The sequence below is a fragment of the Vibrio sp. R11-SG3-ISO9 genome (genome assembly GCF_059834255.1).
In genome coordinates, this window is record NZ_JCBDGU010000012.1 from 1 (window position 1) to 57,671 (window position 57,671).

The window sequence follows — 57,671 nt, forward strand, 5'->3', positions numbered from 1 at the left end:
TCTTTGCATAAGATTTGACGAACCACTAGTAAAAAGGGCATCATTTGATGCCCTTTTTCTGCGCTAAAAAAAGAGTTGTGTGAAATCACAGCAACTTTGTCTCTTAGCAAAGAATAAAACGATCATTTTTGACTAAAATGACTGTTAGATGTGTTGTTCTGCAACGCAAAGGAATGTGCCCTGCAACAGCGGGGTTATTGTCGTCTATATTTAAGACTTATCACAGGTTGGTTTTATGAAAGCAAACGCTGAGACTCCTGATAGCTCAAGTGCAGCAGATACAATGAAGTGGATTGTCGCTTTTGTTCTGCTAGCCGCCGCTGTTGTGGGTAATTACCTGTATGGTGAATTATCAGTTGTAATTCGCGCTGCAGGTGTAGTTGTGCTGATTGCTGCCGCACTAGGCGTTGCAGCAACGACAACTAAAGGTAAAGCTGCGATCGAATTTGCAAAAGAATCTCGCATGGAGATTCGTAAAGTGGTTTGGCCTACACGCCAAGAAACTATGCAAACCACATTGATCGTTCTAGCTGTAAGTATTGTTATGGCTCTAGCACTATGGGGCATCGACGGCATTATGGTTCGTCTTGTTGCCTTTGTGACTGGGGTATAGAGGGTTCTGATTCATGAGTGAAGCTCCAAAAAAACGTTGGTATGTAGTTCAAGCCTTCTCTGGCTTTGAAGGTCGTGTGGCTCAATCGCTACGCGAACATATTAAAATGCACAACATGGAAGAACTGTTTGGCGATGTGCTAGTACCTACTGAAGAAGTAGTGGAAATGCGCGCGGGTCAACGTCGTAAGAGTGAACGTAAATTCTTCCCTGGCTACGTATTAGTTCAGATGATCATGAATGACGAATCATGGCACTTAGTACGCAGCATTCCGCGTGTTATGGGCTTCATTGGTGGCACCTCTGATCGTCCTGCACCAATCACTGACAAAGAAGCTGATGCGATTCTGAACCGTCTAGAGAAAGCGAGCGAAGCTCCACGTCCTAAGACTATGTTCGAAGCTGGTGAAGTGGTTCGTGTGAACGATGGTCCATTTGCTGACTTCAACGGTACTGTTGAAGAAGTGGATTACGAGAAGAGCCGCATTAAGGTTTCTGTATCGATCTTTGGTCGTGCAACTCCTGTTGAGCTTGAATTCGGTCAGGTTGAAAAACTGGACTAAGACTCGAATAGTTGAACAAAGTTGTGGATAACTTATTGGCAACTTGTTCAAATTAAAAGAGTATAAAAAATCACCTTTTTAGGGTTGTTTAAGGCGCGAATTATGATTATAATTTCGCGCCTTTTTACTTCTGAGGAAGTAAAAAGCTTAATTCAAATTATGGGGAGCTTGCCTTGCGGCTAGCGCATGTACCCAAATATTAGGAAATATCATGGCTAAGAAAGTTGAAGCTTATATCAAACTGCAAGTTGCAGCTGGTATGGCAAACCCGTCGCCACCGGTTGGTCCTGCTCTAGGTCAACACGGTGTTAACATCATGGAATTCTGTAAAGCGTTCAACGCAAAAACAGAATCTGTTGAAAAAGGTCTACCGACTCCAGTAGTTATTACTGTATACAACGACCGTTCTTTCACGTTCGTAACTAAGACTCCACCTGCTGCTGTTCTTCTTAAGAAAGCTGCTGGCGTTAAGTCTGGTTCAGGTCGTCCAAACACTGAAAAAGTGGGTACTGTAACTGACGCTCAAATCCAAGAAATCGCAGAAACTAAAGCTGCTGATATGACTGGTGCTGACATCGAAGCAATGAAGCGTTCAATCGCTGGTACTGCTCGTTCAATGGGCCTAGTGGTAGAGGGTTAATAAGATGGCAAAACTTACTAAGCGTATGCGCGTAATCCGCGAAAAAGTTGACGTAACTAAAGAGTACGAAATCAACGAAGCTGTTGCTCTTCTTAAAGAACTAGCTACTGCTAAATTCGTTGAGTCTGTTGATGTTGCTGTTAACCTAGGCATCGATGCTCGTAAATCTGACCAAAACGTACGTGGCGCTACTGTGCTACCTCACGGTACTGGCCGTGAAATCCGCGTTGCTGTGTTCACTCAAGGTGCAAACGCAGAAGCAGCTAAAGAAGCTGGCGCAGATGTTGTTGGTATGGAAGATCTTGCTGAGCAAGTGAAGAAAGGCGAAATGAACTTCGACGTAGTTGTTGCTTCTCCAGATGCAATGCGCGTTGTTGGTCAACTAGGTACTATCCTAGGTCCACGCGGCCTTATGCCAAACCCTAAAGTTGGTACTGTAACTCCTAACGTTGCTGAAGCTGTTAAGAACGCTAAAGCTGGTCAGGTTCGTTACCGTAACGACAAGAACGGCATCATCCACACTACTATCGGTAAAGCATCTTTCGAAGCTAACCAGATTCAAGAAAACCTTGAAGCTCTGCTAGTTGCTCTTAAGAAAGCTAAGCCTTCTTCAGCGAAAGGTACTTTCCTGAAGAAAGTAAGCATCTCTACTACTATGGGTGCTGGTGTTGCTGTTGATCAGGCTAGCCTGAACACTCAAGCAAACTAATTTGCTTAGGCGCAGATTTAGTGTATACTTCTGCGCCTAATATTTGTGGTTGGGTGATTTCTGAAGCAATTCGAGTCATCTATCCCAAGACCGTAGGCGCTGTGCTTTTCGGAGTTATAGCTTAATAAAACCTACGTAGGCGATGCCTAATTTAAATGAAGTGATTCATGTTTATTAGCATCGTAAACGCTCATTACACACTGTAATGAGTGCTGTAATCACAACCAGAGGTTAAACCAAATGGCTTTAAATCTTCAAGACAAAAAAGCAATTGTTGCTGAAGTCAACGAAGCAGCTAATGGTGCACTTTCTGCAGTTGTAGCTGATTCTCGTGGCGTTGAAGTTGGCGCAATGACTTCTCTACGTAAACAAGCTCGCGAAGCGGGTGTTTACATGAAAGTTGTTCGTAACACACTAGCACGTCGTGCGGTTCAGGGTACTGACTACGAGTGTCTAACTGACACTTTCACTGGTCCAACTCTGATCGCGTTCTCTAACGAGCACCCAGGTGCTGCAGCGCGTCTTTTCAAAGACTTCGCTAAAGAGAACAAAGATTTCGAGATCAAAGCTGCTGCATTTGAAGGCACAGTTACTGATGCTGAAGTACTAGCGACACTACCAACTTACGACGAAGCAATCGCACGTCTAATGATGTGCATGAAAGAAGCTTCTGCAGGCAAGCTGGTTCGTACTATCGCTGCACTACGTGACCAAAAAGAAGAAGCTGCGGCATAAGCCTTGCTTTTCACTGGTTGCAAATTAAACTTATTGTTGACTTAAAAGAGAATTGTTATGTCTATTACTAACGAGCAAATCCTAGACGCAGTTGCAGAAATGTCTGTAATGCAAGTTGTTGAGCTTATCGAAGCTATGGAAGAGAAATTCGGCGTATCTGCTGCAGCTGCTGTTGTAGCTGGCGGCGCTGCTGGTGGCGAAGCTGCTGCTGAGCAAACTGAATTCGACGTAATCCTAACTGCTGCTGGTTCTAACAAAGTACAAGTAATCAAAGCTGTACGTGGCGCAACTGGCCTAGGTCTTAAAGAAGCTAAAGGTCTTGTAGACTCAGCTCCAGCACCTCTAAAAGAAGGCGTTGACAAAGCTGAAGCTGAAGCTCTTAAAGCACAGCTAGAAGAAGCAGGCGCTTCTGTTGAAGTTAAGTAATTATTACTTAATTTCTTAGCCTAACGGCTATTGGCTGGTGGTTAAATAACCACCGGCCTTTTTGCGCTGTAGGGCTATGACGAATTTTCCCGCTGTTTAAACGTCATAACCTGAGCAAAAAAACGATTACCTTTCCAAGATAGTCGTTCACTACAGTAAACAGCTGTTAGTCACTACCCCCTCCGAGGAGTGTTTCGGGTAGTTTGGGTCACTTATCAGCGAGCTGAGGAACCCCATGGTTTACTCTTATACCGAGAAAAAGCGCATCCGTAAGGACTTTGGTACTCGTCCACAAGTTTTGGACATTCCATACCTGTTATCGATCCAGCTTGATTCTTTCGACAAATTCATCGAACAGGATCCTGAAGGTCAATACGGTCTTGAGGCTGCTTTTCGTTCTGTATTCCCAATTCAGAGCTACAACGGCAATTCTGAGCTGCAATACGTTAGCTACCGTCTTGGTGAGCCAGTTTTTGACGTTAAAGAATGTCAAATCCGCGGTGTAACTTACTCAAAGCCACTACGCGTTAAACTACGTCTAGTTATCTTTGATAAAGATGCGCCAGCAGGTACTGTAAAAGACATTAAAGAACAAGAAGTCTACATGGGCGAAATTCCGCTTATGACAGACAATGGTACTTTCGTAATCAATGGTACCGAGAGGGTTATCGTATCCCAGCTGCACCGAAGCCCAGGCGTGTTCTTCGACAGTGATAAGGGTAAAACCCACTCATCAGGTAAAGTTCTTTATAACGCACGTGTAATTCCTTACCGTGGCTCATGGTTAGACTTTGAGTTCGATCCTAAGGACAACTTATTCGTACGTATCGACCGTCGTCGTAAGCTACCAGCTTCAATCATCCTTCGTGCACTAGGTAAGTCGACAGAAGAGATCCTGGATCTATTCTTCGAGAAAGTGAACTTCGAAGTGAAAGACCAAACTCTACTAATGGAGTTGGTTCCAGATCGTCTACGTGGTGAAACTGCGTCATTCGACATCGAAGCAAACGGCAAAGTTTACGTTGAGACTGGTCGTCGTGTTACTGCTCGTCACATCCGTCAACTTGAGAAAGATGGCGTTGAACACATCGAAGTACCAGTAGAGTACATCGTTGGTAAAGTTGCATCGAAAGATTACATCAACGAAGCAACTGGCGAGATCATTGTTGGTGCTAACCAAGAGATCAGCCTAGAGGCACTTGCTAACCTATCTCAAGCAGGTCACAAAGCTCTAGAAGTACTGTTCACGAATGACCTAGACCATGGTCCATTCATGTCAGACACTCTACGTGCAGACAGCACTGTAGATCGCATCTCTGCGCTTGTAGAAATCTACCGCATGATGCGCCCTGGCGAGCCACCAACAAAAGAAGCTGCAGAAGCTCTATTCGAAAGCCTATTCTTCTCTGAAGAACGTTACGACCTATCAACTGTAGGCCGTATGAAGTTCAACAGCTCTATCGAGCGTGAAGAAGAAGAAGAGCGCGGTACGCTAGACGAATCAGACATCATCGAAGTGATGAAGAAGCTGATCGCTATCCGTAACGGTAAAGGTGAAGTTGATGATATCGACCACCTAGGTAACCGTCGTATCCGTTCAGTAGGTGAAATGGCAGAGAACCAATTCCGTGTTGGTCTAGTTCGTGTAGAACGTGCTGTTAAAGAGCGCCTAAGCCTTGGTGACCTTGATGCAATCATGCCTCAAGACCTAATCAACGCTAAGCCTATTTCTGCTGCTGTTAAAGAATTCTTTGGCTCTTCACAGCTTTCACAGTTCATGGACCAAAACAACCCATTGTCAGAAGTAACGCACAAGCGTCGTATTTCTGCTTTAGGTCCAGGTGGTCTAACTCGTGAACGCGCAGGCTTCGAAGTACGTGACGTTCACGTAACTCACTACGGTCGTCTATGTCCGATCGAAACGCCTGAAGGTCCAAACATCGGTCTAATTAACTCCCTATCTGCATTTGCGCGTTGTAACGACTACGGTTTCCTAGAAACTCCGTACCGTCGCGTAGTAGATGGTGTTGTAACAGACGAAGTAGATTACCTATCTGCAATCCAGGAAGGTCAATTTGTAATCGCACAGGCGAACACCGTTCTTACTGAAGAGGGTACGTTCGCAGATGAGCTAATCACTGCTCGTCAAAAAGGTGAATCTGGTCTTCACCCACGCGACCACGTTGACTACATGGACGTTGCGACAAACCAAGTAGTATCTATCGCTGCATCGCTTATCCCGTTCCTAGAACACGATGATGCGAACCGTGCATTGATGGGTGCGAACATGCAACGTCAAGCAGTTCCAACTCTAAAAGCTGATAAGCCTCTAGTTGGTACAGGTATCGAACGTAACATCGCAGTAGACTCTGGTGTAACAGCCGTAGCTAAACGTGGTGGTATGATTCAGTCTGTAGACGCTTCTCGTATCGTAGTTAAGGTTAACGAAGATGAGCTAGTACCTGGCGAAGCTGGTATCGACATCTACAACCTAACTAAGTACACGCGTTCTAACCAAAACACATGTATTAACCAACGTCCTACCGTGCTTCCAGGTGAACCTGTATCACGTGGCGACGTACTAGCTGACGGTCCTTCAACAGACCTTGGTGAGCTAGCTCTTGGTCAAAACATGCGTATCGCATTCATGCCTTGGAACGGCTACAACTTCGAAGACTCGATCTTAGTATCTGAGCGCGTAGTTCAAGAAGACCGTTTCACGACTATCCACATCCAAGAACTATCTTGTGTGGCTCGTGATACTAAGCTGGGCTCTGAAGAGATCACAGCTGATATTCCAAACGTAGGTGAGTCTGCTCTGTCTAAACTAGACGAGTCAGGTATCGTTTACATTGGTGCTGAAGTTAAGGGTGGCGACATCCTAGTTGGTAAAGTAACACCTAAAGGTGAAACTCAACTGACTCCTGAAGAGAAGCTACTACGTGCAATCTTCGGTGAGAAAGCATCTGATGTTAAAGATACTTCTCTACGTGTACCAAACTCTGTTTCAGGTACGATCATCGATGTACAAGTCTTCACTCGCGATGGCGTAGAGAAAGACAAGCGTGCACTTGAAATCGAACAGATGCAGCTGAAAGAAGCGAAGAAAGACCTAACTGAAGAGTTCCAAATTCTTGAGGGTGGCCTTCTTAACCGTGTTAAAGCTGTTCTTCTGTCTGGTGGTTACTCTGAAGCTAAGCTTGATGCAATCGGCCGTAAGAAGTGGCTAGAGCAAGCACTAGAAGACGACGCGCTACAATCACAGCTTGAGCAACTTGCTGAGCAGTGGGATGAGCTAAAAGCTGACTTCGATAAGAAGTTTGAAACTAAGCGTCGTAAGATCACTCAAGGTGATGATCTAGCGCCTGGCGTACTGAAGATTGTTAAGGTTTACCTAGCAGTTAAACGCCGCATCCAGCCTGGTGATAAGATGGCGGGTCGTCACGGTAACAAAGGTGTAATCTCTAAGATTAACCCTGTTGAAGACATGCCATACGATGAGAAAGGCCAACCAGTCGACATCGTACTGAACCCACTGGGTGTACCATCGCGTATGAACATCGGTCAGATCCTAGAAGTACACTTAGGTCTGGCTGCGAAAGGTATCGGTGACAAGATCAACCAAATGGTTAAGGAACAACAAGAACTGCACAAGTTCCGTGAGTTCCTACAGAAGGTTTACGATCTTGGTGATACTCGTCAGAAAGTTGACATTGCTGAACTGTCTGATGATCAAGTTCGTACTCTGATCAAGAACCTACGTGGCGGTCTACCGATTGCTACTCCTGTGTTCGATGGTGCTTCTGAAACGTTAATCAAAGAACTACTTAAACTGGGTGACCTACCAGAATCTGGTCAGCTAACTCTGTTTGATGGTCGTACTGGTGATGCGTTTGAGCGTCCTGTAACTGTTGGTTACATGTACATGCTGAAACTAAACCACCTTGTTGATGACAAGATGCACGCTCGTTCAACTGGTTCTTACAGCCTAGTAACTCAGCAACCACTTGGTGGTAAAGCTCAGTTCGGTGGTCAGCGTTTCGGTGAGATGGAAGTATGGGCACTAGAAGCATACGGTGCTGCTTACACGCTTCAAGAAATGCTAACAGTTAAGTCGGATGACGTTAACGGCCGTACTAAGATGTATAAGAACATCGTAGATGGCAACCATAGCATGGAACCTGGCATGCCAGAATCGTTCAACGTACTGTTGAAAGAGATCCGCTCGCTAGGTATTAACATCGAGCTAGAAGACGAAGAGTAATCCCCACGGGATTATTGGTAGAAGGTGCTCACTTTTGCGGGTGAGCTCCTTTTAACTCCTTACAGGAGCTGATTGTGAAAGACTTATTAAACTTTCTAAAAGCGCAGCATAAGACCGAAGAATTTGATGCAATCAAAATCGGTCTATCTTCACCAGACATGATCCGTTCATGGTCTTTCGGTGAAGTTAAAAAACCTGAGACGATCAACTATCGTACGTTCAAACCTGAGCGCGATGGTCTGTTCTGTGCGCGTATCTTTGGTCCAGTTAAAGACTACGAATGTCTTTGTGGCAAATACAAGCGTCTGAAACACCGTGGTGTTATCTGTGAGAAGTGTGGCGTAGAAGTTACACAAACTAAAGTTCGTCGTGACCGTATGGGCCACATCGAGCTTGCTTCACCAGTTGCTCACATCTGGTTCTTAAAATCGCTACCGTCTCGTATCGGTCTACTAATGGATATCCCTCTACGTGATATCGAACGTGTTCTTTACTTCGAAATGTACGTAGTAACTGAACCAGGTATGACTGATCTAGAAAAATCTCAGATGCTTACTGAAGAAGAGTATCTGGATCGTCTAGAAGAGTGGGGTGATGAATTCACTGCTAAGATGGGTGCAGAAGCGATCAAAGATCTGCTTGCAACAATGGACCTTCATCAAGAAGTGGAAGAAATGCGCGAAGAGTTGGAAACAACTAACTCTGAAACTAAGCGTAAGAAGATCACTAAGCGCCTGAAGCTAGTTGAAGCCTTCATTGCATCGGGTAACGATCCGCAATGGATGATCCTAACTGTACTTCCGGTTCTTCCGCCAGATCTACGTCCTCTAGTACCTCTAGATGGCGGTCGTTTTGCGACTTCAGATCTGAACGACCTTTACCGTCGTGTGATCAACCGTAACAACCGTTTGAAGCGTCTTCTAGAGCTAGCGGCTCCAGACATCATCGTACGTAACGAAAAGCGTATGCTGCAAGAGTCTGTTGATGCCCTTCTAGATAACGGTCGTCGCGGTCGTGCGATCACAGGTTCGAACAAGCGTCCTCTAAAATCTCTTGCTGATATGATCAAGGGTAAACAGGGTCGTTTCCGTCAGAACCTTCTAGGTAAACGTGTAGACTACTCTGGCCGTTCTGTAATCACAGTAGGTCCATACCTTCGTCTACATCAGTGTGGTCTTCCTAAGAAGATGGCACTTGAGCTATTTAAGCCGTTCATCTACAGCAAGCTAGAGACTCGTGGCATGGCTACGACAATCAAAGCTGCTAAGAAGATGGTAGAGCGCGAAGAAGCTATCGTTTGGGATATCCTAGACGAAGTAATCCGCGAACACCCAGTACTGCTTAACCGTGCACCTACACTTCACCGTCTAGGTATCCAAGCGTTTGAACCAGTACTAATCGAAGGTAAAGCGATCCAGCTTCACCCACTAGTGTGTGCGGCATATAACGCCGACTTCGATGGTGACCAAATGGCGGTACACGTGCCTCTAACTCTAGAAGCACAGCTTGAAGCACGTACACTGATGATGTCGACAAACAACATTCTGTCGCCAGCTTCAGGTGATCCGATCATCGTACCTTCTCAGGACGTTGTATTGGGTCTTTACTACATGACTCGTGACAAGATCAACGTGAAAGGCGAAGGTATGTACCTTGCTGGCCCTGCAGAGGCTGAGAAGGCATACCGCACTAAGACTGCTGAGCTACACGCTCGCGTTAAGGTTCGTATCACTGAGACGGTTAAAGACGAAGATGGTAACAGCACTACTGAAACGAAGATGGTTGATACAACTGTCGGCCGTGCAATGCTATGGCAAATCGTTCCAGCGGGCCTACCGTTTAGCCTAGTAAACCAAAAGCTTGGTAAGAAACAGATTTCTAACCTGCTTAACGAGGCTTACCGTAAGCTTGGCCTGAAAGACACTGTAGTCTTTGCTGACCAAATCATGTACGCAGGTTTTGCATACGCAGCACTTTCTGGTGTTTCTGTAGGTATCAACGACATGGTTGTACCTCAAGCGAAATACGATGAGATCGAATCTGCTGAAGAAGAAGTTCGTGAAATCCAAGAGCAATTCCAATCTGGTCTTGTTACTGCGGGTGAGCGTTACAACAAAGTTATCGATATCTGGGCGTCTACGAACGACCGCGTTGCGAAAGCGATGATGGATAACCTATCTTCTGAAACTGTTATCAACCGTGACGGTGAAGAAGAGCAGCAAGAATCGTTCAACAGCATCTACATGATGGCCGACTCGGGCGCTCGTGGTTCTGCAGCTCAGATTCGTCAGCTAGCGGGTATGCGTGGTCTGATGGCACGTCCAGATGGCTCAATCATCGAGACACCGATCACTGCGAACTTTAAAGAAGGTCTAAACGTACTTCAGTACTTTATCTCAACGCACGGTGCTCGTAAGGGTCTTGCGGATACGGCACTGAAAACAGCGAACTCGGGTTACCTAACTCGTCGTCTAGTAGACGTTGCTCAAGACGTTGTAGTACACGAACATGACTGTGGCACGCACGAAGGTATCGACATGATGCCTCACATCGAAGGTGGTGACGTTAAAGTTGCACTTTCTGAGCTTGCTCTAGGTCGTGTAGTAGCTGAAGACGTTCTTAAGCCTGGTTCTGAAGATGTTCTAATTCCACGTAATACTCTGATTGATGAGAAGTGGTGTCAGATCATGGAAGACAACTCTGTAGACAGCATCAAAGTACGTTCAGTTGTAACGTGTGACGCTGACTTCGGTTGTTGTGCACAGTGTTACGGTCGTGACCTAGCACGTGGTCACCTAGTGAACCAAGGTGAAGCAGTTGGTGTTATCGCTGCACAATCTATCGGTGAACCGGGTACACAGCTAACGATGCGTACGTTCCACATCGGTGGTGCGGCATCTACTGCAGCAGCAGAGAACAGCATCCAAGCTAAGACAACAGGTACGGTTAAGCTACACAACGCTAAATTCGTTATCAACAAAGACAAGAAGCTTGTAATCACTTCTCGTGCATCTGAACTAACCATCGTTGATGAGTTCGGTCGTACGAAAGAGAAGCACAAACTTCCTTACGGTTCTACGCTGACTAAAGGTCACGAAGATTCAGTTGATGCGGGTGAAGTTGTAGCTAACTGGGAAGCGCACACTATGCCAATCATCACTGAAGTGGCAGGTCGCATCCAGTTCGTAGACATGATCGATGGCGTAACAGTTTCTCGTCAGACAGATGACCTAACAGGTCTATCTTCTTCTGAGGTAACTGATGCAGCAGCGCGTCCAGCAGCAGGTAAAGATATGCGTCCAGCTATCAAACTTGTTGATGCAGCAGGCAACGACGTAATGATCCCTGGTACTGATATGCCAGCTCACTACTTCCTACCTGGTAAAGCGATCGTTAACATCGAAGATGGCGCAGAAGTTGGCATTGGTGACACTCTTGCACGTATCCCTCAGAAATCTGGCGGTAACAAAGATATCACCGGTGGTCTACCACGCGTAGCAGACCTATTCGAAGCTCGTAAGCCTAAAGAGCCTGCGATCCTTGCTGAGCACACAGGTACTGTGTCGTTCGGTAAAGAAACGAAAGGTAAGCGTCGTCTAGTTATCACTCGCGAGGGTGGCGAGACTTACGAAGAGATGATTCCTAAGCATCGTCAACTGAACGTGTTTGAAGGTGAGAAGATTGAACGTGGTGATGTAATCGCTGACGGTCCAGAAACTCCACATGACATCCTGCGTCTACGTGGTATTCACGCTGTGACTCAGTACATCGCGAACGAAGTTCAAGAAGTTTACCGTCTACAAGGCGTAAAGATTAACGATAAGCACATCGAGACTATCGTTCGTCAAATGCTACGTAAGTGTACAATCACGCACGCAGGTGACTCTGAGTTCCTACCTGGCGAGCAAGTTGAATACTCACAAGTTAAGATTGCTAACCGCGCTCTAGAAGCGGAAGGTAAAGAACTAGTACGCTTCGAGCGCGAACTACTAGGTATTACTAAAGCATCTCTAGCAACTGAGTCGTTCATCTCTGCGGCATCGTTCCAGGAGACAACTCGCGTACTAACAGAAGCTGCGGTTTCTGGTAAGCGTGATGACCTACGTGGTCTGAAAGAGAACGTAATTGTTGGTCGTCTGATCCCAGCTGGTACTGGTTTCGCATACCACCAAGAGCGTCAAGCTAAGCGCGAAGAAGAGCAAGAAGGTCCTTCAGCTGAACAAGCTACTGACAACCTAGCTGCACTTCTAAATGCAGGCTTCTCTTCTGACGAGTAATCGTTAAGAGCTTAAAAGAAAAGGCACCTCCGGGTGCCTTTTTTGTTTTTGGGTGAAAGGAAAGTGTTATTCCATCGTGTAAGAAGGAGCGAGTAGGGAGTCACCTCTAACTCTCACCATTTAAAGAGAACTCGAATTATGAGTTTTTACTATTGGGAAATGCTGTTCTAAGAACGCAAAAGGGCTGACGTCATAAACGCCAACCCTCACTATTTAATCTTCTTTTCGTTTCTTGCTTATGCGCCTGGCGGAATCGCTAAACTGTCGGCAATAAGCTGAATCAGATGGTCTTCCACTTCAAAACGCACTTCAAGTAGCTCTCCAACCTTCGACATGTCGACCTCGAAGTTCGGCAACTCATCGTCTGCACTTACTTTTACGTATTTATCGTTGAACTCTAGCAGCGGCTCAGTGGTGAGAACGATTTTCGCGTAAGTAGTGTCGATTTCGTCATTGGTTTTAAAGCCAGTCGCTTGCCATTTTGCCATGACCATATCGTAGATCTTAAAATGACCTTCAGAGATATAATCAACAACGTGATCGCAAAATGAGCTGATTTCTTTAGGAGAAGGGAGTTCAACAACGTTTGATTGCCCGTTAGCTGGCTGAAGGGTACCTAGCTTGCAATACTCGACGATTAGAGACTGTCGAGTTTCGAGCCAATGATCGATGACCTCATTCGAGCCACCCCATTGTTCTTGTACTTGTTTAAATTTATTTAGCATGACCATGTCCTCATGATCTGATCACAACCTTGTGATCATGATAAGTGCTTAAGTAGGGGTCCATTTGTTATACGCTACTAAAAGTAATAGCCTGAATTAATATCGGCTACAACTCTAGTATGAAATTAGATTGCCAGTAAAATGAACGAACTGCAAGCAATGAGGCATAGGGATGTTAAAAAAAAGTGACGGTAAGATGACTGACAAAGCGTACTGGTGTGTCGTCTCGGGAAGCGATATTTGGACCATAGAAGGCCGCTTACCACTTGGCACTGCTGTGGATTTTGAACTCAATATCGAACACGCGATATGCATTGGTCAGTATCAAAATCATCATGTTTACTGGCTAAATGACTCTGACAGCGATCTTCAATTTGAGATGCAAAGCCTGCGTGAATTGCTGCACTGGCCTGAGGCTCTGTTTCTGCTCGCTAGCAAAGCGATTCAGTACGGTCACATGAGCCAAAGCATGCGTTTTTGCCCACAATGTGGCGGTCGCAATCACCTCAATCATAATCAAGTGGCGATGCAGTGCGGTGATTGTCGCACGTTGCACTATCCCAGAATCTTTCCATGCATCATTGTCGCTGTAAGGCACGACAATAAAATTTTGCTTGCTCAGCACCCACGACACAAAACCGGAATGTATACGGTGATAGCGGGCTTCCTAGAAGTCGGAGAGACTCTCGAACAGTGTGTTGCTCGTGAAGTGAAAGAAGAAACAGGAATCGATGTGACTAACATCCGATACTTCGGCAGCCAGCCTTGGGCTTTCCCTTCTAGTATGATGATGGGCTTTCTTGCCGACTATGCTGGTGGTGTGTTGAAACCAGATTACAGCGAACTGTCTGATGCTCAATGGTTTACGAAAGATTCTATGCCAGAAGTTGCGCCGAAAGGGACCATTGCAAGAGCGCTAATTGAGCAGACGATTGAAGATATCGCTGCGGATTAAATCTATCTGAAAACGGATGGATTGGCCTACAGGAGTATTTGGCCTATGGGTGGTCAAATACCTAAAAAAAACCCTCCACAAGTGGAGGGGGTAAGTAAGATGTCGTTATGAGATGCTGAGTTGTAGGAACTCAGTGTTATAATTGTAATTTTCGCTAGCGAACAAATTTTTAACATGTGCCTATGATTGGGTGCAAATTAAGCATTGATTTAAAAGTTAATAACTTGATCTAGGTTGCAAAGCACACAGCTTTTACCCTGCAATCAGTGTTAGAATACACGCCAACAACTAGACAAGATTGAATTGGAATTTACGGAATGACCGAATTAAAAAATGATCGCTATCTACGCGCACTCTTAAAACAGCCTGTTGATTACACGCCAGTATGGATGATGCGCCAAGCAGGTCGTTATCTTCCAGAGTACAAGGCAACTCGTGCTGAAGCGGGTGACTTTATGTCGCTTTGTAAGAACGCTGAACTAGCATCTGAAGTAACGCTTCAACCTCTGCGTCGCTTCCCTCTTGATGCAGCAATCTTGTTCTCAGATATTTTGACGATTCCTGATGCGATGGGTCTTGAGCTGCGCTTTGCTGCAGGTGAAGGTCCGGTATTTGATAAGCCAATTACCTGCAAAGCAGACGTAGAAAAAATTGGCCTGCCAGATCCAGAAGGTGAACTGCAGTACGTAATGAACGCAGTTCGTCAGATCCGCAAAGATCTAAACGGTGATGTTCCACTGATCGGTTTCTCTGGTAGCCCATGGACACTAGCGACTTACATGGTTGAAGGTGGCAGCTCGAAAGCGTTCACTAAGATCAAGAAGATGATGTACGCAGAACCTCAAACTCTGCACCTGCTTCTAGACAAGCTAGCAGACAGCGTTATCGAATACCTAAACGCGCAAATCAAAGCGGGTGCTCAATCAGTCATGGTATTTGATACTTGGGGTGGTGTACTGACTCCTCGTGATTACAACCTATTCTCACTACAATACATGCATAAGATTGTTGATGGTCTTATCCGTGAAAACGACGGTCGTCGCGTACCAGTGACACTATTCACTAAGAACGGCGGCATGTGGCTAGAGCAGATCGCAGCGACGGGCTGTGACGCAGTTGGTCTAGACTGGACTATCAACATCCAAGATGCGGTTAAACGCGTGGGTGATAAGGTTGCACTGCAAGGTAACATGGATCCTTCTATGCTTTATGCTTCTCCAGAGCGTATCCGTGAAGAAGTCTCTACGATTCTTGAAGGCTTCGGTGACGCGGGTACTGGCCACGTATTTAACCTTGGTCACGGTATCCACCTAGACGTGCCGCCAGAAAATGCAGGCGTGTTCGTAGAAGCGGTACATGAACTGTCTAAGCCTTACCACAAGTAACGCTTAGAGTTAGGTTTACATCAAAGCCCCTCACTATTGCAGTGAGGGGCTTTTTTGTTTCTCCGAGTTTCACAGGTGCTCCGATAATTTTCGACTATGATCTACATAACGGGGAAATTCGAAGGAGTTGAGTATGTTGAGAGTGGGTTTTGCTTGGTTATTGAGTGCAATGCTGGTTTCTGGTTGTGCTTCGGACGTGGCGACCGATTACGACTCCTCGGTCGATTTTAGTGGTTTTTCTACCTATCAGTATCATGAGGATCCCAATACGCCAGTGACCTTAGATGGCGCCCGAATTAAGAAAGCGGTCGACAAAGAGATGGCTTTGAGAGGTATGCGCCTATCCGAATCCGATGGTCAGTTGACGGTCTACTATGAGATTTTAGAGGCGTCTGAGTTACTGGCGGATGGACCAACCTTTAGCTTTGGTTTTGGCACGGGCAGCATTAATAGCCGCTATGGTGCTGGCGTTAGTACGCCAACTCGAGTCAAAGAGAAGAAATACGGCAAGCTCAGTGTGAACTTGATTGATACACAAACTAACGACGTGGTGTGGCGCTCAGTCTCTCAAAGGCAGTTGACTGAAACCATGGACTCTGAAGAGCGAAATGAATTCGTTCAAGACCAGGTGCAGCAGATGTTTGAAGAGTACCCAATTGCAGCGCCACAAGTGAAGTAAACCGCTAGTACCCTTTGTCGAAATCGATTTGGTATTTGAGCTGAAAGCCATCGCGCCAAGACTGGTAGTTGTTAGCAAATATCTCGACGACCTGTCGCGGTTCACTAAGAGCTGCAATATGGGGCGTGATAGTGATTTGAGGCAGCCCCCAGAAAGGGTGGTCTTTTGCTAGAGGTTCGCTTTCAAATACATCTAGGAAGGCGTGTTCGATCCAACGATTTTTAAGTGCTAACAGAAGGCCTGCTTCATCGAGTGTACTGCCTCGGCCTACATTAAAGAGTAATGCACCTTGGCAATGACTGAGCAATTCACCATCAAGCAGCTTGTTGGTTTGTGGCGTCGAGGGCAGGGTATTGACGATGATATCCGCTTGTTTGAGAGCGACGTGTGCTTCGTTGATGTGGTAAGTGCTATCAAATGAAGTTTGACGCGGTGGTATGCCAGTGCGGTTAACCCCTATGGCTTGAATACCGAAGGCTTGCGCCACCTTGGCGAGGTGACTGCCAATTGAACCTGTACCAAGGATCACCATGGTGCGTCCGCTGAGTGATTGATAAAGCTGTGGCTGCCATTGCTTTTGAGCTTGCTGCTGGTGGTAGTGTTGAAAGTGGCGGTAGTGGCTGATGCTGTAACCCATGACATACTCAGCGATGAGTGGTCCGAAGATGCCTCTGACGTTGGTGAGTGTGTAATCTTGACGAAGCTCAGGGCCAGCTAGGGCGTTGATACCCGCATATGTGCTTTGCAGCCAATCCAACTTGGTGAACTCCTTCAGACGTTGAGCAACCATAGGTGGAGCCGCGAGTACAATGTCAGCCTCTGCGGCGTTTTCAGTGATTTCTAGGTCGGGTAAGGCGTGTTCAAGGACCAGTTGTTGATAGGTCTCGTCGTGCTCGGTGAGAATATAGAGTTTATTGGTGAAATTGTTCATCGGCTTACCTTTTTTCCCTAAGGTTTATCAAGTACACTTTCGCTGTCTTTTTCTGCAACTATTGAGTGACTATGCTACAGAATCCACTTCAGGTTCGTCTTGAAAAACTAGAACCTTGGCAACAAATTACTTTCATGGCGTGTCTGTGTGAGCGTATGTACCCTAACTATGCCATGTTTTGTGAGAATACAGAATTTGCCGAAGCACGAATCTACCGTGATGTGTTAGACAGTGTCTGGGAAATCCTAACGGTAAAAACCGCGAAGGTGAACTTTGAGCGTCAATTAGAAAAAATTGAAGAGCTATTCCCGAGTGCAGAAGATTTCGACTTCTATGGTGTGTACCCTGCAATGGATGCGTGCCAAGGTCTTGCTACACTACTGCATGGCTTGTTGGACCGTGAACACCTATTTGAAGCGGTGATAAAGGTTAGCCAACAGTCGGTTAAGACGGTCGCGGATCTTGAGTTTGCTCAGGGTGCAGACGAAGTGACGAACCAGAATCAAAAAGAGAACGAAGCAGTATGTGAAGAGTGGGACGTTCAGTGGGCTATTTTCCGTCCTCTACGTGAAACCACAGAGCGTGATATTGAGCTGATTAAAGACTTACGTCATGAATTACGTGAAGAGCCAGTTAGCAACATTGGCGTTGCTATCTAAGCTTACGATTGAATAGTAAAAATAAAGGCTCCCGAGGGAGCCTTTATTTTATGCGCTTGATTACGCTTTCTTGTCTGTTGAAGAAACTTCAGGTTCTTGGTTAACCTCAGCTTCGGCTTCAGTTTTTTCCTCGGTCTCTGGTTCTTTTTTTTGTTCAGCTTTCTCTTCGAGCTCTTCCTCATGCTCATCATCGCGGCTTTCGATTACGCCGTGGGTCTCTTTCCAGTTTTCCCAACGCTGAAACGCCAGTTCTTGCATGTCAGTGTTCTTGTCGGCTTCATCGACAATCTCTTGACCAACTAAGTGCTCAAAGATGTCTTCAAGGGTAATAATACCTTGGATGGTGCCGTACTCATCGACCACCATTGCCAGTTGAAGGCGCTTAGCCATCATCTGATCGAAGGCTTTTGGTAGTACTAAGTTGTTGAGCAATACATGAATTGGTCGTGTTACATCGCCCAGTGATTTCTCACCACTGCCTGCTTGTTGTAGCTTGAACAGCTCTAGACGGTGCACGAAGCCAATGATGTTGTCGCTCTGCTCGCTGTAAACCAGTGGACGAGAGAATGGCGTCTCTTTGTGTTCAGATAGAAACTCATTAATCGTCATCTCGGCATCAACACGAAATACGACAGGACGAGGAGTCATTACTTGAGTCACAGGGACATCTTGAATACCCAGCAGGTTGCTCAGGATTTTTGACTCACCTTCTGCAAACTCGCCGCTCTCTTTTGCCAAGATTGCCATTGCAGATAACTCGTCGCGCATTTTTGGCGCTTCGTGGCCACGTGCTAAACGCTTAGTAATCTGCTCAGAGAACCATACGAAAGGTGTAAGGAAGAACACCATCCAACGTAGAACTCTTGAAGATGCAGGCGCAAGCTGACGCCAGTAAGTGGCACCAATTGTTTTTGGAACGATTTCTGACAGTACTAGAATGCCTAACGTAAGTACGGCAGAGAAAACACCCAGCCACTGGCTACCAAATACAACTGCCGCCTGCGCACCCGCTGTCGCAGCACCGATAGTATGTGCGATGGTGTTGAGCGTTAGGATAGAAGCAAGTGGTCTATCAATGTCTGTTTTCAGCTTATCAAGCGACTCAGCTGCAGGGTGGCCTTGTTGCTTGAGTTGAGCGATGTAGCTCGGACTGATACTCAGTAACACAGCTTCCAAAACGGAACAGATAAAAGAAACTCCAATCGCAATGGAGACGTAGATAGTTAGCAGCAGCATGTTTGCCCTTAATGATAGATTGTACGCTTTGTCAGCGATTCAAGCTGGATTATAGAAAAAAATTGATGCTTTGGTCATCATTAATTTTAGTCTCAGCCCCCTTTAAACAAGGGCTTGGAAGGGAATTTGAGTAACAAATTGTGAGTTATTACTCATATTATGGCTAAAACTACGGCATTAGAGTCAAAGATCGTCGACAAACCTTTGCCAGATGGGGCATTTATGTTTTAGAGTGAATTGAATTTAAAAATACAAAGAAGGGAAACCTAAAATGAACAAGACCCAATTAATCGACTTTATTGCTGAAAAAGCGGACCTTTCTAAAGCTCAAGCGAAAGCTGCGCTAGAAGCGACTCTTGGTGGCGTAACTGATGCTCTTAAAGATGGCGATCAAGTTCAGCTAATTGGTTTTGGTACTTTCAAAGTAAACCACCGTGCAGCTCGCACTGGTCGTAACCCAAAAACAGGTGATGAGATTCAAATCGCTGCTGCAAATGTTCCAGCATTTGTTGCAGGTAAAGCACTGAAAGATTCAGTGAAATAATCTAAACTGTACCGAGGTAGTCGTATTCCACCTCGGTACAGGTTTTATGAAAAAAACATTTCTTCTCGTTTCTCTCTTCTCAGCACTTCTCGTTGGATGTTCCTCATCCAGTCCGACACAAAATCTCGAACAATTTGAAACCTACACCGGCGGTCAGGTTATGGGTGACGCAACCAGCTTTTACTGGGTCACGAATAAGCTTACACAGCCACACAGTTCAGCCGACTACGTTACTGTAGGTGATTATGGCTGGTACAAAACCGATTATGCTTGGTCTGATGGCATCCTACGTGAGTTTATCCGTGAAGGTGAACAGCGCGACTCTAATGGCAAACTCGTGCCATACCGTGTCCATGTGCGTTTTAATGCGTCGGGTGACGCTGTCTATCAACAGCATCGTATTGATGGAAAAATCTTACCGATTCAAGCAGAGCAGTTAGAGCGCTACAAAAAAGAGGCGACGGGGGTCTTAACCGCTACCGACAAACAAAACGGTGAGGGTTTAGAGTTGCTGCAAGGCTACTGGAATGGCCGCTCGTTTGAGAGCTGTGACGGTGACGAATTCACTGAATTTGAATTCAACCAAACATTGCCAAGCTTCGTGATTAATCGCTTAGCGACGGTGGACAGCTATGCGGCAGTATTGGGCGATGTATCGCTCGGTAAGGGCAGTGTATCGGTTGAGGAGTTACTGATGCTAGCGGAAGACAGCCATGACTGTATTACGCGCCCTGCGCTGTTGAAAGAGCAGTAGAAATATCACTGCTGAACAGCATTTGGAGTAAATGGATCATGGTAGGCCAAATACTCTTAAGGCTGCAAATTACGTTCAAAAGTTAAAAAAGGCGCATGACGCGCCTTTTTAGTATCTGCAATCACCAACAATGATTACTTCTGCTCGCGCTCAATCGCACGGTAACCGATGTCATTACGGTGGAACATACCATTCCAGCTAACTTGCTTAGTTAGCGCGTACGCACGCTCCTGAGCCTCAGAAACGCTATTACCAAGAGCTGTCGCACATAGAACACGGCCGCCATTCGTCACAACTTCGCCAGCTTCGTTATTCGCTGTACCAGCATGGAAGATTTTTTGGCCTTCAACATCGCCTGTAGGCAGTGAAATCACGTCACCTTTTGCATAGTCAGCAGGGTAGCCGCCAGCCGCAAGAACAACACCAATTGAAGCGCGTGGGTCCCACTTAGATTCTGCTTGGTCCAGCTTCTCGTCGATAGCCATTAGGCAAAGCTCAACAAGGTCTGACTCCATACGCATCATGATAGGTTGCGTTTCTGGATCGCCGAATCGGCAGTTGTACTCGATAACTTTCGGTGTGCCGTCAGCTGCGATCATCAGACCTGCATATAGGAAACCTGTGTAAGGCGCGCCTTCTGCGTCCATACCACGTACCGTTGGGTAGATAACTTCTTCAAGGATACGGTTGTGGATCTCTGGCGTTACTACTGGAGCTGGAGAGTAAGCACCCATGCCGCCTGTGTTAGGGCCTGTGTCTTTGTCGCCAACACGTTTGTGGTCTTGGCTGGTGGCCATAGGCAGTACGCTAGCGCCATCTACCATCACGATGAAGCTCGCTTCTTCGCCTTCAAGGAACTCTTCAATAACCACGCGGCTGCCAGCTTCACCAAATGCGTTGCCTGCTAGCATGTCTTTGATTGCGTCTTCTGCTTCTTCCAGAGTCATCGCAACGATAACGCCTTTACCAGCCGCAAGGCCATCAGCTTTAACTACGATTGGTGCGCCTTGCTCACGAACGTAAGCGATAGCTGGCTCAATTTCAGTGAAGTTCGCGTAAGAACCGGTTGGGATGTCGTGACGAGCTAGGAAGTCTTTAGTGAATGCTTTAGAACCTTCTAGTTGTGCAGCCGCTTGAGTTGGACCAAAGATTGGCAGACCGACTTCGCGGAACGCGTCAACCACACCAATGACGAGTGGCGCTTCTGGACCAACGATAGTCAGTTCGATTTTTTTCTCTTGAGCAAACGCCACTAGGCCAGCAATGTCTTCAACGCCGATGTTTACGTTTTCTAGTTTTGGCTCAAGTGCAGTACCTGCGTTACCTGGAGCAACGAATACTGTTTCAACGTTTGGGTTTTGTGCTGCTTTCCAACCAAGTGCGTGCTCACGACCGCCGGCACCGATGATCAATACATTCATGTTTTAATCCTTCAATCAAAAATCGTCATTCTCGAAGTTGAGGAACGAAACTGTCGGGAATCTGTTTAACGTTTTAAACCCAGAGATTCCGTATTACGCTCGTTCCTCGCTATACGGAATGACGGCTTTGAGAAATTTAAGTTAAGTTTTGCTCAAAGTAGTTGGTGATGTGGCTAGGCAGCAATTGAGCCCATCCCCGGGAGCATAGCCTGCTATGTGACCGGGGTGGGCGAAAGCAGCTAACGACGCCACAGTGCCAAATACGAAGAGGAAATTAGTGGCGGAAGTGACGCATGCCCGTAAAGATCATCGCCATGCCGTGCTCGTCTGCTGCAGCGATAACTTCGTCATCACGCATTGAGCCGCCTGGTTGGATAACACACTTGATGCCCGCTTCTGCAGCCGCGTCGATACCGTCACGGAATGGGAAGAATGCATCTGAGGCCATTACACAACCTTCAACCTGTAGACCTTCGTCTGCAGCTTTGATACCTGCGATTTTCGCAGAGTAAACGCGGCTCATTTGGCCTGCACCTACACCGATAGTCATGTCGCCTTTCGAGTAAACGATCGCGTTAGATTTCACGTACTTCGCTACTTTCCAGCAGAATAGAGCATCTTTTAGCTCTTCTTCTGTAGGTTGGCGCTTAGAAACCACTTTAAGGTCATCTTGAGAAACCATGCCTTGGTCGCGGTCTTGAACCAGTAGGCCACCGTTAACGCGTTTCACGTCAAAGCCAGTCGTCTTAGCTGTCCACTCGCCACACTCAAGTAGGCGAAGGTTTTTCTTAGCCGCTACGATTTCTACTGCTTCAGCAGAAACAGATGGTGCAATGATAACTTCAACGAATTGACGCTCAGTAATAGCCGTTGCTGTTGCTGCGTCTAGTTCGCGGTTGAATGCGATGATGCCGCCAAATGCAGACGTTGGGTCTGTTTTGAATGCACGGTCGTAAGCTTCTAGGATGTCTTTACCTAGTGCTACACCACATGGGTTAGCGTGCTTTACAATCACACATGCTGGCTCGTCGAACTCTTTCACACACTCAAGTGCAGCGTCAGTGTCTGCGATGTTGTTGTAAGAAAGGGCTTTACCTTGGATTTGGCGAGCAGTAGAAACAGACGCTTCTTCAGGGTTCGCTTCAACGTAGAATGCGGCTGCTTGGTGGCTGTTCTCGCCGTAGCGCATGTCTTGCTTCTTCTCGAACTGTTGGTTGAACGTGCGAGGGAATTTGCTCTCTTCGTCACCTTCCTTGTTCTCACCGTAAGATGGGACCATAGTGCCGAAGTAGTTAGCGATCATGCCGTCGTAAGAAGCTGTGTGCTCGAATGCCGCGATAGCCAGGTCGAAACGAGTTTCTAGTGTTAGAGACTTCTCGTTCGCGTCCATTTCAGCGATAACGCGATCGTAGTCGTGAGCGTTCACAACGATAGTTACGTCTTTGTGGTTTTTCGCTGCAGAGCGAACCATTGTTGGACCACCGATATCGATGTTCTCAACAGCGTCAGCAAGAGTACAACCTTCTTTAGCAACGGTTTCTGCGAATGGGTATAGGTTAACAACAACCATATCGATAGGATTGATGCCGTGAGTTTCCATCACTTCATCATCTTGACCACGACGACCTAGAACGCCACCATGAACTTTTGGATGCAGAGTCTTAACGCGGCCGTCCATCATTTCTGGGAAGCCTGTGTAGTCTGATACTTCTGTTACAGAGATGCCTTTCTCAGCAAGCAGGCGAGCAGTGCCACCAGTCGATAGAATATCGACACCACGGTTAGCAAGGGCTTGTGCAAATTCAACGATACCAGTTTTGTCTGATACGCTGATTAGGGCGCGGCGAATTGGACGAGCGTTATTCATGCTTCCATCTTCCTCAAATTCATGGAGTTAAAATAAAGATATTTGCCAAAAAAGAACTTGTTTCTATCTTCTCCACTCTGTTTAACGTACAACAGAGCAAGAGATAAAATATTGGCCAGTTTTGGTAAAGACCTTTGAGATTCCGTTTCTTCTTATGTTTAATACCTAAGAAAGTAACAGTCTCCAAATTTGATGGCGCACATTCTAACTAATTTATTACAAAAAAGCTCGCGCAATCGTTTGGCATCTCAAAAATAATTATGAAAATTGCCATTTGAGCCTGAAAAGTAACGAAAAGGTTAATTGTGGCAGTAATGAAAAATCAGGAAAAACTATGTTTCAGATAGGAGAATTAGCGAAACGCTGTGGTGTAACAGCGGATACGCTACGGTTCTACGAGAAAAATCACCTTATTGCTCCGGCGAGTCGCAGTGAGTCTGGCTATCGACTGTATGACGAAAATAACCAAAAGCAGGTGACCTTCATCCTAAAATCAAAGGCGTTGGGCCTGAGCTTGGAAGAGATTAAAGAATTACTCGATATTCGCTTGGAGGCAACCCAGCATAGCTGCGCGGAGGTGAAGTCGATTACCAGTGCTAAATTGACGATGATTGATGAGAAAATCGCCGAGCTGAGCCGTATTCGAATTGCCCTGAAAAAAATCAATGATGCGTGCTGTGGGCATGTGGATGATGATGCGAGTCACTGCTCAATTCTGGCGGCACTGGATTCTGAGAATACCCAGAAAGGCAGCTGTTGCAACGACTGAGCTTAGAGATAAAAAAAGCCCAACTTACTCAGTAAGTTGGGCTTTAAATTTCTATACGTCAGAATGATTAGTTCATGCCGTACTTTTTAAGTTTCTTGCGAAGAGTACCGCGGTTGATACCCATCATAGTTGCTGCGCGAGTTTGGTTACCGCGAGTGTACTGCATGATGGTGTCTAGTAGTGGCTGTTCAACTTCAGCTAATACTAGTTCGTATAACTCGCTGACTTCTTGACCGTTTAATTGAGCAAGGTAGTTTTTCAATGATGCTTTCACTGAATCACGTAGTGGTTTCTGCGTGATTTGGTCTTGTGATGTAACTGTAGTCACTGTCAATGCTTCTGAAGTCAGATTTTGTTCGAACATATTCGGTCTAGCTCTTCTCGTAATTATGGTGCAACGTTATCAAAATAACCTTCTAACGCCTCAAGCTGCAGATCACCTGCTTCGAGTGCGTTGAAGGTACGGCGAAACTCACTCGCTTGTTCGTGTTCTTTTAGGTACCAACCTACATGCTTACGAGCAATGCGCGGGCCTAAAAACTCTCCATAAAACTCATGTAGAGCGTGAACATGACCAAGCATGATGTCCTTCACTTCCGAAGTTGGGAGTGGGTCCATCGTGGTGCCGTTTTCCAAATAGTGGTGGATTTCCTGGAAAATCCAAGGACGTCCTTGGGCAGGACGGCCAATCATTAAAGCGTCAGCACCGGTGTACTCCAGTACAAACTTCGCCTTCTCAGGGCTATCGATATCACCGTTAGCGATAACCGGTATAGAGACGGCTTGTTTCGCCGCTTTAATGTGTTTGTATTCGGCCTCACCTTTGTACATACAAGCACGAGTTCTCCCGTGAAGGGCAAGCGCTTGAATGCCGCAGTTTTCGGCTATTTTAGCGATTTGGACACAGTTTCTATTGTCTGTGTCCCAGCCTGTACGAGTTTTCAACGTCACTGGAACGTCAACCGCATTTACTACAGCCTTCAAGATCTCTTCAATAAGATCCGGATATTGTAGTAGTGCGGAGCCCGCAAGCTTCTTATTCACTTTTTTTGCTGGGCAACCCATGTTGATATCGATGATTTGAGCACCGTTCTCAACGTTGAATTGCGCAGCCTCGGCCATAAGCTGTGGATCTGCACCAGCGATTTGTACTGAACGAATGCCCGATTCGCCTTCATGTACCATACGCTGCTGAGACTTCGACGTTTTCCAAACCTTAGGATTAGAGGACATCATTTCACTGACTGCCATCCCCGCACCATAGCGAAGACACAACTCACGGAATGGTCTATCCGTTACGCCAGCCATTGGGGCGACGATTAGATTGTTCTTAAGTTGATAATTTCCGATTTTCAAAACGTCATCACAGTTCTGTACCAGCAAGGGCGCGCATTTTACGCATTTTTTTGCTGCGTGAAAAGACTAATATTTGAGCATTTACAATTTGTTTTTGTAATTTGCATAAAATTCAGTCAATTAGCGCTCAAAGTCTTATCTAGCCTTGCTTGCGACCAGAGATTCGACACCACTCTTGCTGCTCGATAATCGGATCAATGTGAAGTTCATCACGGTAATAAGTTGCAACGTCTTCCGCTTGTGTATCTAAAACACCCGACATCGCAAGTACACCGTCTTCTTTTACTAGACCCTTAATGATGCCTGAAAGTTCACGTAGTGGACCGGCAAGGATGTTAGCAACCACAACATCGGCAATCAGGCCTTCTGGCTGATCTTGAGGAAGGAACACTTCTAATTGGTCAGCAACGCCATTGCGCTCAGCGTTGTCTTTTGATGCCAGTAGAGCCTGCGGATCAATGTCGATCCCGATAACTTTTGCTGCACCGAGTTTGATCGCTGCGATCGCTAGGATGCCAGAGCCACAACCGAAGTCGATCACTGTCTTACCTGACAGATCTAGACCTTCTAACCACTCTAAACAAAGTGCTGTTGTTGGGTGAGTACCCGTACCAAACGCTAGACCTGGGTCAAGCATTACATTTACCGCGTCCGGCTCTGGGATATCTCGCCAGCTTGGGCAGATCCATAGGCGCTCACCGAACTTCATTGGGTGGAAGTTATCCATCCATTCACGTTCCCAGTCTTTGTCCTCGATTTGCTCAACTTTGTGAGCGAAATCCGCAGGGAACATGTTGCTTGCTTTGATTTGTGCTAGAACGGCGCTGGTATCAATTTCAGCGTCGTATAGAGCTAGGATATCCGTATCACCCCAAAGTCGCGTCTCACCCGGCAGAGGCTCAAATACAGGGGTATCTTGTGCATCAAGGAAAGTGACAGAAAGAGCACCAGTCTCTTCCATCAACATGTCGCCGATCTGTTCGGCATTTTCGTTGGTCGCATTAAGCTTGATTTGAATCCAAGGCATGGGTATGTGCTCTTAACAATGGTTGAAAATGAATTGGGCGCAGAGTTTAGCAGATTTAATGAGCGATTACCCTCAATTAAAACTGCCGTTCCAGATATAAGTAAGCCCAGTGTTCGCGATGAACACTGGGCTAGCAGATAGTTGAAATGGTCATTAGTCGTCTAAACTGATTGCTGATACGCTGGTGGGTGCGACAGGATCGTCAATCGCAACAAGCGTTGTGATTGAACCGCCAGTGAGGTCGAGCATTACTGGCCCAATAGCGATGGTGCTAGGGGTATTGGCTGGCGTGATCATTATGTATACCGTGCCAGGCATTACGGGCAGTAAACCGCTATCTCCTTTGTAAGGGATATCTTCTAGAATCACATCGTCAGAACTTGGAGTCGCGTCAGCACTCACATAAATGTCGACAATGCCTGCCAACGTAGAGGCGTGAATCGCTCGCAGTTTGGCTTCTGTCGCGATTCTTCTAACATCATCTTCAACGACGTAAAGCTCATCATTGCTAACGCCATCCCCCAGGTTACCAATAGCCAAGGCGGTGTAGGTTGTATTCGCGGTAAGTGAAGCTGTTAGACCGAGGGCACTGACGATGCTGACAGGGCTGCTGCCGTTAACAGCTACCGCGAAGTCTGTCGATGCGGCATCAAGTGCTAGATAGTCTGTTTTGCCCTTGTACATTAGGTTAAATAGGGGCGAACCACTGACTGGGGCTGTGCCATTGACCCACATATCGACGCCTGGGGCATCTGAAATGGTGTGTACCACGCGAACATCTGCGCCGCTATTAGTGTCTTGCACCGTTAGCGAGCCGCTGCCTGTATCCACTAGCAGAGTTACTGGTGACGCGCCTGCTGTGGTGTTATTGGTTGCCGCGACAAACCAGTCCGCTCCGGCAGGTACCGCTATTGAGCCGGAATCGAAAAACACTTGAGTTGGGTCAGATGGATCCGTGATGCGCACTTGGTAGGTATCTGCAGGTACGTTCATTACATCGGTTACGCCTAGAAATGAAACGTCATTGGCGAAAGGCGTTGCAGTTGTGAGGTCGGTATTGGGGGCTGTGATGAACACATCCACGGTGGGCGCATCGGGTGCAGAGTGCATCACTTGAACTCGTGCATCGGTTGGGGCCATGAAGTCCCTTGCTATGATCTGAGGCCCGAATGAATTGTCGCCGACTTTCCCTGTCGCAACAACGTTGTATTCTTGCCCAGCCATCAAATCGAGCGTTGTTGCAGGAACGACGGTCGTGGTGGTTCCATCAGCGAGAATAGCGTCAACTTGGACTGTATGGTCGCCTGGGGATACGGAAATTTGTCCTGATGATTGTTGGTAGTCAACATTTTGTAGAGCAGGTTGCCCGTCAAGAAGCACGTTGACTTTCGGTGCGTCAGGAGCAGCATGGAAAACGCGAAGGTAAGAGGAGTCTGCTGCTGAGGTATGGTGTGAGTCATCGTTGCCGCAACCCACTATTGCAGCACTGATCGCACTCACGATTGCAAATGATTTAACCAGTTTCATTGTCTTGTCTCCAGATGATTTTTACATCACACAGATCTACGACTTGTTTGATTAAAGGATCAGAAATATCGTGGGAAGACAGAGATGAAAATGTGAATTTGACCTATTTAACTTTTTCTTTTCAGTTGCTTGTATTGATGAAATTATTAGAAATAAAAATGCCCACCGAGGTGGGCATTTCGTGATGTTCTTAAATGAACCGATTATTGAAGACCAAGTTTCTTCTCAAGGTAGTGGATGTTTGCACCACCGTGTTGGAAGTTCTCGTCGTTCATGATCGACTCTTGTAGAGGGATGTTCACTTTGATGCCTTCTACAATCATCTCACCTAGAGCATTCTTCATACGAGAGATAGCAACATCGCGGTTCTCACCGTAAGTGATCAGCTTACCAATCATTGAATCGTAGTGAGGTGGTACTGTGTAGCCTGTGTAGATGTGAGAATCCCAACGTACGCCCATGCCGCCTGGTGCGTGGAAACGCTCGATCTTACCTGGTGAAGGTAGGAACTTATCTGGGTCTTCCGCATTGATACGACACTCGATAGCGTGACCGCTGATCTTGATGTCATCTTGAGTGAAAGACAAAGGCTGACCCGCAGCAACACGTAGTTGCTCTTTGATTAGGTCAACACCGGTAACCATCTCAGTTACTGGGTGCTCTACTTGGATGCGAGTGTTCATCTCGATGAAGTAGAACTCGCCGTTTTCGTATAGGAACTCAAAAGTACCTGCACCACGGTAGCCAATCTCAAGACAAGCACGAGTACAACGCTCACCAATGTACTTACGCATTTCTGCAGTGATACCTGGTGCTGGCGCTTCTTCCACAACCTTCTGGTGACGACGCTGCATAGAACAGTCACGCTCACCAAGGTGGATAGCACCGCCTTGACCGTCAGCAATCACTTGTACTTCAACGTGACGTGGGTTTTCTAGGAATTTCTCCATGTAAACCATATCGTTGTTGAAACATGCTTTTGCTTCTGCACGTGTCATTGCGATCGCTTCAGTTAGCTCTTTTTCAGAACGTACAACACGCATACCACGACCACCGCCGCCACCAGATGCTTTGATGATTACTGGGTAGCCAATACGCTTAGCGTGAGCTTTGTTAGTTGCTTCGTCGTCGTTCAGTGGGCCGTCAGAACCCGGTACACAAGGTACGCCTGCTTTCTTCATTGCCGTGATTGCAGAAACTTTATCACCCATGATGCGGATAGTTTCAGCTTTTGGACCTACGAAGATGAAACCGCTTTGCTCAACTTGCTCAGCAAAGTCTGCGTTTTCAGATAGGAAGCCGTAGCCAGGGTGAATAGCAACAGCGCCTGTTACCTCTGCCGCACTGATGATGCGAGGGATGTTCAGGTAGCTATCGATACCACGAGCTGGACCGATACAAATAGTTTCATCTGCAAGCAGTACGTGCTTAAGGTCACGGTCAGCTGTTGAGTGAACAGCTACCGTCTTAATGCCTAGCTCTTTACATGCTCGCAGAATACGTAGTGCAATTTCACCACGGTTCGCGATTACTAATTTATCTAACATAATGAGGCTTCTCTATTATTCGATAATTACTAGAGCTTGGTCGAACTCAACTGGTTGGCCGTCTTCAACTAGGATTGCAGTTACAACGCCAGATTTGTCCGCTTCGATTTGGTTCATCATCTTCATCGCTTCAACGATACATAGAGTGTCGCCAGCGTTAACTTGTTGACCTACTTTAACGAATGGTTTTGCATCTGGGCTTGGCGCGCTATAGAAAGTACCAACCATTGGAGAAAGAACTTGGTGACCAGTTACTGCCGCTGGAGCTTCAGCTGCTTCTGGAGCCGCCGCAGGAGCTGGAGCCGCTGCAGGAGCTGGTGCTGCTACAGCTGCTGGCGCTGCTGCGTATTGAACTGGTGCTGCTGCAGGAGCAGTGCCGTTACGGCTGATGCGTACTGACTCTTCACCTTCAGAGATTTCTAGTTCTGCGATACCAGACTCTTCAACCAATTCGATCAGCTTTTTGATTTTGCGAATATCCATCGTTTCTTTCTCTTATTTGTTAATTAACCATGCTCTATGACTGGAGCTGGTGTCTATTAGTTCGGTTATGTTCGTTACTTTGACTGAAGCTTGTTAATCGCAGCGGTCAAAGCAAATTGGTAGCCTTGTGCGCCCAAGCCACAAATTACCCCTTCGGCTTTGTCTGAGAGGTAAGAGTGGTGCCTAAACGGTTCACGTGCGTGAACATTAGAAAGGTGCACTTCAATAAATGGGATTGCTACGCCAAGCAGTGCATCGCGCAGTGCCACACTGGTGTGTGTGAACGCTGCTGGATTGATAATAATAAAATCAATATTTTGGAATGCACCGTGAATGGCTTCAATTAGCTCGTACTCACGATTTGATTGTAAGTGAGATAGCTCAACGTCCTGCGTTTTCGCTTGCTCTTTCAGACCGTCAATTATCTGGTCAAGTGTTTGAGAACCGTAATGAGCAGGCTCTCTTAGGCCTAACAGGTTAAGGTTTGGGCCATTTAAAACTAGAATGCGAAACTTTGTAGACATCGTGGGGCTATCTTCCTTTATCGTGACGACGAGAGCGAATGTCCCATTTTATTTACAAATCATGCCGTTTTGCTAGAGCTAAAACGACCGATTTTAAAAATTAGAACCAGATTATAGCTAATTCAGCGCAAATCGCAGCAATTTACTGGTCTAATCTCCTAATGTAATGGTGCAGAATTGTTACCAAGTTAACAAAAAATGGGAGAAGCCTTAATTTAAGGAAGGATATTTGAGATCAAGATCAGGCATAAAAAAACCGCCACACAGGTGACGGTTTACATATGGGGGTGTTTTAAACATATCAGGTAAACATGCCCAAGTTAGGACTGTTTATCCGCAGTTTTATGCAAGCTCAGCTTTTTCTGCGATGAGCTTGTCAACCACACTTGGGTCAGCAAGCGTAGAAGTGTCGCCAAGGTTGCCTGTATCACCTGTTGCAATCTTACGTAGGATACGACGCATTATCTTACCAGAACGCGTTTTCGGTAGAGAGTCTGTCCAGTGCAGTACGTCTGGTGTCGCAATCGGACCGATCTCTTTACGTACCCAGTCTTTCACCTCTTTATGCAGTTCAGCCGTTGGGAACTCACCGTCATTTAGGGTGATGTAAGCGTAGATCGCTTGGCCTTTGATGTCGTGAGGAATACCCACAATTGCAGCCTCTGCAATCTTATCGAATGCAACCAGCGCTGATTCAATCTCTGCCGTACCCATACGGTGGCCAGATACGTTCAGTACGTCATCAACACGGCCTGTGATCCAGTAGTAACCATCTTCATCACGACGAGCACCATCACTAGTGAAGTACATGCCTTTGAAGGTTGAGAAGTAAGTCTGCTCGAAGCGCTCATGGTCGCCATAAACAGTACGCATTTGACCAGGCCAAGAATCTAGAATCACTAGGTTACCGTCGGTTGCGCCTTCAATGATGTTGCCCATGTTATCGACTAGTGCAGGTTGAACGCCAAAGAATGGGCGAGTCGCTGAACCTGGCTTTAGGTCCGTTGCGCCCGGAAGAGGAGCAATCAAGATACCGCCCGTTTCGGTTTGCCACCATGTATCAACAATCGGAGAGTTTTCGTTACCAATTGTTTTGTAGTACCACTCCCACGCTTCTGGGTTAATTGGTTCACCTACCGAGCCCATGATACGTAGGCTGCTACGTGTGGTGCCTTCAACCGCTTCGTTACCTTTCGCCATCAGAGCACGAATCGCTGTTGGCGCCGTGTATAGGATGTTTACTTGGTGCTTATCAACCACTTCACTCATACGGCTAGTATTCGGGTAGTTTGGCACGCCCTCAAATAGGATTGTCTTAGCGCCGTTCGCCAGTGGGCCGTAGATTAGGTATGTGTGGCCAGTGATCCAACCCACATCCGCGGTACACCAGAAGGTTTCGCCTTCTTGGTAATCAAATACATACTTGAACGTCATTGCCGCGTAAACTAGGTAGCCACCTGTTGTGTGTAGAACACCTTTAGGTTTACCTGTTGAACCAGATGTGTAGAGAATGAATAGAGGGTCTTCTGCTTTCATCTCTTCTGGTGGGCACTCTGAAGATACGTTTGCTGTTGCTTCATGCCACCAAACATCACGATGCTCGTGCCAATCAATATCACCACCAGTACGTTTCATAACGATGACTTTTTGAATGGTTTTCACTTCTGGGTTGGTCAGAGCTTCATCGACATTCTTCTTAAGAGGAACGGCACGGCCGCCACGAACACCTTCATCAGCGGTGATCACAACCTTAGAATCAGAATCGATAATACGGCCTGATAGTGCTTCTGGTGAGAAGCCACCAAATACCACAGTATGAACTGCACCGATACGTGTACAAGCAAGCATCGCAACCGCCGCTTCTGGCACCATTGGCATGTACAGACATACTACGTCGCCTTTTTGCACGCCTTGCTCTTTAAGTGCGTTAGAGAACTCACACACTTCTTTGTGCAGTTCGTTAAAAGTCAGCGTCTTGTCGTCAGCTGGGTCATCACCTTCCCAGATGATTGCCACGTCGTCACCGCGCTCAGCAAGGTGGCGGTCAATACAGTTAGCAGACACGTTGAGTGTGCCATCTTCAAACCAGCGAATGTCGATGTGACCTGGGTCAAATGAAGTGCTTTTCACTTGGGTGAAAGGCTTAATCCAATCTACGATTTTTCCATGCTCGCCCCAGAAACCTTCAGGGTCAGAAACAGATTGTTGGTACATGGCTAGGTAAGTGTCATTATCCGCGTGCGTATTTGCTTTGATGTTTTCTTTTACCGGATAAACGTGGGCTTCACTCATTGCATCTCTCCTTGTGCCTACATTCCTAATGAATTGGCAACTTCCTTTATGTTCAGTTTCTAAGTCAAGTTAGTGGACTGTCGTTGTGTTATCACTGTCGGCTAGCAGAGCCATTTCCACAATTAGACTTTAGGATGAGAAGCGTGTTTCTACTTAAAAAATAGCGAGTTAAGTGTTTTTTTGAGAGTTAGATCGTTTCAATTATTTACGCGGGTTGATTTATGAATAAGACGAGTTGAAGCGTGGTAGATCACCATGTTGAAGGCGCACAAATATCAGTGCGGCCGAGATAGCGTCTTGTAATGCATCATGTTTATTGGTGGGCAGCGGTAGGTCGAGCTGGCGACAGATGGTATCGAGGCTTAGATCGAAATAAGCATTTGGCAGGTGTTTTTCGAGCTTTTCTTGATAGAGCTGACTAACTTCTACTAATGGATTAGGCATAGGGAAGCCAAAATGTTTTAAACACGCTTTATCAAGAATCTTTTTGTCATAGCGGATGTGATAGCCCACCAAAGGTCGATTACCGATGAAGTCGAGCAGTGCGCTGATGGCTTGCTTCTCTTCGACCCCATGTTTGAGGTCTTGGTGTCGAATGCGATGGATTTTTATCGAGTTAGAATCTAAAGATTGAGGTGCTCTTAGTCTGACCTCAAACGGCTGACTGGTGATGATGCGGTTACCGACAATCTTGGTCGCTGCAATTGAGACTAACTCCGCTTGATTTGGATCGAGGCTGGTGGTTTCACAATCGAGTGACACCAACTCTTGTCCTGAAGTGGTGGTGAAGAGATCCCGATAGGGCGACCCCTTGAGTTTTCGATACCAGTAATAGCGTACTAATCGGTTCATGGTGATCTAATCCCTAATTTGGTAGTGATAGCCCAACCATTGCTTAAACTTTTTCACGACGTGCAAACTGTGCCTTAATAGATCTCGGTCTGCGCGCTCCATGAGCTTCACGTCGAGTTTATTACTGCTGTGCTGCTGCGATAAACGTTGTGATAGACGCCATTTGAAGAACTGTTTGAGTGCTTCGCTGAGGTTGTCTGCAGTGCTTCGTTCAAGAACATTCTTTTCCACTAGCGCTTCGATGCGTTCGAAGGTGTTGTTAACACTGATGCCGTGCTCAAGGCTGAGTGCTCTTACACCATGAACGATAGGGAAAATGCCTCCCTGTTTTATGTCTAACCCTGATTTAGATGCTTTCACGTTACCAAACAGAGATAGCGGTACAGAGAAGTTCAAGGCAGGGCGGCAAAACTCTGTGAGTATGAGCTCTTGTCCCACCATTAAATCTCTCAAATGATCTTTAACAGGTTGCAGTAGCTCTCGATTGCCCGCGACTGCATGAGCGTCTGCCATGATGGCGATGTCCATGACCGTATCGGGAGTCGCCTTCTTCACCCATTGGGACAGTGTTTCCTTCCAGCCTTGTTGTGAGTGCACCCACTTCGGATTATTCACCATCACATTGCCCGGGCAGAGCGGGTAGCCTAACTGCTGCAGGGTATGAGTCAGCTCAGCCATGACCTCTTCACAGTGATGCCATTCTAAACCGTCTTGAATGATCAGCGCGTTGTCTTGGTCTGTTTTGAGTATCTGTTCTCCTCGTCCCTCTGAGCCGAGCACAATCAGGCAGCAGTGGTTTTGCAGTGCCGGAGGCAAAATCAGTTCAAAAGCTTTCTCGATAATCTGCTCGTTAACCGCAGAGATCAGTTCCATGATAAAGCGCGTTCGAATGCCATTGCTGATTAAGCTCTCAACCAATTGACGCTGTTTGTTGGAGGCCATGGCCAACTCTTCGATGCTGGTGGCGCGGGCAATTCGCAGAGTCAGTACATGAGAGTGGGTCGAGAAGGCACTCAATATCTGTGTCATATCGAGCATGCCGACCGCTTCTTGCCCATCACAAACCATCAAGCGTTTTACCCGATTACGCGTCATATTAATCATGGCGTTAAACAGGAAATCACCATCATTGACATGCAAAACAGGGAAGGTCGCTATCTCACCGACGGGCGCATCAAGGGGGTAATCCTCGAGCATCACAGCGTGCAATAAATTGGTCCGTGTGACGATAGAGTAGGGCAGGGTACATGATGATCCAAAAGCTTTTAGATCATCATAGGCCAAACGAACTAAAGCCGAGTCGAGCCCTTGCTCCTTAAGGGTTCTTGTTACCTCATTGATAGGTTGGTTAGGCTCTAGGATCAGAGGTGGGTGATAAATCGAATCGTCGACTTTGGTTAGGATAAATTCAGCCAAGTTTTGCTGCTGTTTAGCGGCCTCTATGAGCTCTTTACGTTTGGCTAGGTTGTTATCAAAGTAGGCAGCAAACTGGCCATTTGCATTGTAGAGCTCGAGGAATACATCGGTGGGAAGCAGGTAGCTGAGGGTATCTTCTAGTGCAATGTATTGGTGTTTGGTGTGAGGCTCAAATTGACTACGAACATCAAAGATATCGTCGTTTGCATAGTGGGCGTAAATCTCCCCATCTTGGCTAGCACGCTCCTCTACGGCACCTTTAATTAAAATATGCAGATGACGACTTGGGCGATCCGCTTCGAGAATGGTCTCTTGAGCACGATAGTAAACCACGTCGAGCGCAGAACGCAGGGTCAATTGTTCAGCCTCAGATAAGCTATCGAAGGGTGGGTGCTGCATATTAAATTTATCAGGCATAAGCGTCGCAGATAGAGTGAAGAACCTAAAGTTAAGTCTGACAAAAACTCACTGAAGCTCCAGACGACTTTAGTCTAAACGTGCGATTTTCCTCGGCGATACAGTCATTGATAACACGGAAACTCAAAGCAGCAATTATTCCCTTTTTCATATGATTGCGTAGAGGCATAATCTCCGCTGCCTCTCTGCAATCGTTTATATAGGTATATGTATGTTTAACCCTTCCCCGTATGGATGGATATCTCAGTATTTCATCGGTTTCTTTTTCGCTTACGGTGTCTATCTGCCGTTTTGGGCATTATGGTTCGAAGACCAAGGGGTTTCGGCAGGTGATATTGGTGTATTGATCGGTGTGGGTTTTGCGACGCGATGTGTGGCGAACCTTTTGATTACTCCACGTGTCCATAAAGCGGAGCACTTAATGCCTGCTCTGCGCTGGCTCAGTTTAGCGGCACTGATTTTCGTCGCGTTTCACTTCTTTACCGGTGGTAGCTTCCTATTAATGCTGCTAGCAACCATCTTATTTAATCTCTGTTGCGGGCCAGTTGTTCCGTTGTCCGACGCAATGGCGAACTACTACAGTCGACTTAAGGTGTTGGATTATGGCCGCACACGACTTTGGGGTTCGGTTGCATTTATTGCTGGCTCGACCGTGGTTGGTTATCTGGTGGCACAGTTTGGCACCGATATGATCTTGTATACGGCATTGGCTGGGGTGTTTGTATCTCTGATACTGGCAATGAGAAACCCGAACCTGATGCCAGTGACGCAATCCGAACAGCACCAAGTACGTCCAAAGTTAGGAGCGTTGATGCGTGAGCGCTCGGTTGTGAAGTTCCTTGCGTTGATGGCGTTATTGCAAGGTAGTCACGCTGCTTACTACAGTTTTAGTGCTATTTATTGGAAGGAAGCGGGCCACTCCGAAGCCATTATCGGCTACTTGTGGAGCTTAGGGGTCGTGGCGGAAGTGGGTGTGTTTGCATTAAGTAAGCGTCTCTTCTCTGGCATGGCACTCAGAACGCTATTTGTTATTGCTGCACTGGGTGTGATTGCGCGTTGGGGTATTACGGCATCGACAACCGATATCTTTGGTTTGGTATTAGTACAGTTGCTGCATGGTGTGACATTCGCAATGGCGCACATTGCTGCCATTCAGTACATCCAATCTGAAGAAGAGAATAAGATGGTGGCACTGCAAGCGCTCTATAATGCGATTCCGCTTGGTGCGTTTATCGCATTGATGACCACTCTGAGTGGTTGGGGTTATGAATTGTGGGGCGCGAACATTTTCTGGGTGATGGCTGCAATGGGTGTGCTGGCTCTGTTTATTAAGTTGGATGAGCGCAGTTCCGTGGTCGACGTCGAATTGGAAGCTGCGACAGCTAAAGCAGAGAATTAGAGCCTGAAGCACAGAAATTAATCGACCTGATTGTGTTGCTGACACTTCCTTAGTTAAATGAAACCTCTCCCTTATGGAGAGGTTTTTTTATGGAAGAAAAGGGTTCGCAATGCAAGGATGGATCGTAATCCCCGTCTCACTCGCCTATCTCGGGGTGTTATTTTTAATTGCTTGGTATGGAGATCGGCAAACTCGCTGGTTGTCACGCTGGCGACCATGGATCTACAGCTTATCAATTGCGGTTTACTGTACCTCGTGGACCTTCTACGGCACAGTGGGGCAGGCCAGTAATAACCCGTGGTCTTTTCTTCCTATCTACATAGCCCCAATTCTGGTTTTTACTTTGTGTTGGCGGATCTTGGCGCGGCTTATCGTCATCGCCAAGCGCGAACATATCACCTCGATTGCTGACTTCATTGCCGCTCGTTATGGCAAATCACAAGGGCTCGCGGTCACGGTGACGATTATTGCTGTAGTGGGGATTCTGCCTTACATAGCACTGCAGCTGCGTGGTATTACCATGGGGCTCGATATTGTTGCTCCGAGTCTGGCGCAAGATTTTGGTTATCAGGACTACCACGTTTCTTGGTTTGTGGTGGGCGCTTTGGCCATCTTCACTATGTTGTTTGGTACCCGTCATATCGATAACACGGAACACCACCGTGGGATGATGATGGCGGTCGCGTTTGAGTCGATCGTCAAGCTGGTGGCTTTCTTAATTGTCGGGCTGTTTATCATCTACCTGGCGACCAGTAGCGATAAGATTGATCTGCTTGAAGTCGCTGCGCAGACTTATGAATCCCCTAATATTCCCACTCTTATTATCCATACTGTGCTGACGATGTTGGCAATTGTCTGTCTGCCAAGGCAGTTCCATACCATGGTGGTTGAGAATGAAAGGCCGCAAGATCTGCATACCGCGCGCTGGCTGTTCCCTGTTTATTTGATTCTGATGGGGCTGTTTGTGCTGCCAATTGCATGGGCAGGGCAAGGGTTGTTGACGGGGATGCCTGCCGATACCTATGTAATTAGTTTGCCAATGGCAGAAGGGGCCAACAACATTGCTTTGCTGGCCTTTTTAGGCGGCACGTCAGCGGCGAGTGGCATGGTGATCGTTTCTACGATTGCACTGGCGATCATGGTCTCCAATGATCTGGTGATGCCGTTATTGCTGCGCCGTATGCGACTAACGCAGAGAACCCATCGACACTTCTCTGGGTTGCTGCTGGTGATTCGTCGTGCGCTCATCCTATTGTTGCTGCTGGGGGCGTGGGGCTTCTATCAAGCATTAGATAGTATCCACTCACTCTCTGCGATAGGTTTTCTCTCGTTTGCGGCGATCGCACAGTTTGCGCCAGCCCTGATTGGGGGCATGTACTGGCGTTTGGGTAACCGTAAAGGTGTCTATGTTGGTCTGTTGTTTGGTTCTATTATTTGGCTGATCACCTTAATGAGCCAAACCAGCATGCTGGCGGGCGACCAAGAGAGCAATTTGTTGTTGTGGCTGATCACGCCACCCGACCTGTTAGCCAACTGGGATGTCAGTAGCTCTAACTGGGGGATTGTGCTTAGTATCACCGTGAATACACTCTGTTATGTAGTGATATCCCTATCGACAAGGCCAAGCCTAAGTGAGCGCTTACAATCAGCAGCATTCGTTGGTGCGCCTTTGCCTGAAAACGAAAACATGAGTCTTTACCAGAGTCGTGTGACGGTTGCTGAGCTAGAGATGCTCGCCTCACGGTTTGTGGGACGTAAGCGCGCGAAAAGTGCCTTTCAGGCGTATTGGCAGCAACAAGGTCGACCACTACTGCCCAATCAACAATCACCTGCCAGTTTGATTCGACATGCTGAACGTGTGCTTGCCGGTGTATTTGGTGCCTCTTCTGCTAAGTTAGTACTTACTTCCGCTCTGCAGGGCAGAAATATGCAGCTAGAAGAGGTTGCGACCATCGTTGATGAAGCCTCTGAACTGTATGATTTCAGTCGTGGCTTGTTGCAAGGGGCGATTGAACATATCGGTCAAGGCATTGCGGTAGTCGACCAACAACTACGTTTAGTGGCATGGAACCAGCGTTATCTTGAGTTGTTCGTGTTCCCTAGTGGACTGATTCAAGTTGGTAGGCCAATTGCCGATGTGATTCGACACAATGCGGAGCAGGGATTATGTGGGCCCGGCGATCCAGAAGACCACGTTAAGCGACGCATCTTCCACCTTGAGCAAGGCACCCGTCACACCTCTTCGCGGGTAAGGCCAGATGGCCGCGTAATTGAAGTACAAGGTAACCCGATGCCAAGTGGCGGGTTTGTGATGAGCTTTACCGATATCACGGTATTTAGACAAGCGGAGCAGGCGCTGAAAGACGCCAATGAGAGCCTAGAAACTCGTGTTCACGAGCGTACCCAAGAGCTTGAAAAACTCAACCAGCGTTTGGTGAAAGCTACTCAAGTATCAGAACAAGAGTCACAATCTAAATCGCGTTTCTTGGCGGCAGTGAGCCACGACTTGATGCAGCCATTGAATGCGGCGCGCTTGTTTGCTTCTTCACTGTCAGAAGTCGCGAAAGAGCAAGAGGTTAAGCAGCTCTCTTCGCATATCGAGAGTGCACTTGGTGCGGCAGAAGACTTGATTGGTGATCTGCTTGATATCTCGCGCTTGGAATCGGGCAAGTTAGAAACCAATGTCCATAGTTTCGCTATTAATGATGTGCTGTCCAACCTGAATGCAGAATTTAGCGCTTTGGCAGGGCAACAGAATATCGATTTCCACATGGTGCCGTCATCGCTGTTTATTCAATCCGATCCCAAACTACTGCGTCGCGTGATTCAGAACTTTTTGACCAATGCGTTCCGCTACAACCCAAGCGGTAAAGTTGTATTGGGTGCACGGCGCGTGGATAGCCGAGTGCGTATTGATGTATGGGATAACGGCACTGGTATCGATGAAGATAAACAGCAAGAGATCTTTGAAGAGTTCACTCGTGGTAGCCAAGTTCGTTCAGATCAAGGCTTAGGTCTTGGCTTAGCGATTTCAAAAGGGATCGCACACGTTCTTGGACATGAAATCTCGATGCGCTCTTGGCCAGATGAAGGCAGCGTATTCTCGATTACCTTGCCTCGAGCTGAGAAGGTGGTTACTGCACCGCAAGTGGCAGCACCGACTGTCAACAGTGAGATTGCCCAACTGAAAATCCTGTGTGTGGATAACGAGCGAGACATTCTGGTCGGCATGGAGAACCTGATTGGTCGTTGGGGGTGCGATGTGCGAACTGCAGGTGATCTAGTTGAAAGCTTGAAGTGTCTGGAAGACAGTTGGCAACCAGATGTGATCTTCTCGGATTATCGACTCGACAATGGGCGCACCGGCCTCGAAGTTCTGCAGCAGTGTCGCTTGAGACTGGGTGATAGTTTCGAAGGGGTGATTATCAGTGCGGATCGTACTGATGACATGCTAGCGGCGATCAAAGCGCATGGTTTCAGCTTTATTGCTAAGCCAGTTAAGCCACTCAAGCTAAGAGCGGTACTCAATCGTGTCGCTTAATTAGTATTTGGATCATAGTAGGCCAAAAGCGAAGCCAACTGCTGGCTTCGCTTTTTTATTGGGCTTTACTTAGCCGGCAATTCCGCCTTTAGTCAGCTGACTTGGGTTCAATAAGCTTGCTAGCTCATCACGTGGGATGTCGGTTTCACGCTCGGCTACATCTAAGATTGGCAGGCCTTCTTTATACGCCTTTTTGGCGATGTCTGCGGCTTTTAGGTAACCAATAACTGGGTTGAGCGCCGTCACTAGAATCGGGTTCTTCGCGAGGGCTTCATCAAGGTTATCTTGACGAACGGTGAAGGTAGCTACGGCTTTATCTGCCAGTGCCACCGAGCTGTTGCTCAGTAGTTCGATGCTCTCAAGCACATTGTGTGCAATGACAGGTAGCATCACATTGAGTTGGAAGTTGCCAGATTGACCTGCGACTGTGATGGTGGTGTCGTTACCAATCACTTGCGCTGCCGCCATTGCTGCTGCTTCTGGAATCACAGGGTTTACTTTGCCTGGCATGATAGAAGAGCCTGGCTGCAGAGCTTGCAGTTCAATTTCGCCAAGGCCAGCCAGTGGGCCAGAGTTCATCCAGCGAAGATCGTTTGCGATCTTCATGATCGCAACTGCTGCGGTTTTAAGCTGTCCAGATAGGGCAACGATCGCATCTTGGCTGCTGAGATTAAAGAAGAAGTTTTCGCTCGAACTGAACTGCAATTTCGTTGTTTGAGATAGGTTGTGTGCGAAGGCATCTGCAAATCGCGGATCGGCGTTGATCCCGGTTCCGACGGCTGTTCCACCCTGAGCGAGTGCTTTTACTGCCTCCAAGCTCGATTCAATGCCTTGTTTTGCATGGTCAATTTGGAATTTCCAACCACCTAATTCCTGAGCGAGAGTGATTGGCATGGCATCCATTAGATGAGTGCGACCTGTCTTGACCACATCGGCAACCTGCATCTGTTTAGTGGCTAACACATCTGACAGGTGTGCAAGGGCTGGCAGTAGTTGCTTCTCTACCGTTAATGCCACGCTGACTTGGATTGCTGTCGGTACAACATCATTACTACTTTGACCCATATTTACATGGTCATTCGGGCTGACATCGCCTTGAAGTGCGCGTGAAGCCAGCGTTGCGATAACCTCATTGGCATTCATGTTCGAGCTGGTGCCTGAACCCGTTTGATAGACATCGACAGGGAACTGTTCCAGGTGTTGGCCATCAATGATCTCTTGGCTCGCATCGATAATTGCATGAGCAATATCGCCCTCAAGATGACCCAATTGTGCATTGGTGTTAGCGGCTGCTTGTTTGATGAAAGCGAGCGCTTGAATGAAGCTTGCAGGCATTGTGTGCGAACTGAAAGAGAAGTTATCAGCGGCGCGCTGGGTTTGTGCTTGGTAAAGTGCATTGGCTGGCACTTTTACTTCACCCATGCTGTCTTTTTCGATTCGAAATTCTTGGGTCATGCTGGATCCTTGTTAGCCAAGTGGAGCTTGGACTTGTTGTAGGGTTTGTTGGAGCGGTAAATACTTCTGTTTACCGTTAGGTTGTTGGTAGTAATGACGCTTTAAACAAAATAGAGGCGTGTGAATCAAATCAAGGCAAACACGACGAAAGGTCAGGCTGCGTTGTGGTGATTCGATGGCTTCTATTAGGTGAAAGAACAGCTGACGGAGGAACAGCTCGCACAGCAGAATGTTTTCATGCTCACTATCTTTTTCATACTGAAGCGCAAGCTCTAGACTACAGTCAATGTAGCTTTGGATTGTTGATGGCTCGTATCCCTCAACCACATCGGAAGCGAGAAAACGGTCTTGTGCTTTGTAAAAAGTGGAATAGATAAGTTGCTGTTGCTGCATTAATCTCTCACCATCGTTAATTAGATGTTAATGATAATTATTATCAAATGATATGTTAAAAACAACCCTTTCTTTTCATAAATGGCGGGACAAAAAGAAAAAGCCGATACATGACGCATCGGCTTTCTGAGAACCAGTACCTAATCCCTACAATGTAAGCACTGGTTTGTTTTAGTCTCTTGCGAGAGTTGTTGCTTAGTGGTCGTGAGCTGCACCAGCACCTTTAGGGTAACGGATGTTCTCTACCATCTCTTGTACATCTTGTGGCACTTCAGCTGTAACCTTGTTCACCGCGATAGATACTACAAAGTTCAGACACATACCTAGCGTACCGATGCCCTCTGGGCTGATACCGAACCACCAGTTGTCTGGCGTGCTTGCTGCTGGGTTGATGAACTTGAAGTAGATGATGTATGACGCTGTGAATAGGATACCTGCCAACATACCTGCTATCGCACCTTCCTTGTTCATCTTCTTGTAGAAGATACCTAGGATAATCGCTGGGAAGAAGGATGCTGCGGCTAAGCCGAATGCAAACGCTACTACCTGTGCCACGAAGCCTGGTGGGTTAATACCCAAGTAACCTGCACCAATAATCGCGACCATTGCTGCCAGACGAGCGGCTAACAACTCCTGCTTGTCGCTCATGTTTGGTCTAAATCCTTTCTTCAACAAGTCATGCGAGATGGATGTTGAAATTACCAGTAGTAGACCTGCTGCTGTTGATAGTGCGGCTGCAAGGCCACCGGCTGCCAGTAGTGCTACAACCCAGTTTGGTAGTTTCGCAAGCTCTGGAGAAGCCAGTACGATGATGTCACGGTTGATCTTCATCTCGTTGCGCTCATCGCCCGAGTAGAACATCTTGCCATCGCCATTCTTATCTTCCCAGCCTACTAGACCAGTGCTTTCCCAGTTTTTGTACCAGCTTGGTGCTTCTGCTGCTGGAACACCTTGCATGTCAGGACCGTTGATTGTCTCAATCATGTTTACACGAGCAAACGCCGCTACACCTGGTGCTGTTGTGTAAAGTAGTGAGATGAACAGTAGTGCCCAACCTGCTGAGATACGTGCATCACGTACTTTTGGTACCGTGAAGAAACGGATGATTACGTGTGGTAGACCCGCTGTACCCACCATTAGAGCTGCACAGATGAAGAATACATCCACCATGCTCTTATTACCTTCGGTATAGGCGGTAAATCCGAGTTCTTCGGTTAACCCATCCAGTTTATCGAGCAGGTAAACGTCCGTTCCTGAGATAGTTGAACCCATACCGATTTGTGGAAGCGGGTTACCTGTCATCATGATTGAAGTAAAGATAGCTGGTACAAGGAAAGCGAAAATGAGGACACAGAATTGAGCTACCTGCGTATAAGTGATGCCTTTCATGCCACCAAGTACTGCGTAGAAGAACACAATACCCATACCAATGATGATACCTAGGTTGATATCAACCTCTAGGAAACGTGAGAATACAACGCCTACACCACGCATCTGGCCTGCAACGTACGTGAACGATACGAAGATCGCACAGAATACTGCTACCATACGTGCTGTTTTCGAGTAGTAACGCTCACCGATGAAATCAGGAACCGTAAACTGACCGAACTTACGTAGGTAAGGTGCCAAACAGAGTGCAAGTAGTACATAACCACCTGTCCAACCCATTAGATATACCGCACCGTCGTAACCAACGAATGAGATGATACCTGCCATTGAGATGAATGATGCTGCAGACATCCAGTCCGCGGCTGTTGCCATGCCGTTTGCTACTGGGTGTACACCACCGCCCGCAACGTAGAACTCACTGGTTGAGCCAGCACGAGCCCAGATAGCAATACCGATGTAGAGTGCAAAAGTGATGCCGACGAGAATAAACGTCCAAGTTTGAATATCCATGTTCTAAACCTCTAGTCTTCCTGTACGTTGTATTTCTTGTCGAGCGCATTCATACGCACTACGTAAACAAAGATTAAGGCGACAAAGGTGTAGATCGACCCTTGTTGAGCGAACCAAAACCCTAGCTTGAAACCGCCTAGTTGTACGGTGTTAAGCGCATCGACAAATAGGATGCCTGCGCCGTAAGACACTGCAAACCAGATGGCCAGCAGGGTCCCCATAATTCCCAAGTTTTCCTTCCAATAGGCTTGAGCATGTTCTGTTGATTCGAACGCCATTGCCTTCTCCTTTCTTCCGATTCCGTAGAATGTTTGTGTTAACGTAATGTTACGATTTGAAATATAGCAAGGGGAGGTCAAGGGATCTGTGCAACTTTAGTCGGGGCGAAAAGAGTAGGAAGTCTTTGTTTTATGGGGCTTACAACGCACCTTGCCCCAAAAGTGTGATGTTGCAATGTTGTTAAATTAGCCAAAGGTCTAACGAAATGTCGATTTTTGATGAGATAAAACTCAAAAGGAGCGCGATTTTTATTTTGTCGATGCCGATTCGGTGCTTTGAAGGAGTGTTTGGGGAAATGAGGTAGTGGAATTGCCCTCATCCAACAAAGGCTGAGAGCAATTAATGTTTGCAAGTAAGCTTTACAGGTAGAAGTCTTTGATACCCATCAGAAGGTTATTTACCGCAACCGCCGCTAGAATCAAACCCATGACACGGCTGATGATTGCGGCACCGACATTACCAATCACCTTCTGAATCTTAGTGGCGCCCAGTAGCAGCAGCAAGGTGATAACAAGCACCAACACCATAACCCCTGCGGTAATGCTCTGGTCAATCAGTGAGTAGCGGTTATTGTCCGTCAACATCACAATCGCCATCATGGCGCCGGGTGAGGCAATGGAAGGGATCGCCAGTGGATAGACAGCGAGATCCGCGAGTTGCTTACTGCACACCTCTTCTGAGATTTTCTGTTCTTGCTCTGGTTTGCTCTCACCAAAAATCATGGTTAATGCGAATAACAGCAGCACCAACCCACCGGCAGCTTGGAAAGCGGGTAATGGAATCTGCATCGCTTCAAGAAGCAGTTGGCCTGCGATAAGGAAAAAGAGTAGTACACCGGTTGCGATGGCGATCGCCTTAAGGGCAACGGCACGGCGCTGTTTTGGTGTGAGGTGCTGTGTTTGTGATAGGTAAACAGGAACGGAGCCAATTGGGTCGATGACCGCCCAAAGAACAACAAACTGAGTAATGATGATACTAGTAAGCAAGGAAAATCTCCCAGAGTTAATGACAGAGGGATAAGGCCGCTAATCTGCAGCCTTTAGATTATAGCGGCTATTATTCCTTTTAAGTCATCACTGTGTGAGATGTTACTAAAATAGCCTAACTTTCTGTTTCCATCTGCTGTAACAAGATCACCGCCTGAGTACGGTTTTTCACATCCAGTTTGCGGAAGATAGCCGTCATATGAGCTTTGATGGTTGCTTCAGAAACATTGAGCTCGTAAGCAATCTGTTTGTTAAGTAGGCCATCAGAGAGCATGCCCAAGACCTTGTATTGCTGTGGTGTTAGGGTCGCAATCTTTTCTGCTAAGTCGCTGCAAGCTGCGTTATTGGTGATCAAGCCTTCAGGGAAGAATGGGTCGCCGTTCAATACTTGATTGAGAGCGCTCACCAGCTCGCGCATATCACTCGATTTAGGGATAAAGCCAAACGCACCATGGCTCTTCACCTGAGTCACAACGCTGGCGTCTTCACTGGCAGAGATAACAACAATTGGTAAATCAGGGTACTCAGCGCGTAGCTGAATCAAACCGGACATGCCGTTGGCACCCGGCATTTTGAGGTCGAGTAGCAGCAGATCTGGCTCGTCTTCTTTTTTGAGAAGTGTTAACAAAGCGTCTAGAGAGTCCGCTTCTAGAAGATTCGCGCCACTGATCGCCATATGCACTGACTGAAACAAGGCGTTACGAAACAGAGGGTGGTCATCAGCAATGATGATGGTATAGGTCGAGTCCATGACGTTCATACTTTTAACAATTTAGTTAACATTTATTATTGACCCGATTGACTATGCGGACAATATTTATGCACTAAAAGTCTGAAGCATATCCACTTTTGCTGAGAGGCGAGTATGGAAAGGTTTTATAAAAATGTAAAAGCCACGTTTCAGTTCTCATTTGAGAAATAAAACGTGGCTTGTATTTTATCAACGCAGTGCTGTTATAGCTGGTGGCTTTGCATGTGTTTTAAGAAGGTTTCAGCGTTCATAAAACCGGTCACACGAGCATTTGGAACATGGTTACCCTTACCGTCCCAGAACTCAATAGTTGGTAAACCAAGGACCTGCATTTGTTTAAGCAGTTCAATATCTTGAGGTAAGTTTTTGGTCACATCAGCTTGCAGCAGAACAAAACCAGAAAGCTTGTTTTCAACATCGGCTTGGTGGAAGGTGTACTTCTCAAACTCTTTACACGCGACACACCAGTCGGCATAGAAATCTAGCATCACCGGCTTACCTAACTTCTTCGCTTCGATAAGCTGGATCTCAAGCTCTTCAAAGGTATTGATACGCGCAAACTCAATTTGAGCAGTCTGCTCGACACTCTTTTCTGCAAACCAGTAGTTCAGAGCCGGTTGAGCCGATGCGAATAGCCCAAGCATAGCAATGATGCCGACTGCGCTCTGTTTCCAGCCACCAAACGGCAGGGAGTTTTTGCTGTGATACAACCAACCAAAGGCCACAAAGCCAAGCGCTGACCACAATACAGTTGCCCAAAGCTCAGGAAGAATGCGCTCTAATAGGAAGATAGGCGCTGCCAGTAGAATAAAGCCAAATACAATTTTGACCTTATCCATCCAGCTGCCGGCTTTCGGTAGCAATTTATTGCCGAATACGGCGACGAGCATCAGTGGGATACCCATGCCCATGGCCAATGCATACAGAGCAATACCACCTGTAAACAGATCGCCACTTTGTGCCACGTAAAGTAGAGCACCAGATAGCGGAGCTGTGGTACATGGTGAGCACACCAAACCGGAGATCGCACCCATCGCAAACACGCCTAAGGTGTTGCCGCCTTGCTGCTTATTGCTTTGGTTGTTGAGCCAAGTCTGAACACTGCTTGGTAGTTGTAGGTTATAGACGCCAAACATCGACAGTGCCAATGCCACGAATAGAACACTCAAGCCAATCAGTACATAAGGGTGCTGCATCGCCGCTTGGAACTGCATACCTGCAGATGCCACTACAAGACCAAGCAAGGTGTAGGTGAGCGCCATACCTTGTACATAGATGAACGACAGCATCAGAGCACGGCCTTGGCTTAGCTTACCGCCACCTAACACAATGCCAGTTAGAATCGGGTACATAGGCAGAACACATGGCGTGAAGGCGAGACCAACACCAAGAGCTAGGAATAGCAGAGGTGTCCACCAACTGTCACCGAGCTGTTCAGCAAGGCCTGCTTCTTTTGAAACTGGAGCCGCGCTGCGCTCTTCTGCGATAGGTGTTGAAGTTGGTTGTGTTGATACCTCGGCCTTAGCAGAGGTACTGGCTGTATTCGTCGCGATATCTGCCGACGGCGTGAATGGCTCGATGTCAATGACGCGAATTTCAGGTGGGTAACAGAAACCAGCTTTAGCACAGCCCTGGTACTTAACGACAAGCTGCGAGCCATCTTGGTAGCTCTGCAGTGGGACTTGCACAAACAGTGGTTGCGTATAAATGCTTACCTCGCCAAAAAACTCATCTTGGTAAGGTTGCCCGTTTTCCATCTCTACAGGGCCGATAGTGAGATTTTGACCTGTAAAATCAAGACTGTGTTGATAGAGGTAGTAGCCCTCTTTTACTTGCCAGTCGATAAGCACTTTACCGTCTTGCTGGTAGTAATTAAAAGGGAATGCCTGATCAACAGGAACAAAGCTATTGGCTGAGTCGAGTTCAAGTCCTTGGTCGTTATTGCCAAAGAGAGCATAGGCTGAATGGGACAAACTAAGCAGTCCAACACACAGCGTGATGAGAAATGCGCGCATAAGTGAAGTCATCTTGATTAAGTTAACAGCGATATTAACTTAATCAGACCTTATTGCTGACTAATAAGTTTCAAATTGCCGATTTTATTATAAAAATGTTTTCGTTATATCGGGCTTACTAGAGATAGCGGCAAATAAAAAAGGAAGCCGAGGCTTCCTTTTAAAAATAACAGATCGATTCTGATTAGATGAACAAGCCACCGAAGCCAAAACCTAGCGCAACTGCTGTCGCGATAGTCACCACACCCGGGATAAAGAATGGGTGGTTGAACACAAGATTGCCGATACGAGTCGAGCCTGTGTCATCCATCTCAACCGCTGCAAGCAGAGTTGGGTAAGTTGGCAGAACAAACAGTGCACTTACTGCTGCAAATGACGCCACCGCAGTAAGAGGCGCTACGCCAATTGCTAGTGCTGCAGGCATAAGAGCAACAGTGGTTGCGCCTTGAGAGTAAAGCAGCATAGAAGCAAAGAATAGAACCAGTGCCAGCATCCAAGGGTAATCAGATAGTAGAGCACCAGCTACGTCTTTGATCTCTGCAACGTGTGCGTTTACAAACGTTGAACCTAACCAAGCCACACCAAGTACACATACACATGCTGTCATACCAGAGCGGAATGTTGGTGCTGAAGAGATCTTCGCCGCGTCGATTTTCGTGAACAGTACAATCGCCGCCGCTGCTGCTAGCATCACAGACATGATCGCTTCGTTACGACCTAGCGCAGGGTTTTCAATCAGACCCACAGAGCTAGAGATCGCCGCCGCGTAGCAAACAACGAAGCCGATCGCCGCTAGGAAGATGTAAGTCGCTTTCTTCGCTGTTGGCAGAATTTCACGCTTTTCTTCTGTCGCTAGTTTGATTAGGCCTTTCTCCAGGCGTTCTTGGTATACAGGATCGTCTTTAAGCTCACTGCCCATGTAGTTCGCAACAACAGCACCAACCATACAAGCTATAAAGGTTGTAGGAATACAAACCATCAGCAATGTTAGGTAATCAACACCGAACGGCGCTAGCATCGCAGCAAAGGCAACAACCGCCGCTGAGATTGGAGAAGCTGTGATCGCAATCTGAGACGCGACAACCGCAATCGATAGTGGACGAGATGGACGAACACCTTGGCCTTTAGCAACTTCTGCAATCACAGGTAGCGTAGAGAACGCCGTGTGACCCGTACCCGCCATCAATGTCATCAAGAACGTCACGATAGGAGCATAAAAAGTTATGCGCTCAGGATGTTTGCGTAAAAAGTTTTCTGCAATCTGAACCAACCAGTCCATACCGCCCGCGACTTGCATAGCTGCAATCGCAGTGATAACCGACATGATGATCAGAATAACGTCGATAGGGATAAAAGATTGACTGGTTGGAACGCCAAGGATTAGCGACAGAGCGATAACACCCGCACCGCCGGCAAAACCGATACCAATACCGCCAATTCTGGCCCCTAAAAAGATAAAGAGTAGGACAACGAATAGTTCTACTGCAATCATAGTAACACCTCATTTTTAGATTTTATTATCTGAAAACTCGCCACTGAGTGTTCAAATAATAGAACCTTGGCTAGAAGCCACTGTAAGAATTTGTCTCGTTATAAAACCGCTTAAAATTTATGGTTAATCGTTTTCGAGACTAAAAAAGGGCTCCGTTGGGAGCCCTACATTTAAACTTACTCGTAGCGTTTGCCTTTATACTGAGGACGCATCAAGTTTTCAACTGAGAAAATGTCATCAAGTTCTTCTTCAGTTAGAAGACCGCGCTCTAGAACCACATCGCGGACGCTCTTACCAGTTTCTGCACAAATCTTACCAACGATGTCACCCTCGTGGTGGCCAATGTATGGGTTTAGGTAAGTTACGATACCGATAGAGTTAAACACGTGCGCTTCACACACTTCTTTGTTCACAGTGATGCCGTCAACACACTTGTCACGTAGGTTCACACAAGCATTGGTTAGAATGTCTAGAGACTCAAACATGCTTTGCGCGATTACTGGCTCCATCACGTTCAGTTGAAGTTGACCGCCTTCTGCCGCGAAAGAAACCGTGTTGTCGTTACCTAGTACTTTGAAGCACACTTGGTTTACTACTTCAGGCACTACTGGGTTTACTTTAGCTGGCATGATTGAAGAACCTGCTTGAAGCTCTGGAAGGTTCAATTCGTTTAGGCCAGCACGCGGACCAGAAGAAAGTAGACGTAGGTCGTTACAGATCTTAGACAGTTTAACTGCTAGGCGTTTTAGTGCGCCGTGGGTCATTACGTATGCACCACAGTCTGAAGTTGCTTCGATTAGGTCTTCTGCTGGAGAAACCTCTAGGCCAGTTACTTCAGCAAGGTGTTTAACCGCTAGCTCTTGGTAGCCTTGTGCTGCGTTAAGACCAGTACCGATCGCAGTTGCACCTAGGTTTACTTCTAGAAGAAGCTTTGATGTGTACTCTAGGTTCTTGATCTCTTCATTGATCGTTACTGCCCATGCGTGGAACTCTTGGCCCACTGTCATTGGCACTGCGTCTTGTAGTTGAGTGCGACCCATCTTAAGAACGGTGTTGAACTCTTGGCTCTTAAGTTCGAATGCGCCTTTTAGGTATTCGATAGCATCGATAAGCTTACGTACGCTGTTGTAAACAGAGATACGGAAGCCTGTTGGATATGCACAGTTGGTTGATTGACTCTTGTTTACGTGGTCATTTGGATTGATGAACTCGTATTGGCCTTTCTCTTTGCCCATAAGTTCAAGAGCCACGTTCGCAACCACTTCGTTTGCGTTCATGTTTACAGAAGTACCAGCGCCGCCTTGGAAAACATCTGACGGGAATTGGTCCATGCACTTACCCGTATCTAGGATAAGGTCACATGCCGCAATGATGTGCTTCGCGACTTCACTTGGAATTACACCTAACTCTTTGTTTGCTAAAGCCGCAGCCTTCTTAGTCATCACCATACCGCGCACGAACTCAGGTACGTCTGAGATAGTTACACTTGAGATGTTAAAGTTTTCGATAGCGCGTAGAGTGTGGATGCCGTAGTAAGCATCTGCCGGAACATGACGTTGACCTAATAGATCTTCTTCGAGACGAGTGGCTTGAGGAGCTTCAACAGGAGCTTTAGATTGGGTAGCCATAACAGGATCCTTAGAGAATTATTCTGATAATATAATTAGTTATTAGCCTATTCTTTACGCGAAACTCCGTTCACCAGAATTTTAGGCTGATAAATCCGTCCTGACTTATGTGGCACATAATACTGTACCTAGCGCATAAAAATAGTAAGTTGATCACCTTTTTTGCTTTTGTTTCGTCAATCTTGTGCAAACTATTTTTTGAGGGCGGGACACGCTTATTTACAGGATAAATTTGAGTTCTTGAGAGCTTTCAACGTACACTGAACACAACAAAGGAGGGCTTGTGTTTCCTATCTTATTATTACTGTTTATCTTTGTGCCTATCATTGAGATCGGCTTATTTATTCAAGTTGGTGGCTTCTTAGGATTGTGGCCAACTATCGCCTTGGTATTAGTGACAGCATTTGTTGGTGCATCTCTGGTGCGCAGCCAAGGGATCCAGACTTTAATGTCGGTTCAGGGTCGTTTGCAGCAGGGCGAGATGCCAGCGCAACAAATCCTTGAAGGCGTGATGCTTGCTGTGGCGGGTGTACTGCTATTAACGCCGGGCTTTATGACCGATGCGCTCGGTATGTTGGTATTACTGCCAGCACCACGCGCAGCAATCGCGAAAAAGCTGATGGAAAAAATGGTCGTTAAGAATGTATCTGGTGGCTTCCACGCCGGTGGCCACGCTGGTTTTGGTCAGAGCCCATTTGGTGAAGACCCGTTTAACTCAGGTTCGTTTAAGCAAGACCCATTTGACCAATCAAAAGGCGGCAACACCTTTGAAGGTGAGTTTGAGAAGAAAGACGACGATAACAACGATCGTAACCGTTTGAACTAGTATCTATCTCATCATCAAAAAGGCTCTCTCCTTTATTCTTTACTAGAACAAAAGGAGAGAGCCTTTTTCATTGTCACCCAAGAGCTCTGTTGTCTAAATCGATTGCTCTTACTTAAACTGCGCCTTCAAAGCCCATTTGTCGCCACGCTTCAAATGCAATGATCGCAACCGCATTTGATAGGTTCAGGCTGCGAGCGTCTGGCATCATTGGAATGCGGATACGCTGCTCCATCGGCATACTCTCAATCAACTCTGCTGGTAGGCCACGCGTTTCTGGACCAAACATCAGCACATCACCTTGTTGGAACTTCGCATCTACGTGATGGCCTGTGGTTTTTGTTGTGCAGGCGAAGATACGGAACTCACCCTCGCGTTCGTTCTCTAGATACTCTAGAAATGCTTCAAGGTTCTTGTGACGCTTTACGCGAGCGAGGTCGTGGTAGTCCAAACCAGCGCGGCGTACCTTTTTCTCTTCTAAATCGAAACCGAGTGGTTCAATCAGGTGTAGGTTGGCACCACAGTTAGCACAAAGGCGAATGATGTTACCCGTGTTAGGTGCAATTTCAGGTTCGTAAAGCGCGATATCAAACATACTGGTTCACTAGATAGATAAAAAGTAGCTTGAGTATACGGTGGCAGGCTGAGTGAGTACAGTTGCCACCGAACGATTACGCTTTGTTTGCTAGTGCCTGCGCGTAGTTTTCTGCAACGGCATCCCAGTTCACGACATTCCACCATGCATTGATGTAGTCAGGACGGCGGTTTTGGTAACTGATGTAGTAAGCGTGTTCCCAAACGTCGAGCGCTAGAATTGGCTCACCTTGGCTATCTACTGCGTCCATCCAAGGGTTATCTTGGTTAGACGTAGAGACGATTTTCAGCGCACCATCTTCAACGACAAGCCAAGCGAAGCCTGAGCCAAAGGTGTTGATAGCGGCTTGAGCGAATTGATCTTTAAAGCTCTCTAAGTCACCAAACGTTGCAAGAATGTCTTTGGCTAGATCACCACTCGGTTCGCCGCCACCATCTTTAGACATGCAGTTCCAGTAAAGGATGTGGTTGTAGTAGCCACCACCGTTATTACGTACTGCTGGTGAGTGCTTAGAGATGTTGGCAAAAATTTCTGTGAGAGGCTGTGTCTCTAAATCGGTACCTGAAATCGCTGCCATGAACTTATCGTAATAGGTTCTGTGGTGCTTACTGTAGTGAACCTCCATTGTTTTAGCATCAATGTAAGGCTCTAAAGCATCGTAAGCGTATGGCAGTTCTGGAAAGGTGTGTGACATGGTAAATCCTCCTTAATTAGAGGATTTACCTTAATGATAATGAGATCCATTATCAACTAGATCTTTGTAGGGTTATTACAAAGGTATGATCGGCAGAGTGATTTCGACCTGCAATCCACCCAATGAGCTACGACTGGCTGTGATGGTACCACTATGCTGGCGAATCGCACTTTCAGTGATGGTTAATCCTAGCCCCGTGCCTCCAGAGTTGCGATCGCGTGCGGTTGAGACTCGATAGAATGGTCGGAATATGGATTCAAGCTCCGCTTCAGGGACGCCATCACCATTATCATTGACCTGAATCGTCAGCTGGTCTTGCTTGACGCTCATCTGTACATCGACCTTATCTTTACCGTAGTAGATGGCATTACGGATGATGTTATCGAGTGCGCTCATTAACAGCTTAGGATTACCTGAGATCGAACGTTCTGGAATCTCAGAGAAGGTGAGGCTCTTGCTCATCTGCTCTGCTTCAAATTCCGCATCTTTTAGGATCTCTTCCCATAGGCTCGAAAGTGGCTGAATCTCACGTGTGATGTGGCTATCAACCTGCATACGCGACAATGTCAGCAGTTCACTGATCATCTGCTCCAATCTCTGCGCTTCAGTATCAATACGCTCCAGCTCTTGGCTTTCGCCCTGCTTACGAATAGCGAGTGCATTGGCCATTCTTAGGCGTGTTAAAGGCGATCGCAGTTCGTGTGAGATGTCTGAAAGCAATCGCTGTTGCCCAGAGATCATCTGATTAACGGCCTCGACCATCTGGTTGAAGCTTTCCCCAGCTTGGCGGAACTCAGAAGTCCCTTTTTCAAGGGTTGGGTCGACCTCAAACTCGCCTTTCGCTACTCGTTGAGCGGCGCGTTCTAGTCGTCGAGCTGGCTGGCTGAGTGCCCAAGCCAGCCATAATAGCAGCGGGGTACTAGCAAGCATTACCGCGAGGAGCAGCTGCAGTGGTTTATCGAACAGTCTTAATAGGAAAGGTGGTGGTTGATTCCATTTAACACTGACGTACATCATCAGGTCTTCATTGGCCAATACCACTGGAACCGGGCCTGCCACCATGTAATGCCCATAAAGTTTCTGCTTGGGTACTTCTGGGTTATCAATCGTGGTCACAAAGTTGCGGATCGCTTTGACCTTGTAGTTAGAGTGGCGCTTGGTGGTCAAGACACTGCCATCTAAATCGGTCAGGTAGATGCGTGGGCGAGAATCTTTGCGGCTACGAGGAGGCCCCTCAAGCTGAAAAACAATCTTGCCAAGGTTGTCTTCACCCGCGAAGCGCTTTTCGGTCGCCTTAGCGATGCGAGTGAGTTTGTCGTAGTGTTCTGCAGGAACATCTCGTGCAACACGCGGATCTAGGTGTGGCAGAGAGAGCACTGATAAAAGCACCAGTAACATGGTGAACCAAAAAATAGCAAAGATACGTCCATATAAGCTGGTGATTTTAGGTAAGCGCATTAATCTTCCTCAACAAATAGGTAGCCACGGCCACGCAGGGTCTTAATGCGTGCTTTGCCGTCAGGGCGTTCTGGTACTTTCTTTCTCAAGTTAGAGATATGCATATCGATAGCGCGGTCAAAGGCAGCCAATCTTTTGCCGAGAACATCTAAACTGAGTGACTCTTTGGTGATCACTTGTCCCGGGTTTTGAATCAGGTGGCTCAGCAAGGCGAACTCGGTGGTAGTGAGATCCAGCAGTTGCTCGTTACAGTAAGCTTCTTGCTTGCCTGGATACACCGCCAAGTCTTGGTAGCGGACACAGTCGCTGCTGGTTGTTTTCTCTGTGCTGCCGTTTGATTGAGTGCGTCGCAAGATGGCACGAATGCGCGCCAGCAGTTCACGATCACTGAATGGCTTTGGTAGATAGTCATCAGCGCCGAGCTCAAGCCCGATCACGCGGTCGATCTCTTCACCTTTCGCTGTCAGCATTAATACTGGGGTCTCCCAGGACTCACGCAACTTCTTGAGAGTCTCCATCCCATTGAGCTTAGGCATCATCACATCTAATAAGATAAGGTCGATGTCGTTATTGATGGCCTCGAGACCAGCATAGCCATCGTTGGCTTCCGTTACTGTAAAGCCTTCAAAGCTTAAAATGTCTTTTAACAAACTGGTCAGTTCCGTGTCGTCATCAATAAGAAGGATATTTGCCATAGGGAGAACCTTGTTGTGTTGTTTACACCTAAATAATAACTGCTAACTATTCGTCAATTTGCACTCTTTACGATTCTTTACGCTTTCTACACGTTGCTTTACGTGCGAGCTTCTATTCTATACTCAAGCGCTGACCAACAGACGCAGACACACAAATGATTATACCAATTTGAGGCAAAGATTATGAAAATGACTAAGAAACTTGTATTAGCAGCTGCAGCTCTTCCACTAGTGTTTGGTACAGCAAGTGCGTATGCGTATGGTGGCGGTGACAAAGGTGACCACAAAGGTATGCACGGTAAATGTGGTGGTTTCGATAAGAAAATCATGCGTCAACTAGACCTAACAGATGCGCAGAAAGAGCAGTTCAAAGAGATGCGTGAGGCAGACCGAGCGGCGATGAAAGAGAAGCGCTCTGCGAACAAAGCTGAAAAAATGGCGGAAATGAAGGCGCACCGTGAACAAGTTCAAGCATTGGTTCTGGCTGACACTTTCGATGAAGCAGCTGCGAACGAGCTGGCTAGCCAAATGGTAGAGAAACAGACTGAACGTCGCGTTGCTATGCTGAAAAAGCAACATGAAATGATGAGCGTGCTGACTCCTGAGCAAAAAACAAAGCTAACTGAGCTACAACAAGAGCGTATGGCTAAGTGTGTAGAGAAAATGGAAAAGCGTGCTAATAAAGACAGCTAATCATTGAGCGTGACACCACACGTGAGTTAGATGAGCAAAATGAAAGAAGCGACCATGTGTCGCTTTTTTTGATCGCGATTACAAAAATTTAAGTGATTGACTGTCATATTCAATCGGTTGTTGTCAGGTTATACTTTGTACAATAGATCAAACAACAGTCAGAATATGAAAGCAGAATACGCTCGTCTTGTGACACTTGCGGCTTGGGCAGCCACTATCGTCGCGACCTTCTTATTGGTCGTAAAAGTTGCCGTTTGGTGGGTAACAGGGTCGGTGAGTCTCTTGGCCTCGGTAGTCGACTCACTGCTCGACATAGCCGCCTCGTTAGTCAACCTCTTGGTGGTGCGTTATTCGCTGCAGCCAGCTGATAGGGAACATACTTTCGGTCATGGTAAAGCCGAATCATTGGCGGCGTTGGCGCAGGCAATGTTTATCTCTGGATCGGCCTGTTTCCTTATCTTAAACGGCGTCGAACGTTTCTTTAGACCTCAAGAGCTTAACTCACCAGAGCTGGGGATCTATGTTAGTCTGTTTGCCATCTTTGTGACCTTTGCTTTGGTTCGTTTCCAAAAGTATGTCGTTAAGAAAACCGGCAGCCAAGCCATCGCTGCAGACTCTCTTCATTATCAGTCCGACCTTTATATGAATGCTGCCATCATGTTAGCTCTGGGCTTGAGCTGGTTTGGTGTTACTCAAGCAGACTCAATCTTTGCTGTAGCAATTGGCGGTTACATTCTTTATAGCGCTTATCAAATGGCGATGGAGGCGATTCAGTCTCTGCTCGATAGAAAGCTACCCGATGAAGAGCTGGCTCAAATTAAAGAGACGGCACTGAGTATTGAAGGGGTTTTAGGGGTTCATCAATTAAGAACTCGACGTTCGGGTCCAGTGCGTTTTATTCAGCTGCATTTAGAGCTGCAAGATGAGATGCCACTTATTGAAGCGCATCGCATTTCCGATGAAGTTGAGGACAAGTTGTTGTCGGTTTTCCCGGATGCTGATGTACTGATCCATCAAGATCCATATTCGGTGGTGTTTGGTCCAGAGAAGCAACAAAAGTTTCAATCTTGGTAGCTAGATTCTCTACTTAGCCTAAATGGTAAGTGGGGGATTTTTGGGCTACATTGACTAAAATTCACTAACACTTTGGTGATATAAAAATCAGCCAATAACAATTAATGTTGATTCTGATGTGAATCAACAAAGTTATTGAGTAAAACTGTAATACTCCTACAGAAGTAGAAAAGTTACATAATTTTGTGCGATTTGAGTGGTATTCCTGT

At 46.8% G+C, this 57,671-nt stretch carries 48 protein-coding genes; 20 read left to right on the forward strand and 28 right to left on the reverse strand.

The genetic code is table 11. The features are described 5' to 3' along the window. The first annotated feature begins 235 nt into the window (after positions 1-235). The 8 genes from secE to rpoC all read left to right on the forward strand — a co-directional run bounded on the left by secE (position 236) and on the right by rpoC (position 12,226). Positions 236-613 (forward strand): preprotein translocase subunit SecE, encoded by a 378-nt coding sequence (gene secE, locus AC6R05_RS04470; protein WP_032549907.1) that lies wholly within the window; start codon positions 236-238, stop codon positions 611-613. Between the two features lie 13 nt (positions 614-626). Further along, positions 627-1,175, forward strand: coding sequence for a transcription termination/antitermination protein NusG (nusG, locus tag AC6R05_RS04475; RefSeq protein ID WP_032549909.1), 549 nt, complete (start codon positions 627-629; stop codon positions 1,173-1,175). Between the two features lie 211 nt (positions 1,176-1,386). Continuing rightward, positions 1,387-1,815, forward strand: coding sequence for a 50S ribosomal protein L11 (rplK, locus tag AC6R05_RS04480; protein WP_026084318.1), 429 nt, complete (start codon positions 1,387-1,389; stop codon positions 1,813-1,815). Positions 1,816-1,819: 4 nt separating this feature from the next. Continuing rightward, positions 1,820-2,524: a 50S ribosomal protein L1 gene (rplA, locus tag AC6R05_RS04485; protein ID WP_032549910.1), complete on the forward strand. Its 705-nt coding sequence runs from the start codon at positions 1,820-1,822 to the stop codon at positions 2,522-2,524. A gap of 240 nt (positions 2,525-2,764) precedes the next feature. Further along, on the forward strand, positions 2,765-3,259 hold the full coding sequence (rplJ, locus tag AC6R05_RS04490; RefSeq protein WP_032549911.1) for a 50S ribosomal protein L10: 495 nt from the start codon (positions 2,765-2,767) through the stop codon (positions 3,257-3,259). Positions 3,260-3,316: 57 nt separating this feature from the next. Next, entirely contained in the window at positions 3,317-3,685 is a 369-nt protein-coding gene (gene rplL, locus AC6R05_RS04495; RefSeq protein ID WP_032549912.1) for a 50S ribosomal protein L7/L12, read from the forward strand. Positions 3,686-3,920: 235 nt separating this feature from the next. Beyond that, positions 3,921-7,949 carry a DNA-directed RNA polymerase subunit beta gene (gene rpoB, locus AC6R05_RS04500; protein ID WP_500646693.1) on the forward strand — a complete coding sequence of 1,343 codons (4,029 nt, stop codon included), beginning with the start codon at positions 3,921-3,923 and terminating at the stop codon, positions 7,947-7,949. A gap of 74 nt (positions 7,950-8,023) precedes the next feature. Continuing rightward, complete coding sequence (gene rpoC / locus AC6R05_RS04505) at positions 8,024-12,226, forward strand: DNA-directed RNA polymerase subunit beta' (protein ID WP_032549914.1); 4,203 nt, start codon at positions 8,024-8,026, stop codon at positions 12,224-12,226. A gap of 236 nt (positions 12,227-12,462) precedes the next feature. Here rpoC and AC6R05_RS04510 read toward each other — a convergent pair whose 3' ends face one another. Further along, entirely contained in the window at positions 12,463-12,957 is a 495-nt protein-coding gene (locus tag AC6R05_RS04510) for an Rsd/AlgQ family anti-sigma factor (protein WP_032549915.1), read from the reverse strand. Positions 12,958-13,123: 166 nt separating this feature from the next. Here AC6R05_RS04510 and nudC point away from each other — a divergent pair, with 166 nt between their 5' ends. From nudC to AC6R05_RS04525, 3 genes are all read left to right on the forward strand, one after another. Further along, on the forward strand, positions 13,124-13,906 hold the full coding sequence (gene nudC / locus AC6R05_RS04515) for an NAD(+) diphosphatase (RefSeq protein WP_150869417.1): 783 nt from the start codon (positions 13,124-13,126) through the stop codon (positions 13,904-13,906). Positions 13,907-14,223: 317 nt separating this feature from the next. Further along, positions 14,224-15,291, forward strand: coding sequence for a uroporphyrinogen decarboxylase (gene hemE / locus AC6R05_RS04520; RefSeq protein ID WP_032549917.1), 1,068 nt, complete (start codon positions 14,224-14,226; stop codon positions 15,289-15,291). Positions 15,292-15,424: 133 nt separating this feature from the next. Continuing rightward, on the forward strand, positions 15,425-15,970 hold the full coding sequence (locus tag AC6R05_RS04525) for a DUF4136 domain-containing protein (RefSeq protein ID WP_285466587.1): 546 nt from the start codon (positions 15,425-15,427) through the stop codon (positions 15,968-15,970). Between the two features lie 4 nt (positions 15,971-15,974). On the opposite strand, the gene AC6R05_RS04530 is transcribed toward AC6R05_RS04525, so the two are convergent. After that, positions 15,975-16,901, reverse strand: a complete 927-nt coding sequence (locus tag AC6R05_RS04530) for a D-2-hydroxyacid dehydrogenase (RefSeq protein ID WP_500646694.1) — start codon at positions 16,899-16,901, stop codon at positions 15,975-15,977. Between the two features lie 71 nt (positions 16,902-16,972). On the opposite strand from AC6R05_RS04530, the gene AC6R05_RS04535 reads away from it, so the two are divergent. Beyond that, positions 16,973-17,560 carry a YjaG family protein gene (locus AC6R05_RS04535; RefSeq protein WP_032549920.1) on the forward strand — a complete coding sequence of 196 codons (588 nt, stop codon included), beginning with the start codon at positions 16,973-16,975 and terminating at the stop codon, positions 17,558-17,560. A 60-nt stretch (positions 17,561-17,620) separates the two neighbouring features. Here the strand turns inward: AC6R05_RS04535 and AC6R05_RS04540 are convergent, their stop codons facing one another. Beyond that, positions 17,621-18,796, reverse strand: coding sequence for a CNNM domain-containing protein (locus AC6R05_RS04540; RefSeq protein ID WP_500646695.1), 1,176 nt, complete (start codon positions 18,794-18,796; stop codon positions 17,621-17,623). A 271-nt stretch (positions 18,797-19,067) separates the two neighbouring features. On the opposite strand from AC6R05_RS04540, the gene hupA reads away from it, so the two are divergent. Together hupA and AC6R05_RS04550 are read left to right on the forward strand one after the other, a co-directional pair. Beyond that, positions 19,068-19,340 carry a nucleoid-associated protein HU-alpha gene (gene hupA / locus AC6R05_RS04545; protein WP_004729753.1) on the forward strand — a complete coding sequence of 91 codons (273 nt, stop codon included), beginning with the start codon at positions 19,068-19,070 and terminating at the stop codon, positions 19,338-19,340. A 46-nt stretch (positions 19,341-19,386) separates the two neighbouring features. Then, positions 19,387-20,094: a DUF1481 domain-containing protein gene (locus tag AC6R05_RS04550; protein WP_500646696.1), complete on the forward strand. Its 708-nt coding sequence runs from the start codon at positions 19,387-19,389 to the stop codon at positions 20,092-20,094. Positions 20,095-20,228: 134 nt separating this feature from the next. Here the strand turns inward: AC6R05_RS04550 and purD are convergent, their stop codons facing one another. Together purD and purH are read right to left on the reverse strand one after the other, a co-directional pair. Beyond that, on the reverse strand, positions 20,229-21,515 hold the full coding sequence (gene purD, locus AC6R05_RS04555; protein WP_150869412.1) for a phosphoribosylamine--glycine ligase: 1,287 nt from the start codon (positions 21,513-21,515) through the stop codon (positions 20,229-20,231). Positions 21,516-21,789: 274 nt separating this feature from the next. Next, positions 21,790-23,382 carry a bifunctional phosphoribosylaminoimidazolecarboxamide formyltransferase/IMP cyclohydrolase gene (gene purH, locus AC6R05_RS04560; protein WP_500646697.1) on the reverse strand — a complete coding sequence of 531 codons (1,593 nt, stop codon included), beginning with the start codon at positions 23,380-23,382 and terminating at the stop codon, positions 21,790-21,792. Between the two features lie 334 nt (positions 23,383-23,716). Here purH and zntR point away from each other — a divergent pair, with 334 nt between their 5' ends. Beyond that, positions 23,717-24,151: a Zn(2+)-responsive transcriptional regulator gene (zntR, locus tag AC6R05_RS04565; protein ID WP_285466580.1), complete on the forward strand. Its 435-nt coding sequence runs from the start codon at positions 23,717-23,719 to the stop codon at positions 24,149-24,151. 67 nt (positions 24,152-24,218) lie between these two features. On the opposite strand, the gene fis is transcribed toward zntR, so the two are convergent. From fis to AC6R05_RS04615, 10 genes are all read right to left on the reverse strand, one after another. Further along, positions 24,219-24,515 carry a DNA-binding transcriptional regulator Fis gene (gene fis, locus AC6R05_RS04570; protein WP_004729744.1) on the reverse strand — a complete coding sequence of 99 codons (297 nt, stop codon included), beginning with the start codon at positions 24,513-24,515 and terminating at the stop codon, positions 24,219-24,221. A gap of 23 nt (positions 24,516-24,538) precedes the next feature. Further along, positions 24,539-25,507: a tRNA dihydrouridine synthase DusB gene (gene dusB / locus AC6R05_RS04575; RefSeq protein WP_172974252.1), complete on the reverse strand. Its 969-nt coding sequence runs from the start codon at positions 25,505-25,507 to the stop codon at positions 24,539-24,541. A gap of 139 nt (positions 25,508-25,646) precedes the next feature. Further along, positions 25,647-26,534, reverse strand: coding sequence for a 50S ribosomal protein L11 methyltransferase (prmA, locus tag AC6R05_RS04580; protein WP_150893190.1), 888 nt, complete (start codon positions 26,532-26,534; stop codon positions 25,647-25,649). Between the two features lie 153 nt (positions 26,535-26,687). Beyond that, entirely contained in the window at positions 26,688-28,061 is a 1,374-nt protein-coding gene (locus AC6R05_RS04585; protein WP_500646698.1) for a DUF4397 domain-containing protein, read from the reverse strand. Positions 28,062-28,264: 203 nt separating this feature from the next. Then, the gene (gene accC, locus AC6R05_RS04590; protein ID WP_032549930.1) at positions 28,265-29,608 is read right to left on the reverse strand and encodes an acetyl-CoA carboxylase biotin carboxylase subunit; all 1,344 of its coding nucleotides are present in this window, start codon (positions 29,606-29,608) and stop codon (positions 28,265-28,267) included. A gap of 15 nt (positions 29,609-29,623) precedes the next feature. Beyond that, positions 29,624-30,091 (reverse strand): acetyl-CoA carboxylase biotin carboxyl carrier protein, encoded by a 468-nt coding sequence (accB, locus tag AC6R05_RS04595; protein WP_500646699.1) that lies wholly within the window; start codon positions 30,089-30,091, stop codon positions 29,624-29,626. 74 nt (positions 30,092-30,165) lie between these two features. Then, entirely contained in the window at positions 30,166-30,615 is a 450-nt protein-coding gene (gene aroQ, locus AC6R05_RS04600) for a type II 3-dehydroquinate dehydratase (RefSeq protein WP_150893194.1), read from the reverse strand. 342 nt (positions 30,616-30,957) lie between these two features. Next, a complete protein-coding gene (gene acs / locus AC6R05_RS04605; protein ID WP_032549934.1) occupies positions 30,958-32,907 on the reverse strand; it encodes an acetate--CoA ligase in 1,950 nt (649 codons plus the stop codon). Between the two features lie 219 nt (positions 32,908-33,126). Further along, the gene (locus AC6R05_RS04610) at positions 33,127-33,759 is read right to left on the reverse strand and encodes a 3'-5' exonuclease (protein WP_500646700.1); all 633 of its coding nucleotides are present in this window, start codon (positions 33,757-33,759) and stop codon (positions 33,127-33,129) included. Between the two features lie 6 nt (positions 33,760-33,765). Further along, the gene (locus tag AC6R05_RS04615) at positions 33,766-35,592 is read right to left on the reverse strand and encodes a DUF294 nucleotidyltransferase-like domain-containing protein (RefSeq protein WP_500646701.1); all 1,827 of its coding nucleotides are present in this window, start codon (positions 35,590-35,592) and stop codon (positions 33,766-33,768) included. Positions 35,593-35,803: 211 nt separating this feature from the next. Between AC6R05_RS04615 and AC6R05_RS04620 the strand changes: the two genes are divergently transcribed. Both AC6R05_RS04620 and AC6R05_RS04625 read left to right on the forward strand, forming a co-directional pair. Continuing rightward, the gene (locus AC6R05_RS04620) at positions 35,804-36,991 is read left to right on the forward strand and encodes a 3-phenylpropionate MFS transporter (RefSeq protein ID WP_500646702.1); all 1,188 of its coding nucleotides are present in this window, start codon (positions 35,804-35,806) and stop codon (positions 36,989-36,991) included. A gap of 109 nt (positions 36,992-37,100) precedes the next feature. Beyond that, on the forward strand, positions 37,101-40,532 hold the full coding sequence (locus AC6R05_RS04625; protein WP_500646703.1) for a hybrid sensor histidine kinase/response regulator: 3,432 nt from the start codon (positions 37,101-37,103) through the stop codon (positions 40,530-40,532). A gap of 69 nt (positions 40,533-40,601) precedes the next feature. On the opposite strand, the gene AC6R05_RS04630 is transcribed toward AC6R05_RS04625, so the two are convergent. The 9 genes from AC6R05_RS04630 to aspA all read right to left on the reverse strand — a co-directional run bounded on the left by AC6R05_RS04630 (position 40,602) and on the right by aspA (position 51,430). Continuing rightward, a complete protein-coding gene (locus AC6R05_RS04630; protein WP_152469407.1) occupies positions 40,602-41,987 on the reverse strand; it encodes a class II fumarate hydratase in 1,386 nt (461 codons plus the stop codon). A 12-nt stretch (positions 41,988-41,999) separates the two neighbouring features. Further along, a complete protein-coding gene (locus AC6R05_RS04635; protein WP_150869401.1) occupies positions 42,000-42,380 on the reverse strand; it encodes a hypothetical protein in 381 nt (126 codons plus the stop codon). Positions 42,381-42,575: 195 nt separating this feature from the next. Further along, positions 42,576-44,279, reverse strand: a complete 1,704-nt coding sequence (locus AC6R05_RS04640; protein ID WP_150869400.1) for a sodium:solute symporter family protein — start codon at positions 44,277-44,279, stop codon at positions 42,576-42,578. Positions 44,280-44,290: 11 nt separating this feature from the next. After that, a complete protein-coding gene (locus tag AC6R05_RS04645; RefSeq protein ID WP_032549944.1) occupies positions 44,291-44,557 on the reverse strand; it encodes a DUF4212 domain-containing protein in 267 nt (88 codons plus the stop codon). A gap of 360 nt (positions 44,558-44,917) precedes the next feature. Beyond that, on the reverse strand, positions 44,918-45,544 hold the full coding sequence (locus AC6R05_RS04650; protein WP_032549946.1) for a MarC family protein: 627 nt from the start codon (positions 45,542-45,544) through the stop codon (positions 44,918-44,920). Between the two features lie 115 nt (positions 45,545-45,659). Then, positions 45,660-46,295, reverse strand: a complete 636-nt coding sequence (locus AC6R05_RS04655) for a response regulator transcription factor (protein WP_032549947.1) — start codon at positions 46,293-46,295, stop codon at positions 45,660-45,662. A 203-nt stretch (positions 46,296-46,498) separates the two neighbouring features. After that, complete coding sequence (locus AC6R05_RS04660) at positions 46,499-48,310, reverse strand: protein-disulfide reductase DsbD (protein WP_500646704.1); 1,812 nt, start codon at positions 48,308-48,310, stop codon at positions 46,499-46,501. A 184-nt stretch (positions 48,311-48,494) separates the two neighbouring features. Continuing rightward, positions 48,495-49,802 carry an anaerobic C4-dicarboxylate transporter gene (locus AC6R05_RS04665; RefSeq protein ID WP_150869398.1) on the reverse strand — a complete coding sequence of 436 codons (1,308 nt, stop codon included), beginning with the start codon at positions 49,800-49,802 and terminating at the stop codon, positions 48,495-48,497. Between the two features lie 176 nt (positions 49,803-49,978). Beyond that, positions 49,979-51,430, reverse strand: a complete 1,452-nt coding sequence (aspA, locus tag AC6R05_RS04670; RefSeq protein WP_032549951.1) for an aspartate ammonia-lyase — start codon at positions 51,428-51,430, stop codon at positions 49,979-49,981. Positions 51,431-51,713: 283 nt separating this feature from the next. Between aspA and AC6R05_RS04675 the strand changes: the two genes are divergently transcribed. Continuing rightward, a complete protein-coding gene (locus AC6R05_RS04675) occupies positions 51,714-52,256 on the forward strand; it encodes an FxsA family protein (protein WP_032549952.1) in 543 nt (180 codons plus the stop codon). A gap of 112 nt (positions 52,257-52,368) precedes the next feature. On the opposite strand, the gene trmL is transcribed toward AC6R05_RS04675, so the two are convergent. From trmL to AC6R05_RS04695, 4 genes are all read right to left on the reverse strand, one after another. After that, positions 52,369-52,848 carry a tRNA (uridine(34)/cytosine(34)/5-carboxymethylaminomethyluridine(34)-2'-O)-methyltransferase TrmL gene (gene trmL, locus AC6R05_RS04680; protein WP_032549953.1) on the reverse strand — a complete coding sequence of 160 codons (480 nt, stop codon included), beginning with the start codon at positions 52,846-52,848 and terminating at the stop codon, positions 52,369-52,371. Between the two features lie 76 nt (positions 52,849-52,924). Beyond that, on the reverse strand, positions 52,925-53,542 hold the full coding sequence (locus tag AC6R05_RS04685) for a superoxide dismutase (protein ID WP_500646705.1): 618 nt from the start codon (positions 53,540-53,542) through the stop codon (positions 52,925-52,927). Between the two features lie 75 nt (positions 53,543-53,617). Then, on the reverse strand, positions 53,618-55,000 hold the full coding sequence (cpxA, locus tag AC6R05_RS04690) for an envelope stress sensor histidine kinase CpxA (protein ID WP_032549957.1): 1,383 nt from the start codon (positions 54,998-55,000) through the stop codon (positions 53,618-53,620). Next, the gene (locus tag AC6R05_RS04695) at positions 55,000-55,695 is read right to left on the reverse strand and encodes a response regulator (protein WP_150869396.1); all 696 of its coding nucleotides are present in this window, start codon (positions 55,693-55,695) and stop codon (positions 55,000-55,002) included. The genes cpxA and AC6R05_RS04695 overlap by 1 nt, the downstream gene beginning before the upstream one ends. A gap of 183 nt (positions 55,696-55,878) precedes the next feature. Between AC6R05_RS04695 and AC6R05_RS04700 the strand changes: the two genes are divergently transcribed. Then, positions 55,879-56,388, forward strand: a complete 510-nt coding sequence (locus tag AC6R05_RS04700; protein WP_500646706.1) for a CpxP family protein — start codon at positions 55,879-55,881, stop codon at positions 56,386-56,388. Positions 56,389-56,553: 165 nt separating this feature from the next. After that, positions 56,554-57,462, forward strand: a complete 909-nt coding sequence (fieF, locus tag AC6R05_RS04705) for a CDF family cation-efflux transporter FieF (protein WP_152469399.1) — start codon at positions 56,554-56,556, stop codon at positions 57,460-57,462. Positions 57,463-57,671 lie beyond the last annotated feature (209 nt).

What these genes read in the sequence shown, in the direction of transcription:
- secE (WP_032549907.1), top strand. Translation starts at nt 236, where the DNA reads ATGAAAGCAAACGCTGAGACTCCTGATAGCTCAAGTGCAGCAGATACA.
- nusG (WP_032549909.1), top strand. Translation starts at nt 627, where the DNA reads ATGAGTGAAGCTCCAAAAAAACGTTGGTATGTAGTTCAAGCCTTCTCT.
- rplK (WP_026084318.1), top strand. Translation starts at nt 1,387, where the DNA reads ATGGCTAAGAAAGTTGAAGCTTATATCAAACTGCAAGTTGCAGCTGGT.
- rplA (WP_032549910.1), top strand. Translation starts at nt 1,820, where the DNA reads ATGGCAAAACTTACTAAGCGTATGCGCGTAATCCGCGAAAAAGTTGAC.
- rplJ (WP_032549911.1), top strand. Translation starts at nt 2,765, where the DNA reads ATGGCTTTAAATCTTCAAGACAAAAAAGCAATTGTTGCTGAAGTCAAC.
- rplL (WP_032549912.1), top strand. Translation starts at nt 3,317, where the DNA reads ATGTCTATTACTAACGAGCAAATCCTAGACGCAGTTGCAGAAATGTCT.
- rpoB (WP_500646693.1), top strand. Translation starts at nt 3,921, where the DNA reads ATGGTTTACTCTTATACCGAGAAAAAGCGCATCCGTAAGGACTTTGGT.
- AC6R05_RS04510 (WP_032549915.1), bottom strand. Translation starts at nt 12,957, where the DNA reads ATGGTCATGCTAAATAAATTTAAACAAGTACAAGAACAATGGGGTGGC.
- nudC (WP_150869417.1), top strand. Translation starts at nt 13,124, where the DNA reads ATGTTAAAAAAAAGTGACGGTAAGATGACTGACAAAGCGTACTGGTGT.
- hemE (WP_032549917.1), top strand. Translation starts at nt 14,224, where the DNA reads ATGACCGAATTAAAAAATGATCGCTATCTACGCGCACTCTTAAAACAG.
- AC6R05_RS04525 (WP_285466587.1), top strand. Translation starts at nt 15,425, where the DNA reads ATGTTGAGAGTGGGTTTTGCTTGGTTATTGAGTGCAATGCTGGTTTCT.
- AC6R05_RS04530 (WP_500646694.1), bottom strand. Translation starts at nt 16,901, where the DNA reads ATGAACAATTTCACCAATAAACTCTATATTCTCACCGAGCACGACGAG.
- AC6R05_RS04535 (WP_032549920.1), top strand. Translation starts at nt 16,973, where the DNA reads ATGCTACAGAATCCACTTCAGGTTCGTCTTGAAAAACTAGAACCTTGG.
- AC6R05_RS04540 (WP_500646695.1), bottom strand. Translation starts at nt 18,796, where the DNA reads ATGCTGCTGCTAACTATCTACGTCTCCATTGCGATTGGAGTTTCTTTT.
- hupA (WP_004729753.1), top strand. Translation starts at nt 19,068, where the DNA reads ATGAACAAGACCCAATTAATCGACTTTATTGCTGAAAAAGCGGACCTT.
- AC6R05_RS04550 (WP_500646696.1), top strand. Translation starts at nt 19,387, where the DNA reads ATGAAAAAAACATTTCTTCTCGTTTCTCTCTTCTCAGCACTTCTCGTT.
- purD (WP_150869412.1), bottom strand. Translation starts at nt 21,515, where the DNA reads ATGAATGTATTGATCATCGGTGCCGGCGGTCGTGAGCACGCACTTGGT.
- purH (WP_500646697.1), bottom strand. Translation starts at nt 23,382, where the DNA reads ATGAATAACGCTCGTCCAATTCGCCGCGCCCTAATCAGCGTATCAGAC.
- zntR (WP_285466580.1), top strand. Translation starts at nt 23,717, where the DNA reads ATGTTTCAGATAGGAGAATTAGCGAAACGCTGTGGTGTAACAGCGGAT.
- fis (WP_004729744.1), bottom strand. Translation starts at nt 24,515, where the DNA reads ATGTTCGAACAAAATCTGACTTCAGAAGCATTGACAGTGACTACAGTT.
- prmA (WP_150893190.1), bottom strand. Translation starts at nt 26,534, where the DNA reads ATGCCTTGGATTCAAATCAAGCTTAATGCGACCAACGAAAATGCCGAA.
- AC6R05_RS04585 (WP_500646698.1), bottom strand. Translation starts at nt 28,061, where the DNA reads ATGAAACTGGTTAAATCATTTGCAATCGTGAGTGCGATCAGTGCTGCA.
- accC (WP_032549930.1), bottom strand. Translation starts at nt 29,608, where the DNA reads ATGTTAGATAAATTAGTAATCGCGAACCGTGGTGAAATTGCACTACGT.
- accB (WP_500646699.1), bottom strand. Translation starts at nt 30,091, where the DNA reads ATGGATATTCGCAAAATCAAAAAGCTGATCGAATTGGTTGAAGAGTCT.
- aroQ (WP_150893194.1), bottom strand. Translation starts at nt 30,615, where the DNA reads ATGTCTACAAAGTTTCGCATTCTAGTTTTAAATGGCCCAAACCTTAAC.
- acs (WP_032549934.1), bottom strand. Translation starts at nt 32,907, where the DNA reads ATGAGTGAAGCCCACGTTTATCCGGTAAAAGAAAACATCAAAGCAAAT.
- AC6R05_RS04610 (WP_500646700.1), bottom strand. Translation starts at nt 33,759, where the DNA reads ATGAACCGATTAGTACGCTATTACTGGTATCGAAAACTCAAGGGGTCG.
- AC6R05_RS04615 (WP_500646701.1), bottom strand. Translation starts at nt 35,592, where the DNA reads ATGCCTGATAAATTTAATATGCAGCACCCACCCTTCGATAGCTTATCT.
- AC6R05_RS04620 (WP_500646702.1), top strand. Translation starts at nt 35,804, where the DNA reads ATGTTTAACCCTTCCCCGTATGGATGGATATCTCAGTATTTCATCGGT.
- AC6R05_RS04625 (WP_500646703.1), top strand. Translation starts at nt 37,101, where the DNA reads ATGCAAGGATGGATCGTAATCCCCGTCTCACTCGCCTATCTCGGGGTG.
- AC6R05_RS04630 (WP_152469407.1), bottom strand. Translation starts at nt 41,987, where the DNA reads ATGACCCAAGAATTTCGAATCGAAAAAGACAGCATGGGTGAAGTAAAA.
- AC6R05_RS04635 (WP_150869401.1), bottom strand. Translation starts at nt 42,380, where the DNA reads ATGCAGCAACAGCAACTTATCTATTCCACTTTTTACAAAGCACAAGAC.
- AC6R05_RS04640 (WP_150869400.1), bottom strand. Translation starts at nt 44,279, where the DNA reads ATGGATATTCAAACTTGGACGTTTATTCTCGTCGGCATCACTTTTGCA.
- AC6R05_RS04645 (WP_032549944.1), bottom strand. Translation starts at nt 44,557, where the DNA reads ATGGCGTTCGAATCAACAGAACATGCTCAAGCCTATTGGAAGGAAAAC.
- AC6R05_RS04655 (WP_032549947.1), bottom strand. Translation starts at nt 46,295, where the DNA reads ATGGACTCGACCTATACCATCATCATTGCTGATGACCACCCTCTGTTT.
- AC6R05_RS04660 (WP_500646704.1), bottom strand. Translation starts at nt 48,310, where the DNA reads ATGCGCGCATTTCTCATCACGCTGTGTGTTGGACTGCTTAGTTTGTCC.
- AC6R05_RS04665 (WP_150869398.1), bottom strand. Translation starts at nt 49,802, where the DNA reads ATGATTGCAGTAGAACTATTCGTTGTCCTACTCTTTATCTTTTTAGGG.
- aspA (WP_032549951.1), bottom strand. Translation starts at nt 51,430, where the DNA reads ATGGCTACCCAATCTAAAGCTCCTGTTGAAGCTCCTCAAGCCACTCGT.
- trmL (WP_032549953.1), bottom strand. Translation starts at nt 52,848, where the DNA reads ATGTTTGATATCGCGCTTTACGAACCTGAAATTGCACCTAACACGGGT.
- AC6R05_RS04685 (WP_500646705.1), bottom strand. Translation starts at nt 53,542, where the DNA reads ATGTCACACACCTTTCCAGAACTGCCATACGCTTACGATGCTTTAGAG.
- cpxA (WP_032549957.1), bottom strand. Translation starts at nt 55,000, where the DNA reads ATGCGCTTACCTAAAATCACCAGCTTATATGGACGTATCTTTGCTATT.
- AC6R05_RS04695 (WP_150869396.1), bottom strand. Translation starts at nt 55,695, where the DNA reads ATGGCAAATATCCTTCTTATTGATGACGACACGGAACTGACCAGTTTG.
- AC6R05_RS04700 (WP_500646706.1), top strand. Translation starts at nt 55,879, where the DNA reads ATGAAAATGACTAAGAAACTTGTATTAGCAGCTGCAGCTCTTCCACTA.
- fieF (WP_152469399.1), top strand. Translation starts at nt 56,554, where the DNA reads ATGAAAGCAGAATACGCTCGTCTTGTGACACTTGCGGCTTGGGCAGCC.